Here is a 57373-nt window from a genome sequence, read left to right as displayed (position 1 = left end):
CCGGCACTGGGCAGCGCCGCCTCGTTCGACTCCCTGCTGGCCTGCGGCGAATCCGCTCACCAGTTCATCGCCGGCCTGCAGCAGCAGCGCCTGATCGAGACCAGCCCCATGCGGGTGGAAGACAACTCGGTCAACGCCTTCTGGCCCAAGAGCGACGCCGGCATGACCGTGCTCGGCCGCAGCGTGTTCGCCGTATTCGGCTACCAGCCCGGCGACGCGCTGTTCAAGGCCGGCAAGGGCACGCCGCTGGACAAGCCGCTCCACGGCGTCGCCGTGGTCGGCAGCACCGAAGCCATCACCAAGACGCTGGCCACCTCGGGCAGCAAGGCGCGGGCCGAGCACGCGGCGCCGTTCATCACCGCGATCATCTGCGATTGACGGGGTCTTCCGGGAAGTGCTGACAAGGAGCTACCCGGCGACGGGCCGGGCGAATGCCACAGCAACGGGAACGTGCGCCGCATCATGCGGCGGCAGGCGATGGGAAAAACCGAAGGGGAAGTGGTGCCCATGGGCAGGATCGAACTGCCGACCTCTCCCTTACCAAGGGAGTGCTCTACCACTGAGCCACATGGGCGATGCTGCTGCTGTCGTGCTGGAGCGGGAGACGAGTCTCGAACTCGCGACCTCAACCTTGGCAAGGTTGCGCTCTACCAACTGAGCTACTCCCGCGTCTTTGACACCCGGCCGGGACGCGGACCAACGGGCCGCGGATCGACTGTCCGCGGGCCTCGGCGACTTGAGTCCCAGGCGCAAAGGAGCGCGGAGTATAGCAGAAAACCCCGCCATTGCGAGCGGGATTTCCGCGCGCTCCGTGCCCTTTGTCTGCATCTCCCAGGAGGCATCGGCAACAAGCCCGATCCCGCTGCCCGCGCCGAGGAATAGGCCTACCGTGCCGGCGTGCCGCCCGGTATGGACTCGCGCGCATCGTCGCCCGCGCCACGCGCCCTCTGCGAATCCGTGGCCGCATTCAGCAGCAGCGTCCGGAAGGCGGCGAATACCTTGCGCATCTGCGGCTGCTTGTAGGGAAACACGTCGGCGGGATCGAGGTCGTGCACGACCATGCAGGTGTCCGCCTCGAATATCAGCAGGTCGCCGCCGGGCGTCTCGGCGCAATCCAGCCCGAAGTAGTCCAGCCCCAGGCAGGCCTGGATGCGCTCCAGCGCATCGCGGTGGCGAACCGCGAACGTCTCGTCGAACCGCTGCATGATGTCGGCTTCTTCGGCGCGCTTGTCGGCGCTGTCGGTCATGCCGGCGTTCAGGTAGTGGATCATCCAGTGATCCGAGATGCCGACGTGGCACACGTAGGTGCGCCCCTCCAGCATCACCACGCGATATTTGCGGAACAGCCCGTCGGCATTGCGATAGTCGACGAAGCAGGAGATGAAGAATTCCTCGTCGTCGTGCGCCGACAGGTAGGCGGCCAGCGCGGCCGGCGTATCGAGCTTGGCCAGGTCCCGCCCCGCATGCGAATCGAGTGGCCTGACCAGGATGGGAAAGCCGCCGGCGCCGAGATGCGCTGCGACCTCGGCTTCGCCGCGCGCAATCGCGCCGAGCACGTCTCGCGGCGCCCGCCGCGTCGGCGGCATGCTGACGCCCGGCAGCGGCGACAATAGCTGCGCGGCGCGGTCGCGCGACAACTGCAGCACGCGCTCGGGGGCGTTGAGCACGGGCCGCGGCCAGCCGGCCAGCGCTTCCCGCAGGGCGTCCAGCAGCGCCCGGGTCCGGTCGGATTCGCCCGCCGCGACGATCAGCACGTCATGGTCGGGCAAGGCGTCGGGCAAGGGCTGGTCGGGGGGCAGGTAGAGCATGTCGAGCGCGATGTCGGAGCCATGCAGCAGGCATTCCAGCGGCGCATTGGCCATCAGGTCGCCGGGCACCATCAGCGCCAGCAAGCGCAGCCGCGGCCTGACGCCGGGCGCGGCCGGCGCCTGGAAAAGCCGGCGGACCTGCAGCGCCTCGGCCTGCATCGCCATTGCCAGCGGGCGCTTGCCGGTCATCTGCAGGATCAGCGACAGGTCCATCAGCGCATAGGCGTCCGACGGGTTCGCGGCCAGATGTTCGATCAGCTGCTCGGCCAGCGGCCGGAGGTCTTCGCCCTGGTGGGCCATGCGCAGTAGTTCGCGCAGGCCGACGAAGGCATGCGCGGTGGGCGCGGCGGACGTGGTTCTTGTCATGGTGAAGCCTGGGTTGGGCGAGCCTGCCGCACGGGCGGCGCGCAATGGGTCAGACGATGCCGCCGTCGGATTGAAGAGACGCGCCGGAGGCAAGCACCGCCCGCAGCAAGGCGTCGATGTCCTGCTCGCGCGTGCGATGGTTGAACAGCGCGACACGGATGGCGGCCTGCCCGCCAAGCACCGTGGCGGAGGGCGCGGCAATGCCGGACTCCTGCACCGCCACCACCAGCGCGCGATTGAGGGCATCGACGCGGCCGGCATCGACGCGGCCGTCGCCGTGGCCGACATAGCGGAAGCAGACGATGTTGAGCGCGACCGGCGCCAGCAGCTCCAGCGCCGGATTGCCGCCGATGCGCGCGGCCAGCACGCGGGCCAGCGTGCAGCTGGCGGCGATCATCTCGCCCAGGCGCTGGGTCCCGTGGACCTTGATGGTGAACCAGGTCTTCAGCGCGCGAAAGCCGCGCGACAGGTCCGGCCCGAAGTCGCTCGGCCACGGCGAGCCGGCGGCCAGCCCCCGCCCGGCACGGCTCAGGTAGGTGCCGTGCTGCGTGGAGAAGGTGTCCAGGTGCAATTGCCGGTCCCGCACCAGGACGAAGCCCGCGTCGTAGGGCACCTGCAGCCATTTGTGGAAATCGAACGCGATCGAGTCCGCCTGCGCGATGCCGTCCAGGCGCGGGGCCAGTTCGGGGGACAGCATGGCCAGCGCGCCGAACGCGCCGTCGACGTGGAAGTGCAGCCGCTCGCCCGCGGCGATGCGCGCGAGCCCGGCCAGGTCGTCGATGGCCCCGGTATCCACCGTGCCGGCGGTGCCCACCACCAGGAAAGGCTGGAAGCCGCGGGCGCGGTCCTGGGCGATGCGCGCGCGCAGTTCGTCGAGCCGCATGCGGCCCTGCGCGTCGACGGCAATCGGGCGCAGTTGCTCGCGCCCCAGTCCCGCCAGGTCCATTGCCTGGGCGATGCAGCCATGCGCCAGCGTCGAGGCATAGGCCACCGGCACGGCCCGCATGCGCGCCGTGCCTTGCGCGCGCACCGCCGTGCCGAGCGCGCGCGTGCGCGCCACCAGCACGCCGATCATGTTGGCCATCGAGGAGCCGGTCAGGAACAGGCCGCTGGCATCCTGCGGAAAATCGAACAGTTCGATCACCCAGCGCAGCACCTGGCGTTCCACCTCAATGGGGATATGGTCGCGCCCGCCCAGGTTGGCGTTGAGCCCGCCCGCCAGCATTTCGGCCAGCATGCCGGCCACCGTGCCGCCGCCGTGCACCCAGCCCATGAAACCGGGATGCGCATTGCCCACGGTGTAGGGCAGGATGTCCCGCATGAAATCATCGTGCACGGCTTCGAGCGAACTCGGCCGCCCTGGCAGCGCTTCGGTGAAGCGCTGCCGGACCGCCGGCGGAGCCGGCTGCCAGACCGGCCGCTCGCGGATGGTCTGCAGATAGTCGAACATGTCGTCGAGCATCCTGTGGCCCTGGCGCCGGCAGACCGCCCAGTCCTCCGGATCGAGTCCGCCGGCTGCCGCTGCAGCCTCACCGCTGGATTCCGGTGCGCGCATGAATATTGCCTCAGGAGGATGCTGGTGATCGATGCGGGGCATGCTAGCAGCCGCATACTTAAGGCTGCATTAAGGACAGGCCCTTCACCGCGGCACAGATGCCGCTTCGCCGTTGCCTTGCCGGCCTTAATTCTTTCTTAAGGGAACCCGCGCTACGCTGGTGCCAGTCGGACCGACCTGCGATCCCATGCAGCGTGCCGCCGCCGACTGGCATGTCGCCGGCAAGGCCATCGGTCGCGGAACGGATCGGCACCTTCGACCGCCGCGGCCGCCGGCAGCAGCTTCACGCCGGCCCATGCTCAACCATCACGAACGCCCATGCCTTCCACTGGACGACGGACCTGCCCGACCTGCGCTCCGCGGATCATGTCGATGGCGCTCCGCAACCGAACCGCGGGTTTCATGCAGCGGCTGACCGCGCGCAGCTACGGCGACGTGCCTGTCGCCGTGCTGCTGCCGGTCTGCCTGCTGGTGCTGCTGCTGTGGTTCGGCACGCTGGACCTGAGGCACCTGCTCAGTTCCGACGAAGGCCGCTACGCCGAGATCTCGCGCGAGATGTTCGCCAGCGGCGACTGGGTCACGATCCGCTACAACGCGCTCAAGTATTTCGAGAAGCCGCCCTTCCACATGTGGATGACGGCGCTCGCCTATGGCGCCTTCGGCGTGGGCGACTGGCAGGCGCGGCTGTGCGTGGCGCTGTCCGGCATGGCCGGGCTGCTCGTTTCCGCGCTGGCCGCGGCGCGCTGGTACGGCGCCCGCGCCGGCGTGCTGACGGCGCTGGTTCTCGTCGCCGCGCCGATGTGGAGCGTGGCCTCGCACTTCAACTCGCTCGACATGACGCTGTCCGGCGCGATGGCCTGCGTGCTGGCGTTCATGCTGCTGGCCCAGCACCCGGCCGCCACCCCGGCCGCGCGCCGCCTATTGGATGTGGGCGTGCTGGGTGGCAATGGGCGTGGCGATCCTGACCAAGGGCCTGGTGGGCATCGCCCTGCCGGGGCTGGTGCTGGTGATCTACACGCTGATCGCGCGCGACTTCGGCCTGTGGAAGCGGCTGCATCTGGCCAGCGGCATCGCGCTGATGCTGATCGTCACGGTGCCGTGGTTCTGGCTGGTGTCGGAGCGCAACCCCGAATTCCTCCATTTCTTCTTCATCCACGAGCACTGGCAGCGCTACACCTCCACGGTGCACTCGCGCAAGGGCCCGCTCTGGTATTTCGTGCCGCTGCTGGTGGCCGGCTTCATCCCCTGGCTGGGACTGCTGCCGCGCATGTGGAACGTGATGCGCGACGACATGGCCATCGCGCGCGCCACCGGCACCCGGCCGTTCCAGCCGGCACTGCTGCTGGCGGTGTGGGCCATCGCCATCTTCGTGTTCTTCAGCCTGTCGGGCTCCAAGCTGCCGGGCTACATCGTGCCGGTCTTCCCCGCGCTGGGCATGCTCGCCGGCGTGGCGCTGCTGCGGATCCAGGAGCAGGCGTGGCAGCGCTATCTCAAGGCCATGCTCGTGGTGATGGCGCTCGGGCTGCTGGCCAGCCCGGTGGTGGCCACGCTGCATTCCAACCATACGCCCAACGCCGACTATCGCGTCTACGCGGTATGGATCGCGATCGCCTTCGCGGTGATGCTGGCCGGTGTCTGGCTGGCCTGCCGGCTGCTGGCCACGCGCGGCCTGATGGCCAGCGTCGCGGTCTATGCGCTGACGCTGTTCACGGGTTTCACCGGGGCGCTGCTCGGACACGAATCGATCGGCGGGCCGGCCTCCGGCGCGGGCATGGTGCCGGCCATCAAGGCGGTACTCAAGGACGACATGCCGCTGTATGGCGTGCGCATGCTGGACCATACGCTGCCGTTCTATCTGGGGCATCCGCTGGTGATGGTGGCCAGCGCCGACGAGCTGGATTTCGGCACGCAGCAGGAGCCGCGGAAATGGATCCCCACGCTGGATGCGTTCGCGGCCCGCTGGCAGGCGGGGCCGCCCGCGCTGGCGGTGATGTCGGCGGACACCTACCTCCTGCTGGCCAGCCGGGGCGTGAAGATGACGGTGGTCGCGGACGACGCGCGCCGCATGGTGGTGGCGAATTTCCCGGCGCGGGCGGCAACCGAACGCTGACGAATGACCGAGGCATGACCGCTTGCCACCCGCCTGCATCCTTCCCCGACGCAAGACCGCGCACCCACATATCCGCTTACCCACATCGAGAATCCCCCATGCTTGCCACCGGAGCGCTAAGCTGGCTGACCAGCGACCAGCAGATCATGTCGATGCTGGCCCAGAACTGGGTCACGGGCCTGATGATCGTCGCCGCCATCATCTTCCTGGAAACCGGCATCGTGATCCTGCCGTTCCTGCCCGGCGATTCGCTGCTGTTCGCCACCGGCGCCTTTCTCGGCGTCAATGACCTGTCGCCGCTGCCGGCCATCGCGCTGATCTGCACGGCGGCGGTGCTGGGCGACGGCGTCAACTACCTGATCGGCCGCTCCGCCCTGGGGCAGCGCCTGCTGCGCGCGGGCTGGATCAAGCCCCGGCACATCGAAAAGACGCGCGCCTATTTCGACCGCTACGGCGGCTCGACCATCACGATAGCCCGCTTCGTGCCCATCGTGCGCAGCGTGGCGCCTTTCCTGGCCGGGCTGAGCGGCATGTGCCCGCGCCGCTTCACCGCGTTCAACGTGCTCGGCGCGGTGGTGTGGGGCACCGGGCTGCTGCTGGCCGGCTTCTGGCTCGGCGGCATCGAATGGGTCCGCGCGCACATGAGCTGGATGACCCTTGCCATCATCGCCGTCTCGCTGCTGCCGGTGCTGCTGCAGGTCAGGCGGAGCACGGCCCGGGTCCGGCGCTGAGGCGCCGGTGCCCGGATGCCCCGGGCTACTTCACCGCGTCGGCGCGGTGCCAGCCGCCGCCCAGCGCCTTCACCAGCATCACGCTGGCGATCAGCTGCCGCCGGCGCACGGCCTCGGCGGCGCGGTCGCTCGCCAGCGCCGTGCTCTCCAGCACGCTGACGTCCAGGTAGGCGACCGCGCCCTTGCGGTAGCGGTCCAGCCCCAGCGCCAGCGCGCGGGCCGAGGCGTCCGCCGCGGCCTGCTGGCTGTCCGCTTCTTCCGCCAGCGCCGAGAGCGCGGCGAAGTTGTCCTCCACTTCCTGAAGCGCGCGCAGCACGGTGTCGCGGTAGTCGGCCGCGCTGGCATCGAACTGCGCCAGCGCGCTGTCGGCCAGCGCGCGGCGGCGGCCGCCGTCGAACAGGGTGGCGGCCAGCGCCGGGCCGATTGCCCAGAAGCGGCTCGGCGCGGTCAGCCAGCCGGCCAGGCTGGAACTGTCCAGGCCGCCGCCCACGGCCAGCATCAGGCTGGGGAAGAAGGCCGCGCGCGCCACGCCGATCTGCGCGTTGGCGGCGGCCACGCGCCGCTCCGCCGCGGCCACGTCGGGGCGCCGTTCCAGCAACTGCGAAGGCAGCGCGGCGGGCAGCGGCGGCAGCACGGACAACGCCGCGTCGTCGGGCTGCGCGGCCAGCGAGAACGCGGGCGGCGGCAAGCCGACCAGGGTGGCGATGGCGTGCTCCAGTTGCGCGCGATTCAGGCGCACGTCCGCGAGTTGCGCCCTGGCGTTTTCCAGTTGCGCGCGCGCCTGCGCCACCTCGCCTTCGGTGGCGATACCGCCGCTGTAGCGGTTGCCCACCAGCGCCAGCACGGTGGCATAGGATTCGACGGTGCGCCTGAGCAGGCCCAGTTCGCGGTCGGCCGAGCGCAGGCCGAAGTAGTCGGCCGCCAGTTCGGCCTGCAAGCCCAGGCGCACCGCGGCGACGTCGTCGGCGCTGGCCTGGGCGCGCGCGTCGGCGGCATCCGCGCCGTTGCCGATGCGGCCGAACAGGTCCGGCTCCCACGACGCGGTCAGGCCGAGCGCGTAGTCCGGGACGGTCTTGCCGGCCAGCGAGCGGCCCACCAGGTTGGCGGAGGTGTGATTGCTGGTGGCGCCGGCGCCGGCGCCCACCACCGGGAAATACGCGGCATGCGCGGCGCGCGCCTGGGCGCGGGCATCCCGCAGCAGGGCCGCGGCCTTGCGCAGCGACTGGCTGGACACGTCGATGCGCGCTTCGAGCGCCTCGAGCTGCGGGTCGCGGTAGACGTGCCACCAGTCCCGCGCGATGCCGGGCGGACCGCCCGGCATCGCGGCGCTGGCGCCGGCCTCCTTGTAGGCGGACGGCAGGTCCAGGGCGGGCGGCTGGTAGTCCGGCGCGGTGGCGCAGCCGGCCAGCAGCATGGGCAACAACGCGGGCAGCAGCACGGCCGCGCGGGCCAGCGCGCGCAGGCCGCGGCGGATCGGGAGAACGGGAGCGTGCATGCCGGTCCTCATCGCGGCAAGCCGGACACGCTGCCCGGCGCGGCGCCCGGCCCCGCGGCGGGCGCCGCAGGCGGCGCGGCCGCGGCGATGACGCTGACCTTCGCGCCCGCGGCGAGGCCGTCGCCGGGATTCATCACCACCGCTTCGTCGCCGCGCAGCCCGGCCACGATCTCCACCCGCGCGCCGAAATCGCGGCCGATGGCCACCTTGCGCAGCGCCACGCGGCCATCGGCGCCGACCACCGCCACGCACGTGCCGTCCGGGCGGAACATCAGGGTCTCGGCCGGCAGGCTCAGGCCGGGGCTGTCCTGCGGCGCGCGCAGGTGGACCTCGGCATAGGCGCCCGGCAGGATGACGCCCCCGGCGTTGTCCACCTCGAGCTCCACGCGCAGGGTGCGCGTGACGGTGTCGATGGCGCCGGCATTGCGCGTCACCCGGGCCTCGAAACGCCGCCCCGGCGACTGCGGCAGCGTCAGCCACGCCTGGACCTGCGGGCCGATCATGCCGCTCGCGTCCTGCGGCACCTGCACGTAGACGCGCAGCCGCGCGCCGGCGGACAGGTGGAACAGTTCCCGCCCGCCGCCCGCGCTGCCATTGCCGCCGCCCGCATCCACCAGCGCGCCGGTGTCCACGTTGCGCGCGGTGACGACGCCGTCGAACGGCGCGCGAATCTGCGTGTAGGACGCAAGCTGCGCCAGCCGCGAGGTATTGGCGCGCGCCGAGGCCAGCGTGGCGGCCTTGGCCTGCATGTCGGCAACCTTCTGCTCGGTGTCCTGCTGCGCCACCGAGCGCGACGCCAGCAGGTCCTGCCAGCGCTGCGCCGTGCTCCTGGCCAGCGCGTAGTTGGCGGCCGCGGTCGCTTCGTCGGCGCGGGCCTGGCGCAACTGGTCGCTGACCTCGGGCGCGTCGATTTCCGCGAGCAGCTGGCCTTGCGTGACCTTGCTGCCGATGTCGGCGTACCAGCGCCGCAGGTAGCCGCTGACGCGGGCGAAGACCGGCGCATCCTGGAAGGCGCGCACGTCGCCCGGCAGGGTCAGTTCGTCGGCGCCGTCGGCGCGGCGCGGCTGCACGGTGGCGACCGGCGTCGACGCGGCGGCGGCGGCCTGGGCGCCGAGCGCGGCGCGGGCCTGCAGCCGGGGCAGGATACCGGCGGCCAGCGCCGCGCCCAGCAGCGCCAGGGCCAGCAGGCCGGCGCGCAGGCGCCGCCCGCGCCGGGCGGAGGACGCCGGCAGCGGCGCGGGATCGGATTGTGGTTTGGGGGTCATGACTGGCCTTTCTGGTCGAATTTCAGGGCGGAGGGCGCGGCGGCGGACGCGGGGGACGACCCGCTGGCCGCGCGGCGCGCGAGCCATTGATGCAGCAGCCCGAACAGGGTCGGCACCAGCACCAGCGTCGCCACCGTGCCGAATGCCAGGCCGCCGATCACCGCGCGGCCGAGGGGCGCGTTCTGCGCGCCGGCGTCGCCGGTGCCCAGCGCCATCGGGATCATGCCGATCAGCATCGCCAGCGCCGTCATCACGACCGGGCGGAAGCGCCCGATGCCGGCCTGCAGCGCGGCCTCGAAGGGCGCCATGCCGGCGGCGCGCAGTTCGCGGGCGAGGCTGATCACCAGGATGCTGTTGGCGGTGGCGATGCCGATGCACATGATGGCGCCGGTCAGCGCCGGCACGCTGACCGTGGTCTGGCTGACGAACAGCATCCAGGCCATGCCGGCCAGCGCGCCCGGCAGGCCGCCGATGATCGCCAGCGGGTCCAGCCACGACTGGAAGTTCACCACCATCAGCAGGTAGACCAGCACCACGGCGATGGCCAGCCCGCCGAGCAGGCCCGAGAACGAGTCGCGCATGGTCTGCACCTGCCCGCGCACCACGAGCTCGGACCCCGCCGGCAGCTCGCCGCGCGCGGCGTCGACGATGCGATGGATGTCGCCGGCCACCGCGCCCAGGTCGCGCCCGCGCACCGCGCCGAAGATGTCGATCACGGGCTGCACGTTGTAGTGCGACACCACGCCCTGCTGGGCGGTGCGCTCGATGCTGCCGAGCGAGCCGAGCAGGTCGCCGCCACCGCCGCCAGGAAAGCCGGCGCCCAGGCCGAGCGGGATGTTCGACAGCGCCTGCAGCGAGCCCATCGCGTGCTGCGGCACCGACACCATCAGCGGGTAGCTGACGCCGTTGCGCGGATTGAGCCAGAAGTTGGGCGAGGTCTGGCCGCTGCCGGACAGCGAGATCAGCAGGTTCTGCGCCACGTCGCGCTGCGACAGGCCGGCCTGCAGCGCGCGCGTGCGGTCCACGTTCACGGTCAGCGCGGGCTGGTCGTCGGGCTGCTGGATATGGACGTCCACCAGGCCCGGCACCGCGCGCAACTGCCCGGCGAGCTTGCGCGCCAGCGCGCGATTGGCGTCGAGCCGGTTCCCCACCACCTGGATGTCGATCGGGGCCGGCAGGCCGAAGTTGAGGATCTGGCTGATGATGTCGGCCGGCAGGAAGGAGAAGCTCACGCCCGGGAACGCCTGCGGCAGCAGCTTGCCGAGCTGGTCCACGTAACCGGCGCCGGGCGCGTGGCCGGGCTTGAGCGACACCAGGATCTCCGCGTCGCCGGTGCCGATGGGCAGCGCCGAATCGTAGGTCAGGTTGATGCCGCTGACCGGCAGGCCGATGTTGTCGACGATGCCGGCCACGTTGCCCGCGCCGATCACCTCGCGGATGCGGCTCTCCACGGCGTCGGCGATGCGCGCCGTTTCCTCTATGCGGGTGCCGGTGCGCGCGCGCATGTGCAGGCGGATCTCGCCGCTGTCCACGCTGGGGAAGAAGTCCTGGCCCAGGAACGGCACCAGCGTCATGGACAGCGCGCAGCACGCCAGGAAACCGGCGGCGAAGCGCCCGGGACGGCGCAGCACCGCGCCCAGCAACGCGGCGTAGCGCGCGCGCAGCCCCTCGAATGCCTGCTCGAAGCGCGCCTGCATCCCGGCGCAGGCGCGGCGCACGCCGGCGAGGCGGGCGGCGAAGCGGGCGGCAAGGCGACCGGCGGGGCGCGCCGCCTCCCGCGCGCCCTCCTCGCCGCGCATCAGGTAGTGCGCCAGCGTGGGAATCAGCGTGCGCGACAGGAAGTACGAGGCGGCCATCGCGAACACCACGGCTTCGGCCATCGGCACGAACAGGTAGCGCGCCACGCCGGACAGCAGGAACATCGGCAGGAACACGATGCAGATCGACAGCGTGGACACCAGCGTGGGAACCGCGATCTGGGCCGAGCCTTCCAGGATGGCCTGTTCCAGCGGCTTGCCCAGCTCGCGGTGGTGGGTGATGTTCTCGATGGCCACGGTGGCGTCGTCGACCAGCACGCCCACCGCCAGCGCCAGGCCGCCGAGCGTCATGATGTTGATGGTCTCGCCGAGCGCGGACAGCGCCATCAGCGAAGCCAGCACCGAGAGCGGGATCGAGATGGCGATGATCAGCGTGGCGCGCCAGCTGCCCAGGAACAGCAGGATCATCAGCGCCGTCAGGCAGGCCGCCACCAGGGCTTCGTGCAGCACCCCCTGCACGGCGCCGGTGACGAACACGGACTGGTCGGACACCGGCTGCACGCGCAGCGCGGCCGGCAGGCCCGCCATCATGCGGGGCAGCATCGCCTTGACCTGCGCGATGATCGTCAGCGTGGAGGTGTTGCCGCTCTTCTCGATCTCCAGCAGCGCCGAGCGCTTGCCGTCGCGGCGCACCACGTTGGTCTGCGGCGCGTAGCCGTCGCGCACCTGCGCGACGTCGCGCACGTAGACCACGCCGTCCGGGCCGCTCCTGACCGGCAGGTCGTTGAGGCCGGCCACGGTGGCCGTGCTGCCGTTGAGGTCCACGCGGTATTCGAGCGCGCCGACCTTCGCGGTGCCGCCGGGCAGCACCAGGTTCTGCGCGTTGACCGCGTTGACCACATCCAGCGCGGTCAGGCCGCGCGCCTGCAGCGCGCGGGCGTCGAGGTCCACCATCACCTGGCGCACCTTGCCGCCGTAGGGAAGCGGCACCGAGGCGCCCTGCACGGTGGCGAGCTGGGTGCGGATGAAGTTGTTGCCGAGGTCGTAGAGCTGCTGCTCGGGCAGCGAGTCGCTGCCCAGCGCCAGCCGCAGGATCGGCACGGTCGAGGCGCTGTAGCTCAGGATCAGCGGCGGCGTGGTGCCCGGCGGCATGCTGCGCAGCATCGACTGCGCGCCCGAGGATGTCTGCGCGATCGCGCGGTTGATGTCGGCGCCGGGGTGGAAGAACACCTTGATCACGGCCACCCCGGCGAGCGACTGCGACTCGATGTGCTCGATGTCGTCGACGCTGTTGGTCAGCGAGCGCTCGTAGCCCGTCACGATGCGCCGCGACATGTCCTCGGCGGACAGCCCGTTGTAGTTCCACACGATGCTCACCACCGGAATGTCGATGGCCGGGAAGATGTCGGTCGGCGTGCGCATCAAGACCAGCGGGCCGGCCAGCAGCAGGCACAGCGCCAGCACCACGAAGGTGTAGGGGCGGCTCAACGCGAGCCTTACTATCCACATGGCAGGATTCCTGAATCGATTGGAGCACGATGCCCATGCGCGGAAATCGCGCGATGGGCCGGATTCTAGGGAGCCGATGGGCATGCAAACGCTATCAGTTCGATTACGGATTTGTCATGTGGGACGGGTTGCCGGGCCGGTATCATGCGAGCCATCAACCGAGGACGCTGCGCGAGCAGGAGGGACGGCGATCATGAAGATACTGGTGGTGGAGGACGAGCCCAAGACGGGGGAATACCTGCGCAAGGGGCTGGCCGAATCGGGCTTCGTGGTGGACCTGGCCGTGACCGGCGCCGACGGCCTGCACCAGGGCATGGAGGGCGAATACGACCTGATGATCCTCGACGTGATGCTGCCCGGCATGAACGGCCTGGAAGTGCTGCGCCAACTGCGCGAGCGCAAGGACACGCCGGTGCTGATCCTGACCGCGCGGGACGAGGTGGAAGACCGCGTGCGCGGACTGGAGCTGGGCGGCGACGACTATCTCACCAAGCCCTTCGCCTTCGTCGAGCTGCTGGCGCGGGTGCGCACGCTGCTGCGCCGCGGGCCCATCCGCGAGGCCGAGCGCATCGAGGTCGACGATCTCGTGATCGACCTGATCCGCCATCGCGTGATGCGCGCCGGGCGCCGCATCGACCTGACCCAGCGCGAGTTCTCGCTGCTGCATTTCCTGGCGCGGCGCGCGGGCGAGGTATTGAGCCGCACCCAGATCGCCTCGCACGTGTGGGACATGAACTTCGACAGCGACACCAACGTGGTCGACGTGGCCGTGCGCCGGCTGCGCGCCAAGATGGACGACGAGTTCCAGCGCAAGCTGATCCACACCGTGCGCGGCATGGGCTACGTGCTGGAAAGCCGGGGCGGCTGATGCGCAGGATCTCGCTGACCGCGCGGCTGGCGCTGGCCTTCGGCGTGGCTGCGCTGCTGGTGCTGGGCGGCGTGGGCGCCTACCTGTACCGCGCGCTGGCCACCCAGGTGATCGAGCGCGACGACGCCGAGCTGCTGCGCAAAGCCGCGCGCGTGCGCGACGAGCTGGCCGACTCCGGCGCCGCGGGCGCCGAGTACTGGCGCGATGTCGGCGGCGTGGTGTCCGGCAACGAGGAATTCGCGCTGCTCGTGCGCGCGCCCGACGGCGCCCTGCTGCTCGCGGCCAACGCCACCCGGGACGCCGTTCCCGAGGTCGCGCCGCTGGCGCTCGCGGCCGCCATCGGCCCCGGCGCCATCCACGCATGGAGCACGCCCGCCGGCTATCCGGTGCGCGGCGTCACCGCGCTGGCCCGCGCCGGCAACGCGCGGGAGCCGCTGCGCTTCACCCTCTACCAGACCGCCGTGGGGCGCGTGACGCTGTTGCGCGCCTACCGCGACAAGGTGCTGGCCGCCACCGTGCTCGGCGCGCTGATCGCCGCTTGCCTGGGCTACCTGCTGCTGCGCATCGGCATGGCGCCGCTGCGCAGGATCGCCGCCGGCGCCTCGGCCGTGACCGTGACCCGCCTGCAATTGCCGCTCGATCCCGCCCGGTTGCCGCCCGAGCTGGAAGAGCTGGCGTCCGCCCTGCAGCAGATGATGCAGCGGCTGCACGAAGGCTTCGAGCGGCTCTCGCAGTTCTCCGCCGACCTCGCGCACGACTTCCGCACGCCGATCGGCAATCTGCTGGGCCAGACCCAGGTGGCGCTTGGCGCCGAGCGCAGCGCCGACGAATACCAGGCGCTGCTGGCCTCGAACATCGAGGAGTACGAGCGCCTTGCCCGCATGATCGAGAACATGCTGTTCATCGCGCGCGCCGAGAATGCGCGCGTGGCGGTGAACCCGGTGACGCTGGACCTGGCGCGCGAGCTGCACGGACTGTCGGACTACTTCGAGGGGCTGGCCGAGACCGGCGGCGTGACCATCGCCGTGGCCGGCTCGGGCAGCGTATTGGCCGACCCGCTGCTGCTGCGGCGCGCCGTCAGCAACCTGGTGGCCAACGCCATCCGCTACACCCCGGCCGGGCAGACCATCACCATGCGCGGCGCGCAGACCGCCGCGGGCGCCAGCATCGAGGTCAGCAATCCGGGGCCCGGCATCGCCCCCGAGCACATGCCGAAGCTGTTCGACCGCTTCTTCCGCGGCGACGCGGCGCGCGCCAACTCGGGAGAGTCGTCGGGGGTCGGGCTGGCCATCGTCAGGTCGATCATGGACCTGCACCACGGCACGGTGGAGGTGGAGTCCGAAGTCGGGGGCGTGACGGTGTTCCGGCTGCGGTTTCCGGCGGGCGACGACACGGCCAGGACCCGCGGGAGCGCGTGAAGGCAGTCGGGCACGCCGATGCCTGAAGATCGAGCCGATCCCGGCGCAGCCACGCTCGCGCGGCAGGAGGCATCCTTGCCGCCTGCCTTCCGGCATCGTGACCGGCCGAAACCACCTCCAGCCATGCAAGACACCCGCTAGACACCCGCTAGACGATAGGCCGCGCGCCGCGCCGGCGATCCTCCTGCAGCAGATTGCCGATCTGCTGCAGCGCATGGCTGAGTTCCGCCTGGCTTGCCGCGCCGCCCACGGAGATCCTCACCGCGTTGCCGGGGTCCGGCTCCGTGCTGAACGCATCCGAGCCGGCCACGGCGATGCCGCGCTGCTCCAGCGTGTCGACGAAGAGCTGCGAGTTCCACTGCGGCGGCAGGGGCAGCCAGATATGCAGCCCGGACGGATGCGCGCTGGCGGACTTCGGCAGCAGCGAGCGCGCCAGGGTCTGCCGCGCGCGCGCCTCGCGCTGGACCTCGACCAGGAGCTGCCGCGCCATGCCGGTCCGTATCCATTGCTCGGACAGCCCGAACAGCAGCGGCGAGCCGCCCATGCCGGAGGCGCGCAGATTCTCCTGCAGCGACGCGCCGTCGCCGTCCTCGGGCACCAGCACGAACGCGGTCCGCAGGCTTGGCCACAGGCATTTCGACAGCGACGCCATGTAGTACGTGCGCTGCCCGCCCGTGAACGTGGCCAGCGGCGGCGGCGCGTCGTTGAGCAGGAACCAGTACGGATCGTCCTCTATCAGCGTGATCTTCAACCTGCGCAGCACGGCGGCAACCTCCTGGCGCCGCCCCGCGGGCATGGTCCGCGTGGTGGGGTTGTGCAGGGTCGGATTTAGGTAGATGACGCCGGCGCCGGTGGCGCGATGGGCTTTCTCGATGGCATCCGGCAGGACGCCCTCGCCGTCGGAGGCCACGGCCACGACGCGCAGGTCGAGCTTGCGGGCCGCCAGCAGGAAGCCCGGGTAGGTCAGCGGGTCGCACAGCACCGTGTCGCCCCTGCGCGTGACGGACAGCAGGATGGCGAAGATCGCGGCCTGCGTCCCCGCGGACATGATCAGGTTGCCGTGCGCGAGATCGCCGAGCGCGGGCCCGAGCCATGCCTGGCCCGCCTGGATCGCCGACGAGTTGCGGCTGCCGGTGTCGTAGGCCGACAGCCGCTGGCTGCTCTGGCGCAGGAACAGTTCCTCGACGCCCGTGCGGACGAAATCGCCGAGGCTGCGCCCCGCGGGCTGGGGCGGCACGTTCATGCTGAGGTCGATCCGCACCGCGCCGGCCGCGTTGCCCGGCGTGGCGACGAACGACCCGCGGCCACCGAACGATTCGATCAGGCCGCGGTTGCGCGCCTCGGTGTAGGCCCTCGTCACCGTGGTCAGGTCGACGCCCAGCGCGGCCGCGAGCGCGCGCTGGGGCGGAACCTGGTCGCCGGGCGCGAGCTTCTCCTGCCGGACGGCCTCGCCGATGAGATCGACGATCTGCAGATAGCGGGGGCCGGCGCCCGCCACCAGCGGCCGGATCCACGCCAGCTGGTGAGACGCCTTCGACTCAAGTTCCGACATTCGCGCAGTCTCCATTGTCAAACCATACAATAAGTTCTATATTTGGCATACAATGTAAATCAAAATCCATACATAAATCAAGCGTATGGATAAAAATCGTGTCGTCTGATGCCATGCCGCGGTCCGCTTCCGGCGGCGGCGTTGTCGTGGTGCGCGCGGACCGGGCCGGGAGGCAGTGCATGGAAACGCGCGTCCCCGGCCACGGGATGGCGCCGTGGCCCGGCGCGGCGCGCGGTATCGATGGCACCGGCAATGGCAATGGCACCGGGGCGGCGCATCGCGGCATGCCCGCGTCTTGGGCGGCCCCGCGTCGAAGCCACCGAACTGGCGGCGCCCCGCCCTGCCGTGCCGGCGGACGGGATGCCCGCCCCGCCCGATTATCGCGAACTTCCGCGCGCCAGCCGCGGGCATCGAACCAGAACCTGATACGGAGCAAAGGAATCCACCAATGGCGGTTACAGTTTCACGCGACCTCTACGAGCACGTCATGGTCCCCAACTACGCGCCGGCCGCGATCATCCCGGTCGAGGGCAGGGGCGCGCGCCTGTGGGACCAGAACGGCACCGAATACATCGACTTCGCCGGCGGCATCGCCGTCAACGCGCTGGGGCATTGCCACCCGGCGCTGGTCGAGGCCCTGGCCGAACAGTCCCGGCGGCTCTGGCACGTCTCGAACATCTTCACCAACGAGCCCGCGATCCGGCTGGCGCACGCGCTCACGCAGGCCACCTTCGCCGACCGCGTCTTCTTCGCCAACTCCGGCGCCGAGGCCAACGAAGCCGCCTTCAAGCTCGCGCGGCGCCACGGCATCGGCACCGGCGGGGACGCCAGGCACGAGATCGTCGCCACGCACAACAGCTTTCACGGCCGCAGCCTGTTTACCGTGAGCGTGGCCGGGCAGCCCAAGTATTCGGACGGCTTCGGCCCGCCCATCGCGGGCATCCGGCACGTGCCGTTCAACGACATCGCGGCGCTGGAGGCCGCGGTGTCCGGGCGCACGTGCGCCGTCGTGCTAGAGCCGGTGCTCGGCGAGAGCGGCGTGCTGCCCGCCACCCACGCCTACCTGCGGCGCGCCCGCGAGTTGTGCGACGCGCATGGCGCGCTGCTGATCTTCGACGAGGTCCAGACCGGCATGGGCCGGCTGGGCACGCTGTTCGCCTATCAGCATTTCGGCGTGGTGCCGGACGTCATGACCGTGGCCAAGGCGATCGGCTGCGGCTTTCCGCTGGCCGCCATGCTCGCCACCCGCGCGGCGGCGCAGCACCTCGGCCCCGGCACGCACGGCAGCACGTTCGGCGGCAACCCGCTGGCCTGCGCGGTCGGCGAGGCTGCATTGCGCCTCATCGACCAGCCCGCGGTCCTGCGCGGCGTCGGGGAGCGGCACGCGCGCCTGGCCGGCGCGCTGGCCGCCATCGGCAGGCGCCACGCGCTGTTCGAGGCGGTGCGCGGCATCGGCCTGCTGCTGGGCTGCGTGCTGGCGCCGCCGTGGAAAGGCCGCGCGCAATACGTCGCGAGCCGCTGCCTCGAGCATGGGGTCATGGTGCTGCAGGCGGGCCCCGACGTCATCCGCCTGGCGCCGAGCCTGGTCATCGAGCGCGACGAGATCGACGATGGCCTGGCGCGCCTGGAAAGGGCCGCGGCGCAGCTCGCCGCGGAACGTCACGAACAAGAACGACTTCAATCAGAGGAGCAATGACATGGCAGGCAAAGACCTGAATATCCGCGGCAGCCTCGTCGCCCTGGTGACGCCGATGTTTCCGGACGGCGCCATCGACTGGGCGGCTTACCGCGAGCTCATCGACTGGCACATCGCGGCGCGCACCAGCGCGCTGGTCATCATGGGCTCCACGGGCGAGACCCCGACCATCGCGCCGGCCGACCACATCGCGCTCATCCGCGTGGCCGTGGCGCATGCCGCCGGCCGCATCCCGATCATCGGCGGCACCGGCGCCAACGCCACCAGCGAGGCGATCGAGCTCACCCTGGCGGCGCAGGACGCCGGCGTGGCGGCGTGCCTGTCCGTGGTGCCCTACTACAACAAGCCGACGCAGGCCGGCCTCTACGCGCATTTCCGCGCCATCGCCGAGCGCGCCGAGGTGCCGGTCATCCTGTATGACGTGCCGAGCCGGACCATCGCCAGGATGACGGTGGAGACGATCCTGGCGCTGGCCGCGATCGACGGCATCGTCGGCCTGAAGGACGCGACCGGCGACCTCGCGCGCGCCAACGAGCTGTTCCACCGGCTGCCGCCGGAATTCTCCGTGTACAGCGGCGACGATGCCACCGCCGCCGCGCTGATCCTGCTGGGCGCGCGCGGCAATATCTCGGTGACGGCCAACATCCTGCCGGTCATGATGCGCGAGCTCTGCGACGCCGCCCTCGCCGCCGACGTGCCCGCCGTGCGCCGGCTGAGCCGCCGCCTGGCCGCGATCAACCAGGCGCTGTTCGTCGAATCGAACCCGATCCCGGTCAAGTGGGCCATGCAGCGGATGGGCCTGATCCGCGAGGGCATCCGGCTCCCGCTCACGCCGTTGTCGCCCGGGCATGCCGGCAGCGTGGCGGCGGCGATGCGCGAGGCCGGCATCGTGCTGGCGGACGCGGGCGGCTCTGCCGCGCTGGCCTGAGCCATCGCGCGCCCGCGGCGCGCGCGATGCGCCGGCGCCGGCGCCGGCGCCTTCAGGACGCGGCGCTCACGCCGTCCCGGCGCCGCACGCCGGCGCCTGCTGCCCCGCCTCGCCAGGGAAGGAAACCGGCGCCTGGCGCGCGCGGTTGACGCTCAAGTGGAAGATGTCCGGCCGCGCGTAGTGCCCGACCACGTCGAGGTCATACTTGCCGCGCGCGATTTCGCCCAGGTCGATCTCCGCGAGGAAGATGCCCTCGCCCTCGAATGACGGCGCCACCAGGACCTTGCCGAGCGGGTCCACGATGCACGAGCCGCCGCGGATCAGCACGTCCGGCGCGGCGCCCGCCGCGCGCGCCGGATGGCCGGCGGGAAAATCCGACGACGTCATGTACTGGCACGCCGAGACGACGAAGCAGCGGCCCTCGAGCGCGATGGTCTGCATGGTCGGCAGCCAGGTATCGCGCGCGTCCACGGTGGGCGCGCAGTACACCTGCACGCCCTGCGCATACATGGCCGTGCGCAGCAGCGGCATGTAGTTCTCCCAGCAGATCACCGCGCCGATCTTGCCCAGCCCGGAATCGAGCACCGGCAGCGTCGAGCCGTCGCCGAATCCCCAGACGAGGCGCTCCAGCGCCGTGGGCATCAGCTTGCGGTGCTTGCCGAGCAGGCTGCCGTCGGGGCCGTAGAACAAGACGCTGCAATACAGCGTGCCCCCGGCGCGCTCGATCACGCCGACCACCAGATGCACGCCGTTCGCGCGCGCGGCCTCGGCAATGAGCGCACACGACGCGTCGCCCTCCTCGATCGCGCCTTCGTGGTAGCGGCGGAATTCGTCGCGCCCCTCGTCGCTGCGCGTGCCGAGCCGGGCACCGAAATCGAGCCCCTTGGGGTATCCGCCCACGAACGCTTCCGGAAAGACCACGAGCTTCGCGCCGCGGCTGGCCGCGTCGCTGGTCAGGTCGGCCAGCTTGGCCAGCGTGGCGGGCGTGTCGTAGATCAGCGATCCCGCCTGGACGACGGCGGCGCGGTACGGGGCTGGATGGGACATGGCGGGTTCTCCCTGTTGCGGTGAATAAATCCATACAAAGCAAACGATGTATGGCATGTGAAATTGTTTGTATGGTCACATCATACCCAAGCGCGGGCGCGACGCATAGTCGCAGGCAATGCCAGTCCACACCTTGCTTTACGCCGCTGCAGCGCGGCGGCCACAGGCGCGCCGCGGCATCCGCGGCGGATGGAATAGCGTCTTCTTCTCTTGATCCAGGCCATACAAAATCACAACACAAACGCATACACAATGCCATACAATACATACACTAATTAAACACAACAAACTGTATGGATCTATGTGGATCGTATGGAAAACCGCGCGCCTGCCGCTCGCCGCCGGCGCGCGCCAGCGCCTGACACCATTCCCCCGGCTCGCAAGGATCGTCCGCCCCCGTCTTGCGCCGCCCCTTGAAGCGGTTCATGGAACCGAGGTCTTGAAATGAGAGAAACCTACCGAAATTGCCTTCGTTACCCGCTGGCCGCACTGGCCTTGTCGAATCTCGGCGGCTGTAGCTGGGTGCTGTTCAACTCGAAAGGCGCCGTCGGCATTGCGCAGCGCGACCTCATCATCACCTGCATCGGCCTGATGCTGTTCGTCGTCATGCCGGCCATCGTGCTGACGTTCGTCTTTGCCTGGAAATACCGCGCCACCAATCCGAAGGCCAAATACACGCCCGACTGGGCCCACTCGACCGGGATCGAGATCGTGGTGTGGGGCGTGCCGCTCGTCATCATCGCGACGCTGTCGGTCATCGTGTGGCGCTCGACCCATGCGCTCGACCCCTACCGCCCGCTCGACGTGCCCGGCGCGCCGATCAACGTCGAGGTCATCGCCACCGACTGGAAATGGGTCTTCGTCTATCCCGACCTCGGCATCGCCACGGTCAACGAACTGACCTTCCCCGAGCACCGCCAGGTGGCGTTCAGCATTACCTCCAACTCCACCATGAACACCTTCTTCATCCCGCAGTTGGGCGGCCAGGTGTACGCGATGGCGGGCATGCGCACCCGCCTGCACCTGATGGCCAACGAGCAGGGGCAATACCGCGGGATGTCGGGCAACTACAGCGGCCACGGCTTCTCGGACATGAAGTTCGTCGCCACGGCCACCACGGAGGAAGGCTTCCAGCGCTGGGTGGCCCAGGTCAGGAGCTCGCCGCTGACGCTCGACCTCGACACCTTCCTCAAGCTGGCCAGGCCCAGCCAGCGCAACAGCGTCGTGCACTTCTCGCAGGTCCAGCCCGGCCTGTTCAAGAAGGTGATCGACCAGTTCGTCGGCGCCGGCGCGAACACCAGCGCCAGCGCCATCGTGCCCGCCGCCGCGCCTACCGCGCCCGACACGCCCGCCGCGGGCACGTTGTCGGCAAACAAGGAGTAAGACATTCATGTTCGGCAAACTGACCTGGGCCGACGTGCCGCTGCACGAGCCCATCATCGCAATCACGCTGGCCGTCATCGCCATCGGCGGCCTCGCGCTGCTGGCGGCGATCACCTACTTCCGCAAGTGGAACGTGCTGTGGCGCGACTGGATCACGACGGTCGACCACAAGCGCATCGGCGTCATGTACGTGCTGGTGGCCGTGGTCATGCTGGTGCGCGGCTTTGCCGACGCGCTCATGATGCGGGCCCAGCTGGCCGTCGCCGGCCCGGGCAGCGAGGGATTCCTGCCGCCGCACCACTATGACCAGATCTTCACCGCGCACGGCGTGATCATGATCTTCTTCGTCGCCACGCCGTTCATCGTCGGGCTGATGAACGTGGTGGTGCCGCTGCAGATCGGCGCGCGCGACATGGCCTATCCGTTCCTCAACGCCTTCAGCTTCTGGCTGTTCGTGGTGGGCGCGGTGCTGGTCATGCTCTCGCTGGGCGTGGGCGAGTTCGCGCAGACCGGATGGGTCGCCTATCCGCCGCTGTCCGACATCGAGTTCAGTCCGGGCGTGGGGGTGGACTACTACATATGGGCGCTGCAGGCGTCCGGGCTCGGCACCTTGCTCACCGGCGTCAACCTGTTCGTCACCATCCTGAAGATGCGCGCGCCCGGCATGACCCTGATGAAGATGCCGATCTTCACGTGGACGGTGTTCGTCACCAGCGTCATCATCATCGCCGCGTTCCCGATCCTGACCGTGGCGCTGGCCGCGCTGACGCTGGACCGCTACCTCGACTTCCACTTCTACACCAACGCGCTGGGCGGCAACCCGACGATGTACGTCAACCTGGTGTGGGCCTGGGGCCACCCCGAGGTGTACATCCTGGTGCTGCCCTCCTTCGGCATTTTCTCGGAAGTGACCGCGACCTTCGCCCGCAAGGCGCTGTTCGGCTACAAGTCGATGGTGGGCGCCACGCTGGCCATCGGCATCCTGTCGTTCCTGGTGTGGCTGCACCACTTCTTCACGATGGGCTCGGGCGCCAACGTCAACGCCTTCTTCGGCATCATGACGATGATCATCGCCATCCCGACCGGCGTGAAGATCTTCACGTGGCTGTTCACCATGTACGGCGGGCGCGTGGAGTTCACGCCGCCGATCCTGTGGACGCTGGCCTTCCTGGTGACATTTACGATCGGCGGCATGACCGGCGTGCTGCTGGCCATCCCGGGCGCGGACTTCCTGCTGCACAACAGCCTGTTCCTGGTCGCCCACTTCCACAACACCATCATCGCCGGCGCGCTGTTCGGCTACTTCGCCGGGCTGTACTACTGGTTCCCCAAGGTGTTCGGCTTCAAGCTCAACGAGCGCCTGGGCAAGTATTCGTTCTGGTGCTGGGTCATCGGCTTCTACCTGGCCTTCATGCCGCTGTACATGCTGGGCTTCATGGGCATGACGCGCCGGCTGAACCACTATGACAACCCGGCCTGGACGCCGTACCTGCACGTCGCCTTCGTCGGCGCGCTGTTCGTGCTGGCCGGCATCGCGTTCCTGGTCCTGCAGCTGATCGTCAGCATCCGCGACCGCAGGCACAACCGCGACCTCACCGGCGACCCGTGGAACGCGCGCACGCTGGAATGGGCCACGTCCTCGCCGCCGCCGTTCTACAACTTCGCGGTGGTGCCGCAGGTCGACGCGATCGATGCCTTCCACGTCGCCAAGAAGCGCGGCCTGCCGCCGCCGCCCGCGCACTACGAGCCGATCCACATGCCGCGCAACACGGGCGTGCCGTTCATCGTCAACGTGTTCATCCTGCTGCTGTGCTTCGCGCTGATCTGGCATATCTGGTGGCTGGCGTCGGCCGGCGCGATCGCCACCGTCGCCGCGCTGATCGTGCGCTCCTACGACGACGACACCGACTACTACGTCAGCGCCGAGGAAGTGGCGCGCATCGAGCATGCGCACGTCTCCACCCTGGCGCGCAAGGCTGCCTGACCATGACCACTCACATCCTGAACCACGCCGCCAAGGCGCACGCCCGCGGGCAAGAACACGGGCACGAGCACGAGCACGGGCAGGACGGCCACGCCCACGGCTCGGCCAAGGTCCTCGGACTCTGGGTCTACCTGATGTCCGACTGCATCCTGTTCGGCTCGCTGTTCGCCTCCTACGTGGTGCTCAGCGGCGCCTACGCGGGCGGTCCGACGCAGAAGGACCTGTTCGAGCTGCCCTTCGTGCTGGCCGAGACCTTCGTGCTGCTGTTCTCCAGCATCACCTACGGCTACGCCATGCTCGCCGTGCACCGCCGCGACAAGGCCGGCGTGCTGCGCTGGCTGGGCCTGACCTTCGTGCTGGGCGCGGTCTTCGTCGGCATGGAGCTGCACGAGTTCCATCACCTGATCGCGGCCGGCCACGGTCCGAGCCGCAGCGCGTTCCTGTCGGGCTTCTTCGCGCTGGTGGGCACGCACGGGCTGCACGTCGCGGCCGGGCTGGTGTGGATGGCCGTGCTGCTGCACCAGGTCGCCACGCGCGGCCTGACGCCCACCAGCGTGACCCGCCTGTCGTGCCTGAGCCTGTTCTGGCATTTCCTGGACCTGGTCTGGATCTGCGTCTTCACCATCGTCTACCTGTTCGGAGCATTTTGATCATGGCCAACCATGCGACTACCCGCGCCGGCGAGAGCCACGGCAGCGCGCGCTCCTACAACATCGGCTTCGCGCTGTCGGCCATCCTCACCGTGATCCCGTTCGCGCTGATCATGCACCCGGTGCTGTCGCGCCCGGCCACGCTGCTGCTGGCGGTGGCGTTCGCGGTCGCGCAGCTCGTGGTGCAGCTGGTCTTCTTCCTGCACATGAACCGCTCGTCCGAAGGCGGCTGGAACCTGATCAGCTTCGTGTTCACCCTGGTCATCCTCTTCATCATCGTGGCGCTGTCGGTCTGGATCATCTGGAGCATGCACTACAACATGATGATCAACTGAGGCCACGGCCCGCGCCGCGCCCCCCGCATCCCGAAACCATGTATCGCCCCTATCTTCAACTCACCAAGCCCGGCATCGTGATGGGCAACATGATCTCCGTGACGGGCGGCTTCCTGCTCGCCTCGCGGGGAGACATCAACTGGACCAGGGGCTGCCTCGTGGCGCTGGGCGTCGCGCTGGTGATTGCCTCGGGCTGCGTGGTCAACAACATCGTCGACCGCGACATCGACGGCCTGATGGCGCGCACCCGCAACCGCCCGATGGTCACCGGCGCGGTGCCCATGCCGCTGGCCCTGCTCTACGCGTGCGTGCTGGGGCTGGCGGGCGCCGGCCTGCTCTACGCGGCCACCCGGCAGGTCATGCCGGTGGCGCTCGTGACGATCGGCTACGCGGTCTACGTGGGCGCGTACACGCTCTGCCTCAAGCGCAGCTCCGTGCACGGCACGCTGGTGGGCAGCATCTCGGGGGCGATGCCGCCGGTGGTGGGCTATTGCGCGGCAAGCGGGCGCTTCGACGCGGCCGCGCTGACGCTGCTGGTGATGTTCAGCCTGTGGCAGATGCCGCATTCCTACGCCATCGCCATCTTCCGCGCCGCCGACTACCGCGCCGCGGCGATCCCGGTGCTGCCGGTGGTCAGGGGCCTGCCCGCGGCCAGGCGGCACATCGTCGCCTACATCGCCGCGTTCACCGGCGCCACGCTGATGCTCGGCGTCCTGGGCTATACCGGATGGCTGTACACGCTCGCCGCGCTGGCGAGCGGCATCTACTGGTTCAGGCTGGGGCTGGCGGGCCGCACCGCCGGCGACCAGCGGCGGTGGGCGCGCAAGCTGTTCTTCGCCTCCATCGCCATCATCACCGTGCTGAGCTTCGCGATGTCGGTGGACTTCTACCGGGCGCCGTCCGGCGTCGCGCTCCAGGGACAGTAACACCCGACCGCCAGCATCGAGAACGGCTCGACCCGCTGCCCGGCGACGAGCTTGTCGAGGATCGGCTCGACGAAGCTGTTGGCCGAGCTGCACACCAGCCCCTGGCTGTAGGGCCCGGCGTACGCCAGCCGGCCATCGGCGGCCCAGATCGCCATCGACGGGCTGGCCGGCAGCCGCTCCATGCCTTCGATGCGCGCCAGCGGCCTGAGCTTGCCTTGCAGGAACGGCGCCAGCACGCCATGCGTGCCCGGCTTCTGCACGCTGTAGAAGTCGACCCTGGCGTTGCGGTACATCTGCATCAGGTAGTTCAGGTGCGCGTCGGTCTCCTTGTTGCAGGTGGTGCAGTCCGGGTCCCAGAAATGGACCACCCGGATGCGGCCGGTGTTGCCGGCCAGTTCCGGCGGCAGGCGCAGGTCGGCATCGCCGAACACCACGGCGCGATCGGCGTAGGTGCGCAGGCCGCCCACGCCGAAGTAGCGCCACAAGCCGGCCCCGGTCGCGGTGAGGATGGCGACCGCGACGCACAGGAACACCACCACCGCCCGGCGGCGCAGGAAAGGAAGCGCCGGCTGGCTGCCGGCGTCCGCTGAAGAAAGGGACATGCGAATACGCTCCACCGGCGCGCGCAGTCAGGGCGCGCGCCGGAACTTGCTGCGGAACTGCTTTTCCATCTCCCGGCAGGCTTCCGCCTGGAAGCTGCGGGAGGCCGGCGACGCCGCCGCCTGGCTGCGGCGCCAGCACTGCGCGACGGCGTGGCGCTCGGCCGCCTCGGCCGCCGCGGTCTGCGGGCGCGAGACGCCGAAGACGAAGGCGCCCAGCAGCAGCGCGACGAAGACGCCGCCGGCGGCCATGACCAAGGCGAACCTGCGCCGCTGCGCCGGGGACGGCGGCTCGTCGCCGGCGCGCAGGTCCACGGACTGGCCGGCGGCGGGCACGCGGGAAACCGCATCGGCAGGCGTCGTCATGGCTGCGGACCCGTGCTGCGCGGCCACTACGCCGCCGCCAGGGCCGGCGCCCGGCCGCCGAGCTTGAACACGCTCACGACCCGCGCCAGATGCGCCGCCTGGTGCCTGAGCCCGTCGACCGCGCTGGCGCTCTGCTCGACCAGCACCGCGTTCTCCTGCGTCACCTGATCGAGCTGGGTGACGGCGTCGCTGACCTGCGCGATGCCCTCGGTCTGCTCGCTGGTCGCGGCGCTGATCTCCGCGATCAGCGCGGCAACCCGCTGGACCTGGCTCACGATGTCGGCCATCGTCGTGCCGGTGGCGCCGACCAGGCTGGAGCCGGCCTCGACCCTGGAGACGCTGGCGTCGATCTGCGTCTTGATCTCCCTGGCCGCGCCCGCGCAGCGCTGCGCGAGCCGGCGCACCTCGCCCGCGACCACGGCGAATCCGCGCCCCTGCTCGCCCGCGCGCGCCGCCTCCACCGCCGCGTTCAGCGCGAGCAGGTTGGTCTGGAAGGCGATTTCGTCGATCACGCCGATGATGTCCGCGATCTTCTTCGAGCTCGCCGCGATCTCGCTCATGGTCGAGACGACCTGCCCGACCGCCGCGCCGCCCTTCTGCGCCGCCTCGTTGGCGGCAACGGCGAGCTGGGCCGCCTGGCGGGCGGACTCCGCGTTGTTGCGGACGATGCCCGTCATCTGGCTCATCGACGCGGCGGTCTGCTGCAGGCTGGCGGCCTGCGCCTCGGTGCGCCGCATCAGGCCGCTGTTGCCTTCCACGATGCCGGTCGAATCGGTGGCCAGCACATCCGATGCCGAGCGCACGTCGCCGACCACGCCGGCCAGGCTTTCGCGCATGACCGACAGCGACGCCAGCACGCTGCCCGGCGGCGCCTGCCGGCCATCGGCATAGGGGCTGAGGTCGCCTTCCGAGACATTCCTGGCGACTTCGGCCAGCGCGCTCGGCTCCGCGCCCAGCTGCTGCAGGATGCTGCGCGATACCCGCCACGCCACCAGCGCGCTGATGACCAGTGCGAGCGCCAGCGCGGTCAGCATCAGATTCAGGAAACCGCCAGCCTCGGACAATGCCGTGTCATTTTCCTGGCGAATGCGCTTTTCCTCGAAATCGATAAGCCGGTTGATGGTGGCCAGCCATTGCTCGTATTGCGGTTTTGCGCGCTCCCACAATAATTCGCGGATAGCCGGCTGCGAAAGCGCATCGGCGGCGGTTCCCGCGATGATCGCATTGGTGGTGGCCACCGCGGCAGCCTCGGCCGCGCGAATGTCGCGATACAGCGCCAGCACCTCCTGCGAGGTCCGGGTGGAGGCCAGCAGCGACTCGATGCCCGCGGTCGAGTCGGCGTAGAAGCGAGCCCTGGCCGCGATGAAATCGACCTGCTTCTGGCGCTCGGCGGGCGTTGCGGCCAGGACCACGTCGCGCACCGCGATCGAGCGGTCATGCGCGGAACCGCGGAAATTGATCGCATAGCGCTGGATCACCGCATGGCGCTCGCTGTTCGCATGCAGCGCGCTCTTGATGACGTCTACCTTGACCATCGCCACCGCGGTCACCGCGACGAGCACGGCGAAGATCAGGCCAAATCCGGCGTAAAGCCGCGCGCTTACCCGCATTCTGGAAAACAGCATATCGAACCCCTTGTGATCTGGTTATTTTTTTCAATTATTTCATGGGCCAATTTTTGCGCGATGAAAAATAACTTTTATCCCAATAGGCCAAATCAATTCCATTCCGGATTAATTGCGACATTTAGACGCATCCGCGCGCATCGGGTCGCCCGGCGTTGTTCCTTGCACCCATGCACGCGCATCGCGCACGGCAGGCGCGCGCGTCGGAGCCGCGCAGGCCCGGCGCTACAGGCAATGCCCGCGGTAATGCGCGCGAGGCGGCCGCCGGAGGTGCCAGATGGCTATCGGCGCGGACCGGCGCGGTGGATGTCCAAGGTATATCCAATGCAGATCCATACAATATCAATACGTATGGAAAATACGCTATCAAAGCATAGCATGACATGAACTGCATGGACATAAAACGAGTAGATGACTTGACAAAGCCAGCAAAGCGCCACACGGCTTTCCCAGCGCAAGGCGGGATCGATAAAAGTCGCTTTGGCTTCGCTAATATGTCTTTTATCTCATATTTGCTGCCAAGACACGTCAAATATGTGACTTTTTAGCCATCGAGTTATGTTCACAAGGACCTGTCTCTGGCAATCCGTGGAAATTTCATCTACAGTTCGCGTAACTTTTATAGATCCATACATACGAATTTCTGTATGGATACAATTCAAATGCAAAGTGAAGCCCCCAAAACACGCGCGAACACACGCGCGAACCTGCATTTCGGTCGAAGGCAGTTTCTGAAGTTATGCGGCGCAGGGGCGGCCACCGCCACGGCAACGGCCCTCGGGTTCGCGCCCAGTCCGGCAAGGGCGGCCGACATCCGGCAGTACAAGCTGCTGCGCGCCAGGGAAACCCGCAACAACTGCACCTATTGCTCGGTCGGCTGCGGCCTCCTGATGTACAGCACGGGAGACGGCGCCAAGAACGCCAAGGCCAGCATCTTCCACATCGAAGGCGATCCCGACCATCCGGTCAGCCGCGGCTCGCTCTGCCCCAAGGGCGCCGGCCTGGTCGATTTCATTCATAGCGAGAACCGCCTGAAATACCCGGAATACCGGGCGCCCGGCTCCAACGAATGGAAGCGCATCAGCTGGGACGAGGCCACCACGCGCATCGCCCGCCTGCTCAAGGACGACCGCGACAAGAACTTCATCGCGCGCAACGAGAAAGGCGAGCTGGTCAACCGCTGGCTGTCGAGCGGCATGCTGGCCTCGTCGGCGGCCAGCAACGAGACCGGCATCCTCGACTTCAAGTTCGCGCGGGCGCTGGGCATCCTCGGCCTGGACTGCCAGGCCCGCGTGTGCCACGCGCCCACCGTGTCGGCGCTGGCGCCGACGTTCGGCCGCGGCTCGATGACCAACAACTGGGTCGACATCAAGAACGCCAACGTCATCCTCATCATGGGCGGCAACCCCGCCGAGGCGCACCCGGTCGGCTTCAAGTGGGTCATCGAGGCCAAGATCCGCAACGGCGCCAAGGTGATCGTGGTGGACCCGCGCTTCAACCGCAGCGCGTCGGTCGCGGACATCTACGCGCCGATCCGGGCCGGCTCGGACGTGGCCTTCCTGATGGGCATGGTCAAGTACCTGCTCGACCACGACAAGATCCAGCACGAGTACGTCAAGGCCTATACCAACGCCAGCCTGATCGTCAGCGAGGGCTACCGCTTCGACGAAGGCCTGTTCAGCGGCTTCGACAGCGCCGCCGGCAAGTACGACAACCGCACGTGGCTCTACGAGCTGGACGCCAACGGCCACGCGCTGCAGGACCCGACGCTTGCGCATCCCCGCTGCGTCTTCAACCTGCTCAAGGCGCACGTCGCGCGCTACACGCCGGAAATGGTCTCGGCCATCTGCGGCACGCCGCAGGAAGACTTCCTGCGGATCTGCGAGATCATGGCCTCGACCAGCGCGCCCAACCGCACCGCGACGTTCCTCTACGCGCTGGGCTGGACGCACCACAGCAGCGGCGCGCAGATCATCCGCGGCTCGGGGATGATCCAGCTGCTGCTCGGCAATATCGGCATGGCCGGCGGCGGCGTGAACGCGCTGCGCGGGCACTCGAACATCCAGGGCTACACCGACCTGGGCCTGCTGTCGCTGCGCCTGCCGGGCTACCTCAACCTGCCCTCGGACAGCCAGCAGACGCTGAAGCAGTATCTCGACGCCAGCACGCCCGCCGAGCAGTTGCCCGGCCAGGTGAACTACTACAAGAACACGCCCAAGTTCTTCGTCAGCCTGATGAAGAGCCTCTACGGCGAGCACGCCACGCGCGCCAACGACTGGGGCTACGACTGGCTGCCCAAGTGGGACAAGAGCTACGACATGCTGGCCTTCTTCGACCGCATGTACGAAGGCAAGGTCAACGGCTACATCGCGCAGGGCTTCAACCCCATCGCCGCGATGCCGGACTCGAACAAGATCCGCGCCTCGCTGGCCAAGCTCAAGTTCCTCGTCATCATCGACCCGCTGCAGACCGAGACCTCGACGTTCTGGCGCAACCACGGCGAGTTCAACGACGTCGACCCGGCCGCGATCCAGACCGAGGTGTTCCGCCTGCCCTCCTCCTGCTTCGCCGAGGAAAACGGCGCGATCGTCAATTCCGGCCGCTGGCTGCAGTGGCATTTCGCCGGCGCCGAGCCGCCCGCCGAAGCGCGCCACGACGGCCGCATCCTCGGCGGCATCTTCATGAAGATGCGCGAGCTCTATGCGAAGGAAGGCGGCGCCTGCCCCGAGCAGGTGCTGAACATGACGTGGGACTACCAGGACCCGTACAACCCGGAGCCGGAGGAAGTCGCCAAGGAGGCCAACGGCTACGCGCTCGAAGACCTGCGCGACGACCAGGGCCAGATCTTCGCGCGCAAGGGCGAGCTGCTGTCCGAATTCGGGCAGCTGCGCGACGACGGCTCGACCGCCAGCTTCAACTGGATCTTCTGCGGCTCCTGGACCCAGGCCGGCAACCAGATGGCCCGGCGCGACAACACCGACACCGGCCACGGCGCCACGCCCGGCTGGGCCTGGGCCTGGCCGGCCAACCGCCGCATCCTGTACAACCGCGCCTCGCTCGACCCGATGGGCAAGCCGTGGGACCCCGAGCGCATCATCGTGTCGTGGGATGGCCGGCGCTGGTCCGGCAGCGACGTGCCCGACTACCCCGCGACGGCGGCGCCGGGCAGCGGCGTGAGCCCGTTCATCATGCTGCCCGAAGGCGTGGGACGCCTGTTCTCGGTCGGCGGCATGGTCGACGGCCCGTTCCCCGAGCACTACGAGCCGATCGAGAGCCCGCTGGTGAGCAACCCGCTGCATCCGGCGGTGACGTACAACCCGACCGCGCGCGTCCTCCCCAATGACCGCAAGCGCATGGGCACGCGCGACGAGTTCCCGTACGTGGCCACCACCTACGGCCTGACGGAGCTGTTCCGCCACTGGACCAAGCACTCCCGCCTGAACGCCATCATGCAGCCGGAGCAGTTCGTGGAGATCGGCACCGCGCTCGCGGCCCGCAAGGGCATCGCCCACGGCGACATGGTCAAGATCACGACCAAGCGCGGGTACATCAAGGCCAAGGCCGTGGTCACCAAGCGGGTGAAGACGCTGAAGGTCGCCGGCCAGGATCTCGAGCAGATCGGCATTCCCTGCAACTGGGGCTACGAGGGCGCGACGCGCAAGGGCTTCCTCGCCAACACGCTCAGCCCGAGCGTGGGCGACGCCAATTCGCAAACCCCCGAATACAAAGCCTTCCTGGTCAACATCGAGAAAGCCTGACCGCCATGTCCATGCAATCCCAGAACATCATCCGGCGCTCGGCGACCAGCAACTTCACGCCGGCGCCGCGCGCCCGCGAGCACCAGACCGAGGTGGCCAAGCTCATCGACGTGTCCGTGTGCATCGGCTGCAAGGCCTGCCAGGTGGCCTGCTCCGAGTGGAACGACCTGCGCGACGAGGTCGGCCACAACGTCGGCGTCTACGACAACCCGGCCGACCTCAGCCCGCAGACCTGGACGCTGATGCGCTTCGACGAGGTCGAGCACGAGAACGGCAAGCTGGAATGGCTGATCCGCAAGGACGGCTGCATGCACTGCGAGGACCCGGGCTGCCTGAAGGCGTGCCCGAGCCCCGGCGCGATCGTCCAGTACGCCAACGGCATCGTCGACTTCCAGTCGGAACACTGCATCGGCTGCGGCTACTGCGTGGCGGGCTGCCCGTTCGACGTGCCGCGCATCAGCAAGCAGGACAACAAGGCCTACAAGTGCACGCTGTGCTCCGACCGCGTCGGCGTGGGACAGGAACCGTCGTGCGTGAAGACCTGCCCCACCGGCGCCATCAGCTTCGGCAGCAAGGAAGACATGAAGGTGCTCGGCGCGAGCCGCGTCGAGGAACTGAAGACGCGCGGCTACGACGGCGCCGGGCTCTATGACCCGCAAGGCGTCGGCGGCACCCACGTCATGTACGTGCTCCAGCACGCGGACAAGCCCGAGCTGTACCACAAGCTGCCGCGCGACCCGAAGATCAGCGCGATGGTCCGGGGCTGGAAGGACTGGCTCAAGCCCGTGGCCGGCCTGGCCTTCGCCGCGACCGTGGCGGGCTTCCTCACCCACTACGTGGGCGTGGGGCCCAACGTCCCCAAGGCGCCGGACGACGAGCCGGACGAGCCGCAGGCGGCCAGCCGCAAGACCGCGGCGACGGAGGAGTGACGCCATGACCGAAAAAGAACCGATCCTGCGCACCGGGTTCGCCGAGCGCCTGTGCCACTGGCTGATGGTGGCCTGCTTCATTCCCGTGGCGCTGTCCGGCCTGTCGTGGTTCTTCCCCAGCCTGAGCTGGCTGTCGGGCGTGCTCGGCACGCCGCAGCTCGCGCGCGTGCTGCACCCGTTCCTGGGCGTCCTGGTGTTCATCCTGCTCGCCTTCATGTTCGCGCGCTTCGCCCATCACAACGTGCTGGTCAAGAGCGACCGCCTCTGGTTCCGCAACGTGAAGGCGGTGGTGCTCAACACGCCCGGCGCGCACAAGCTGCGCATCGGCAAGTACAACGCCGGCCAGAAGGTGCTGTTCTGGCTCATCATGCTGGCCATCGCCGCGCTGCTGGCCAGCGGCCTGGTCATCTGGCGCCGCTACTTCTCCGGGTACTTCCCGATCCCCATGATCCGCCTGGCGCTGCTGCTGCATGCGATGGCGGGCATCGGGCTGGTGCTCCTGATCGCCGGCCACGTCTACCTGGCGATCTGGGTGCGCGGCTCGATCTCCGGCATGCTGACCGGCTACGTGTCGCGCGCCTGGGCGCGGCATCACCACGACCGCTGGTACGACGAGATCGCCGGCGCCGGCAAGTCCGACGGGCACCGGCGATGAACCGGCCCGTCACGGACACCGTCGCGCTGGACAAGCGCAGCCCCGGCGTCAAGGACATCGAGCCGCTGCTGCGGCCGAAACTGGACGTGCTCTACGCGCACCGCTCCGCCCGCCTGCGGCACCTGGCCGCGGACCATCCGGAAGCCGGCTACCTGCTCTTCATCGCGGCGCTGGTCGACCGGCAGCGCGAGCTGCTTCTCGGCGAGCCGCTGCCGCGGCCGGCAACCGCCGGCCCGCGCGACGGCGCGAGCGGCCCGGTGCGCGCCGGCCTGGACGAGGAGCCCGCGCGGTCGTACTGGATGGCCGCGCTCGGCCAGCTGCTCGACCACGCGCGCGCGACCGCGCCGCAGAGCGTGCTCGACGCGCTCGAGCCGCTGCGCCGCGCCGACGACGCGGCGCTGGCGCAGATGGCGGCGAAGCTGCTCGACGGAAAATCCGGCGAGATCGGCGCGGGCGCCGCGCTGTTCCTCTGGACCGCGCTGTCGCTCACCGCGGCGCAGTACGCCGATTTCGTCCTGGCCGAACCCCAGGCACCCGCCCCGCGGCAGGAAAGCAGCCTCTGCCCGCTGTGCGGCTGCGCGCCGGCCGGCAGCCTCATCATGAACGGCGACCGCGCCGGCCTGCGCTATCTCCACTGCCCGCTGTGCGAGACCCGCTGGCACATGGTGCGCTCGAAGTGCTCCAACTGCGGCAGCGCCGCCAAGCTGGACTACTGGAGCCTCGACGACCTCGAGGCGCCGGTCAAGGCCGAGAGCTGCGGCGACTGCCACGGCTACCTCAAGGCCTTCTACCGCGAGCGCGACGAACAGGTGGAAGTCTGCGCGGACGACCTCGCCACGCTCGCGCTCGACGCCGCCGTCGCGCAGGAGGGCTACGGGCGGACCGGCGTCAGCCCGTTCGCCTTCGAGGCCTGAACGCGGGTCCGTCCCGGCCGGGACGGACCGCGGCGCGCATCCGCATCCGCATCCGGAAATGAAAAAAGGGCCTGCAGCGGCAACGCTGCAGGCCCTCGAATTTCTTGGCTCCCCGACCTGGGCTCGAACCAGGGACCTACGGATTAACAGTCCGGCGCTCTACCGACTGAGCTATCGGGGAACAACGACCGATGCAACGGCAACCGATGGAAACCGATGCGAACGAAGGCCCGGATTGTACAACAACCGCGGCGATTGTCCAGTGATTTTGCGCGGGCCGCCGACTCCGCCACACGAGGCGGCCCGCACGGCCTCACACCGACACGTCCTTGCGCGGCGCCGGCTCGCGGTTGTCGAACCAGCGGTACAGCGTCGGCACCATCACCAGCGTGAGCAGCGTCGAGGTGATCAGCCCGCCGATCACCACCACCGCCAGCGGGCGCTGCACCTCCGAGCCCGGCCCCGTGGAGAACAGGAACGGCACCAGCCCCAGCATGGCGATGGTGGCGGTCATCATGACCGGGCGGAAGCGCTGGGCCGCGCCCTGCACCACCGCGTCGTCGAGCGGCAGGCCCGAGTCGCGCAGCGTGCGGATATAGGACACCAGCACCACGCCGTTGAGCACGGCCATGCCCCACAGCGCGATGAAGCCCACCGAGGCCGGCACCGACAGGTATTCGCCGGTGACGAACAGGCCGATGATGCCGCCGATGGAGGCGAACGGCAGCACGGTGATGATGAGCGTGGCGAAGCGCAGCGAGTTGAACAGCAGGAACAGCAGGAAGAAGATCGCCGCCACCGTGACCGGCACGATGATCTTCAGGTGGCCCATCGCGCGTTCCATGTTCTGGAACTGGCCGCCCCACTCGAGGTAATAGCCCTCGGGCAGCTTGACCTTGCTGCCGGCCGCCTGCTGCAGCTCGGCGACGAAGCCGCCCAGGTCGCGGTCCTTGACGTTGATCATCACCACCACGCGGCGCTTGGCCATCTCGCGGCTGATCTGCGCCGGGCCGTCCGTCACCTCGATCTTCGCCACGCTCTGCAGCGGCACCTGGACGCCGTTGGGCGTGGCCACCAGCAGCTGGCGGATGGCCTGCACGTTGTCGCGGAAGTCCGCGGGCAGGCGCACCGCCGCGGCGAAGCGGCGCTCGCCCTCGAAGATGTCGGTGGCGCGCTTGCCGCCGATGGCGATCTCGATGATGTCGTGGATGTCGGACACGTTCAGGCCGTAGCGCGCGATCGCCTGGCGGTCGATCTCGATGGACAGGTACTGCTGCCCGGAGATGCGCTCGATGCGCACGTCCTGCGAGCCCGGGATGCCGCCGGCCACGCGCGCGATCTCGCCGGCGAGGTCGCGCAGCTTGTCGAGGTCGTCGCCGAACACCTTCACCGCCACGTCCGAGCGCACGCCGCTGACCATCTCGTCGACGCGGTCGGAGATCGGCTGCGCCATCACGATCTGCACGCCGGGGATGGCCTTGAGCTTCTCGCGGATGCCGTTGGCGATGTCGTCCTGGGTCCAGCCGTCGGGCCACTCGTCGCGGTCCTTGAGGCTGGCGATGGGCGTGGACTCGTTCTGGCCCTGCGGGTCGGCCGGGCTTTCGCCGCGGCCCACGCCGGACACCACCGACTTCACGCCCGGCACCGACAGCACCAGCTTGTTGGCCGCCATCTCCAGCTTGATGGATTCCTCCAGCGAGATGTTGGGCACGCGGTCGAGCGCGGGCACGATCGAGCCTTCCTTCATCTCGGGGATGAAGGACGTGCCCAGCAGAGGCACGATCGCGAGGGTGGCGCCGAACGCCGCCACCGCGCCGATCACGGTCTTGCGGCTGTTGGCCAGCGCCCAGCGCAGCATGCGCAGGTAATGGCGCTTCATGAACGCGATCAGGCGCGTGTCGTGCTCGGAGCCGCCCTTGAGCAGGTAGGACGCCAGCACCGGCGAGAGCGTGAGCGACAGCAGCAGCGAGATCGCCAGCGCGATCGAGATGGTGAACGCCAGCGGCGCGAACATCTTGCCCTCCATGCCCTTGAGCGTCATTAGCGGCAGGAACACCAGGATGATGATGCCCACGCCCACGATCACCGGCGTGGCCACTTCCTGCACCGCCTTGACCAGGATCTCGGTCTTGCTCAGGTGCGATTTCTCGCGGTAGCCGAGCCGCTCGAAGGCGTTCTCCACCACCACCACCGAGCCGTCCACCATCAGGCCGATGGCGATGGCCAGCCCGCCCAGCGACATCAGGTTGGCCGACAGCCCCACCTGGTTCATCACCATGAAGGTCAGCAGCGGCGTGAGCACCAGCGTGGCCAGCACGATCACCGACGAGCGCACGTCGCCGAGGAACAGGAACAGCACGATCACCACCAGCACCACGCCTTCGAGCAGCACCTTGGTCACGGTCCACAAGGCGGAGTCCACCAGTTCGCTGCGGTCGTAGTACGGCACGATCTGCAGCTTGCCGGGCAGCATGCCGCGCTCGTTGATCTCGGCCACGCGGGCCTTGACGCGGCTCACCACTTCCTTGGCGTTGCCGCCGCGCATCATCATCACGATGCCGCCCACGGCCTCGGTCTCGCCGTTCTTGACCAGCGCGCCCTGCCGCACCTCGTGCCCCACCGCCACGTCGGCCACGTCGCGCACGTACACCGGCGTGCCGGCCACCTCCTTGAGCACGATGCTGCCGATGTCGTCCACGCCCCTGGCCAGGCCCACGCCGCGGATCAGGTACTGCTCGGCGTAGTGCGGCAGCACGCCGCCGCCGGAGTTGGCGTTGTTGCGCGCCAGCGACTGGTAGACCTGCTGCAGCGTGATCTGGTAGTGACGCATGCGCTCCGGGTTGACCAGCACCTGGTACTGCCTGACGTAGCCGCCCTGCGAGTTGATCTCGGCCACGCCGGGAATCGAGCGCAGCAGCGGGCGCACCACCCAGTCCTGGGCGATGCGGCGCTCGGAAAGCTCGTCCGTGGTCAGCGCGCGGCTGCCGTCGTCGGCGCGGTCGAGCGTGTACTGGTAGACCTCGCCCAGGCCGGTGGAGACCGGGCCCAGCACCGGCGTCACGCCCTCGGGCATGCGCCCGCCCACTTCGATCAGGCGCTCCATCACCAGCTGGCGGGCAAAGTACACGTCGGTCGCGTCGGTGAAGACCAGCGTGATCAGCGACAGGCCTGCCTTGTTGAGCGAGCGCATCTCCTCCAGGCCGGGCAGGCCCGTCATGGCCATCTCGATCGGCACGGTGACGAAGCGCTCCACCTCCTCCGGCGAGCGGCCGGTGGCCTCGGTGGCGATCTGCACCTGCACGTTGGTCACGTCGGGAAACGCATCCACCGACAACTTGGTGGCCGCGCGCAGGCCGAAGAAGAACAGCACCACCGCCAGCACGCACACCACCAGCCGCTGCTTAATGGCGGCTTCCACAAGGGATTTCATCATGGCCGCTTATCCCTGTTCCAGGCGCTTGCGCTCGTTGTCCAGATGGAAGGCGCCATCCACCACCACGCGGTCGCCGGCCTTCACGCCGCTGTGGACCACGCGCATGCCGTCGCTCTCCGCGCCCAGCCGGACCTTGGCCAGGCGGTACTGGCCGCCGGGCAGCTCCACGTAGACCTGCTCGTCGTTGCCGTCGCGCACGATGGCCGACTCGGGGATCACCAGCTGCTCGGTCGGCGCGCTGTTGATCAGCATGCTGGCCAGCATGGCGGGCTTGAGGCGGCCCTCCTTGTTCTCCAGCTCGGTGCGCACCAGCACCGTGCGCGTCTGCGGGTTCACCGTGCGGCCCACGTAGATCAGCTTGCCGGTGATCTGCTTGCGGCCGGCGCCGTTGCCCAGCGAAGGCACCTCGATGTCCACGCTCTGGCCTTCGGCCACCAGCGCGGCCTGCTGCTCGGGCACCTCCGCCACCACCCACACGCGCGACAGGTCGGCCACGGTGTAGAGCGCGTCGGCCGGCTGCACCACCTGGCCCTGCGCCACGTTGCGCTCCACCACCGTGCCGCTGATGCTGGAGAACACCGGCGAATACGAATCGATGCTGCCGCTCCTGGCCAGTTGCGCCACCGCGGCAGCCGACATGCCCAGCACGCGCAGCTGGTCGCGGTAGGCGCGCATCTCGGCCGAGGCGATCGCCAGCTCGCTCTCGCGCCGCTGCAGCTCGCCGCGGCCGATCACGTCGGCGGCGAACAGCTGGCGCGCGCGCTCGGCGTTGCGGGCCTGCAGGTCGGTCTGCGACTCGGCCTTGAGGAAGGCCAGCTGCGCCGTGCCCAGCTCGCTGCTGTGCAGGCGCGCCAGCACCTGCCCGGCCTTGACCTCCTGGCCGAGGATGCCGTAGAGATCGGTCACGCGGCCGGTCACGCTGGCGCCGATGCGCGCCACGCGCTGTTCGTCGAAATCGATGCGGCCGGCCACGCGCAGCACCTCGCTGAAGGCACTGGTGGCCACCGGCGCCACCTTGAGCGTCTGCTGCAGGGCCGGCTCGGGCCTGACCACGCCCGGCGGCAGCTTGGGCGCCTCGGCGGCGGGCGCGGGATCGTCGGAGCAGCCGGCCAGGGAAAACAGCAGGGCTGCGGTTGCCGTCAGGGAAAGAAGGAAATGGGGACGCATGCTTAGTTGGGTTCCGTAGGTGCCGTGGAAGCGGGAGACGCTGCGGGGGGTGACGCCAGAGATGGCGCCAGAGGTGACGCCACAGATGGCGCCAGAGCCGGCGCCGCCGCGGCATCGCCGGGCACGCTCGACAGCAGCTTCTCGATCTGGATGGTGGCGGTCTGCAATTCGTACTGGGCCGCGATCAGGTCGCTGCGCGCGCCGCGCAGCACGCGCTGGGCGTCCAGGTAATCGAGGATGCCGCGCTCGCCGAAGCGGTAGGCCGACTCGGCCACCGCCAGCGCCGACTCCGCCTGGCGCACGATGCCGCCTTCCAGCGCGCCGACCTGCGCCTGCGTGATCTCGTACTGGCGGTAGGCGGTCTCCAGTTCCTGCCGCAGCTCGAACTCGCGCAGCTCCAGCGCGGTGCGGGCCTGGATCGCCTGCGCGGTGGCCTCGCCCACCGGGCCCGTGCGGCGGTCCCACAGCGGGATGGTCAGGGTCAGGCCGACCTGCGAGACGGTGTTGTCCGGCTCGCGCGCGGCGCTGGCGCGCACGGCCAGCTCGGGCAGCCGCAGCGAACGCTGGTAGTCCACCGCCAGGCTGGCGCGGTCCGCCTCGAGGCGGCGCTGGGCCAGCTCGGCATTGCTGCCGCCCAGGGTGTCGCGCAGCACCGGCAAGGCCGGCAGCGGCGCCTGCTGGCTCAGGCTGCCGGCCACCGCGTAGTCGGCCGGCATGGCGCCGCCGACCTGCTGGCGCAGCGCCGCCTTGGCCTGCTTGACGCGCAGGTGCGCGCTCTGCAGCGTCTTCTGCGCGCTCAGCAATTCGGTCTCGGCCTTGATCAGCTCGTAGCGCGGCGCCTCGCCCACCTCCACGCGCAGGCGCGCGCGGTCGTGGATCTGCCGCATCATGGCCAGGTCGTCCTGCGCCGCGGCCTGCTCGGTCTCGCGGCGCAGCACCTCGAAATACGCGGTCTTGACGCGCGCGGCCAGCTCGGCCCGGAACGCCTGGCGGCCCGCCTCGGTGGCCTCCAGGCTGCGCCCGGCCATGTCGGCGCGCAGCCGGCGCTGCTGCGGATAGTCCAGCTTCTGTGTGATCGCCACGGTCGGCGCGGGACCGCCGGCCACGCCGGCGCTGCGCGGCGACAACCGGCCGTACAGCACCTCCACCTGCGGATTGGGATAGGCCCGCGCGCTGGTCACGGCGGCACTGGCGGCGTCGACGCCGGCCTGGGCCGCCTCGACGCCCTTGTTGGTGGACTGCGACAAGGACAGCAGCTCGGGCAAGGTGAACGTCTGCGCCGCCAGCGCCGGCAAGGCGCCGAGCGGCAGCAACGCCACCACGGAATACATCGTGATCTGTCTGATCTGTTTGATCTGCATGACGAAAGGGGGCAGGCAAGACGGCTGCGCGCCCGCCACCGGCGCGCGCACGGCGCGCGGCGGCAGTCAGTCCGCGCGCGCGGTGGCGAGCGGACCGGGGCGCCCAGGCAATGGGAACGCATCCCGGGCGCGCGCGATGCGCGCCGGGATTGCCGGGGCTGTCAGATCAGGGAGATGGGCGGCTTGAAAAACGCCGCCGGCAACGGTGCCGGGGGTGCGGGGAACGGCCGCGCGCGCGCGATGGGCGGCGGCGAAACACGCACGGCGGGCAGCGCGAACAGCGCGCTGGATTCCTCGATCTCGTCGAGCAGGTCGAGCGGATCGAGCAGGTCGGCGGACCAGATCTCGCAGTAGCCAGGCGGCTCGTCCTCCGCCACCGCCACCGCTTCGGGCTCCGCCTCGGCCATCAGGCCGTCGTCGCCGGGCGCCACCACGCGGCCGGGATCGGCGATGCCGTCCAGCCCGTCGAGCGCGCGCGGCACCGCCGCGGCGAACGCCTCCGCGCGCGCCGCCTCGGGCTGCGCGCCGCCGGCATGCACGTTCGCCGCCGCCCCGAAGGACAGCAGAGACAGGCACAAGGCGGTGAGCAGGAACAGCAGGGATCGCATCGGTCTGGGGGCGAAAACGAGGGCAAAAAACAGGGGCGGTCCAGGTGGCGCGGCAACCGCTTGATGCAAGCGGCGCATGGATGGTGCGCGGCAGCATTGTAGCGTGGATGCTCAACATAGACAGGGAAAGGCACCCGGCGTTCCGTTGGAAACGGACAAGAATCCGGTGCGCTCCGGACATGGGCGCCGGGGGCGCCGGCGCGCCACCCGCGTGTTCCCGGTTCCCCTCCACGGAGGGCCGGCCCTCCGTGGGGATCGGAGATCATCGGGACGGCGGCTGCCCGCTCACGCCGCCGCGGCCTTGCCGCGCTCGCGCACCTGCCGGATGAACGCGCGCACCGCCGGCGCCTTCTCGTGGCGCCGGTGCGCCACCGCGATCTCGGTCGGCACCACGCCGCCGTGGATCTCGCGGTAGACCACGTCGGGAATCACGATGTGGTCGACCACCGAATGCGGCACCACCGCCACGCCCGACCCCAGCGACACCATCGTCACCACCGCCACGAGGCGGCCCGGGCGCGTCACGATCTGCGGATGGAACTGGCCGCGCCGGCCGATCTCCAGCGTGCCCGATTCCTGCTCCGGCAGGATGAAGCGCTCGTCGCGCAACTGGGCCGGATGCACCACGTCGAGCCGGGCCAGCGGCGACTCCGCGTGCAGCGCGAGCACGAAGCGCTCCCGCGCGATCACGATGCCGTCGATGCCGACCGGATAGGTCACGGGCGGGCGCAGGAACGCCACGTCCAGCGTGCCCGCCTCGATCAGTTGCGGCAGCCGCGCGAGCGCGCCTTCGCGCAGGTTGACCTCGAGGTCGGGATAGTGCTTGCGGTAGATCGACAGTTCCGCCTGGAGCACGCCGGAGTATGCCGTCGAGGCGATGTAGCCCACTTCGATGCGCCCGATCTCGCCGCGCCCGGCGCGGCGCACGGATTCCTCGGCCTGGGCGAACTGCTCCAGCGCGCGCCGCGCCTCGACCTGGAACACCTCGCCGGCCGAGGTCAACGACACCGAGCGCGTGGTCCGGTGGAACAGCCGCACGCCGAGCATGCGCTCGGCTTCCTGGATCTGCTTGGTCAGTGCCGGCGGCGAGATGTGCAGCAACTCCGCCGCGCGCACGAAATGCAGGCAATCCGCCACGGCCATGAAGCAACGAAAATGGCGCAATTCCATGATTTACAAGGGATTTATCTATTAACCAGATAGAAATTATTTAACGACACAATGATAATAGCTGCCGTGTTCCGACAGTCTAGACTTGCAACGCTGAGGCACGCGGGCATGGCCCGGGCGCCTCGCATTTCAACGAGACCAAGCGAGAGACAGACCGTCATGACGACACGGAGAACCTTCCTCAAGACCGCGGCTGTAGCCACTACCGCACTTTCCCCGGTAGCTTACATCCGCAGCGCGAATGCCGCGCCGGAATTCAAGCTGCGCTTCGGCAGCTACCAGCCCCCTTCCCACCCGGTGAATATTCGCGCCAAGGAAATGGCCGAGAAGATCCGCACCGAATCGGGCGGGCGCGTCGACTTCCAGGTCTACCCGAACTCGCAGCTTGGCAGCGACACCGACATGCTGTCGCAATTGCGCGCCGGCTCCATCGACTTTCTCGCGCTGTCGCCGCTGACGCTCGGCACGCTGCTGCCGGTGGTGCAGATCAGCGGCATCGGCTTTGCCTTCAAGGACTATGCGGCGGTGTGGGCGGCGATGGACGGCGAGCTCGGCGCCCACCTGCGCAACGAGATCGGCAAGACCTCGCTGTTCGCCTTCGAGCGGATCTGGGACAACGGCTACCGTCAGATCACCACCAGCAGCCGCCCGATCGCCACCCCGGACGACCTCAAGGGCCTGAAGATGCGCGTGCCGCCGGCGCCGATCTGGACCTCGATGTTCAAGGCGTTCAACGCCTCGCCCACCACCATCAGCATGCAGGACGTGTACACCTCGCTGCAGACCAAGGTGGTCGACGGCCAGGAAAATCCGCTGGTGCTCATCGAGGCGTCCAAGATCTACGAGGTGCAGAAGTTCTGCTCGCTGACCAACCACATGTGGGACGGCTTCTGGTTCCTCGGCAACAAGGCCAAGTTCGGCAAGCTGCCGGCCGACCTGCAGCAGGTCGTCACGCGCAACGTCAACGAAGCCGCGCTGAAGCAGCGCGCCGACACCAGGAAGACCAACGACGCGCTGGTCGACGACCTGCGCGGGCGCGGCCTCAAGTTCAACAGCGTGGAGCAGGAAGCCTTCCGCGCCAGGCTCCGCACCGCCGGCTTCTACGCCGAATGGCACCGCCGCTTCGGCGACGAGGCCTGGAGCCTGCTCGAGAAGTTCGGAGGAAAGATCTCGTGATCGAGCGGCCCCTGATCCCGGCGGCCGCGCTGCATCCTTCGGCCACGCCCCTGCTCGGCGCGCACCGGCTGCTGATGCGCTGCGTGGGCGCGCTGGCCGCGTGCCTGGTGTTGGCGGATACCTGCATCCTGCTGGCCGGCGTGGTGTCGCGCTACGTGTTCGACAACCCCCTGGACTGGACCGACGAGCTGGCCTCCACGCTGTTCATCTGGCTCACCATGCTGGGCGCGGTGCTGGCGCTCGACAAGGGCGAGCACATGCGCCTGACGGCGCTGGTGAACCGCCTGTCGCCGCGCTGGCAGGCGTGGCTGCAGACCATGTCGGCGCTGGTGGTGTGCGCCTTCGTGATGCTCATCATCGTGCCCGCCATCGGCCACGCGCACGACGAGATGGAAATCACCACGCCCGCGCTGGGCATGCCGGCCGGCTACCGCGCCGCCGCGCTGCCCGCCGGCGCGGTGCTGATGGCGCTGACCTCGCTCGCGGGCCTGCTCAAGCGCGCCTCGCTGCGCGACGCGCTGCAGGCGCTGGCCGTGCTCGCGGCCGTGGCCGGGCTGCTATGGCTGGCCGGGCCGCTGCTGCTGTCGATCGGCAACTACAACCTGCTGATCTTCTTCGTGCTGCTGCTGGGCGCGGCCATCGCCGCCGGCCAGCCGATCGCCTTCGCGTTCGGCGTGGCCACGCTGGCCTATATCGGGCTGGTCACGGACTCGCCGTATTCGGTGGTGGTGAGCCGCATCGACGAAGGCATGTCGCACATGATCCTGCTGTCGGTGCCGCTGTTCGTGCTGCTCGGCGCGCTGCTGGAAATCAGCGGCATGGCCAGGTCGCTGATCGACTTCATGGCCGCGCTGATCGGCCACACGCGCGGCGGGCTGCAGTTCACGCTGCTCGGCGCCATGTTCCTGGTCTCGGGCATCTCGGGCTCCAAGGTGGCCGACATGGCCGCCATCGCGCCGGCGCTGTTCCCGGAGATGAAGAAGCGGGGCTGCAAGCCGGAAGACCTCGTGGCGCTGCTCTCGTCCACGGGCGCGATGACCGAGACCATCCCGCCCAGCATCGTGCTGATCACCATCGGCGCCGTGTGCAGCGTCTCCATCACCGCGCTGTTTACCGGCGGGCTGATGCCGGCCGTGGTCGCCACGCTGGCCATCGCCGTGGTGTGCTGGGCGCGCGCGCGCCGCGAGCCGGCGCCGGGACTGGCGCGCGCGCCGCTGCGCGTGGTGCTGCGCACGCTGCTGTTCGCCGTGCCGGCGCTGGCGCTGCCGGTGCTGATCCGCTACGCGGTGGTCATGGGCGCGGCCACCGCGACCGAGGTGGCCACCGTGGGCGTGGCCTACATCGTGCTGGTCGGCATGATCGGCTGCTTCCTCTACCGCAACATCGACCTGCGCCGGCTCTATCCGACGCTGGTCGAGACCGCCACGCTGTCCGGCGCGATCCTGCTCACCATCGGCATGGCCACGGCGATGTCGTGGGCGCTGACCCAGTCGGGCTTCTCCGCCGACGTGGTGGACCTGATGGTGCGCGCCTCCGGCGGCGCGCCGGGCTTCCTGCTCATCACCATCCTGGCCTTCGTCATCCTCGGCAGCGTGCTGGAGGGCATTCCGGCGATCGTGCTGTTCGCGCCGCTGCTGTTCCCGGTGGCCAAGACGCTCGGCATCAACGAGGTGCACTACTCGATGGTGGTGATCCTGGCGATGGGCATGGGCATGTTCTCGCCGCCGTTCGGCGTGGGCTTCTATGCCGCCTGCTCGATCGGGCGCGTCTCCGCGGATGCCGTGTTCGGGCGCGTGTGGGGCTACCTGGGCGCGCTGCTGCTGGCGCTGCTGGTGGTGGCTTTCGTGCCGTGGCTGTCGGTCGGCTTTCTCTGACCTCGCACCGGGGCCCCGCGCGGCGGCCCCGGGCTTCTCTCCTTCAGATCCATTCCCATGACTTCCAAAGCAGAACTGCGCCTGCGCTTCAAGGCGCTCTTCGAAACCGGCGCCACCGTTCCCGCGGTGGGCGCCTTCGATCCGCTCAGCGCGTTGCTGGTGCAAAAGGCGGGCTTTCCCGTGGTCTACGTCGGCAGCTACGGCGTGGCTTCCTCGCGCGGCATGCCGGACGTCGGCCTGCTCACGCTGGACGAGCTGGTGGCCGCGGTCCGCTCGGTGGCGGACGCGGTCGACCTGCCGGTCGTCGCCGATGCCGAGAACGGCTTCTACAACCCCGCCAACATCTGGCGCGCCGTGCGCCTGTACGAGCGCGCGGGCGCCAGCGCGATCCACATCGACGACCATGAAAGCGGCAAGCACTCCGACCTGCCGCGCCGCCTGCTGCCGCTCGACGAGATGCTCGCGCGGCTGTGCGCCGCGCGGGACGCGCGGGACGACCCGAACTTCACCATCATCGCGCGCACGGACGCGGCCTGGGCCACCGGCAACATCGAGGACGCCGTCGCGCGCATGACCGCGTTCGCCAGGGCCGGCGCGGAAGTGGTGTTCGCCACCGGCATCAACGCCACGCAGCTGGCGGCGGTGCGCGAGCGCATCCCGGCCCACGTGGTGCTGGTCAACACGCCGCCCGAGACGCTGGCCCAGGAGCGCGCGGCGCGCGTGCAGATGGTCATCTATCACAACTTCTGCCTGAACGCCGCGACCCACGGCGTGACGCGCGCGCTGACACAGTTCCATGCCGCGCTCGACGTCACGGCGGCGGCGGACCTGATGGACAAGGTGGACGACGTCGAGGCGCTGCTGGACTACCAGGGCTACAACCAGCGCGGCGCTCAATACGGCATGCGCTAGCCGCCGGCGCGGCGCCTCGCCCTGGCCGTCCCGGCGCGATGACACCGTGCCGGGACGGGGCGGCCGGCGCGCGCGGCCGGGCACATGCGCGATGGTTTCCGGTGGCTTGCGGCACGCTTTCTGGCCGCTGCGGCACGCTTCTTGCTAGTTACCGGAAGCCTTTCCACCGCCCGCCTTTGCGCGCTTCTCCGTGTCGACCATCTCCTCCCGCCTGCCGCCGATCCACTGCCTGCTCGCATTCGAGGCCAGGGCGCGCCTCAAGAGCGGCGTGCTGGTGGCGCAGGAGCTGGCCATCACGCCGAGCGCGGTCAGCCACCGCATCCGCCAACTGGAAGACTTCACGCGGCTGACGCTGTTTACCAAGGTCAACGGCGAGATCATCCTCACGCCCGACGGCCAGTCGTATCTCGAAACGGTGCGCAGCGCGCTGTATGCGCTGAGCTACTTTCCGTCCTCGCGCGGCAGGACGATCAAGCCGCGCGCCAAGCTGCGGCTGAGTTCGCCGCCGACCTTCGCCACCCAGATCCTGCTGCCGCGCCTGGGCCTGATCAAGGAGCAGTTCCCGCAACTGGAGATCGACATCCAGCTCTCGGTGCCGCTGATCGGCGCCAAGGCCGAGCCGGCCGACATCGAGATCCGCTTCGGCGACGGGCGCTACACCGGGCGCAAGGTGGTGCGCATCCTCGACGAGCAGGTCATGGCCGCGTGCAGCCCCGCCTATGCCGAGCGGCACGGACCGTTCACGACGTTCCCGGACCTGCTGCGCGCGGACCTGCTGCGCTGCTCGATCGAGCCGTGGCGCCCCTGGTTCCAGGCCGCCGGCCTCGACTGGGAAGAACCGAACAGCATGTTCCAGTTTTCCGACGTGGGCCTGTTCGTCGACGCGGCGGCCCACGGCATGGGCATCGCGCTGGCCCGCCCCACCCTGATCCAGTCCCATCTGGCGAGCGGGCGCCTGATCACGCTCTACCCGGCCACCACCGCCACGCCCTACTACGCTTATTACGCCACCTGCCCGCCGGAGGCCTACGAGCGCCCCGAGGTGGAAGGCTTCATCGAGTGGCTGGAGAAGGAGCTGAACATCAGCACGCCCGGCGCCTACGGCGGCGCGCGCGCGGGCAAGCCCAGGCAGCGGCGCGGCGCGCCGGCGGAAGAGTTCGCGCGGTAGTTCGCACGACAGTTCGCACGACAGTCCACACAACGAGGCCGGCACGGATTCCGTCACGCCAGATACCTGCGCACCTGTTCTTCGTTCCACGCCATGCCGTGGCCGGGCCGGCGCGGCACGCGCACATGGCCGTGCACGACCTCGACCGGCTCCAGCAGGATGGGCTCGGCCATGCGGAAATACTCGAGCAGGTGCGCGCCCGGCGTGACCGTCATCAGGTGCGCGCTGACCTCCTGGTAGAAATGATTGGAGACCGGCACGTTGCGCGCGCCGCACAGGCTGGTTGCATCCAGCCAGCCGCTCACGCCGCCCACCTTGCCGAGGTCCGGCATCATCAGGTCGGAGGCGCCGGCGCGCAGGCTCTCGCCGATCTGCGCCGGGCCCCACAGGTTCTCGCCCAGCTGGATCGGCGTGTCGACGGCGGCGGCGATCTGCGCGTGTCCGTGCAGGTCGTCGTAGCGCGTGGGCTCCTCGATCCAGGCCAGGCCGTAGCCGTCCAGCGCCTTGCAGCGCACCACCGCCTCGGCCACGGACAGGCTCTGGTTGTAGTCCACCAGCAGCGCCGCGCGGCCCTGCATCGCCGCCAGCGCGGCTTCGACGATCTCCAGGTCGGTGGCCAGCGACGCATGGCCGATCTTGATCTTGACGAAACCGAAGCCCTGCTCGAGCGCCGCTCCCACGTGCCGCACGATCTGCTCGCGGTCTTCCATGCCGTAGCTGGCATAGGCGCGCACGCGGTCGTTCGCCGACAGGTCCGCGCCGAGCAGCGCCGCCAGCGGCTGGCCGAGGAACTTCGCCCAGGCGTCCCACAGCGCCATGTCGATGGCCGACAGCACCATGTCGAGCAGGCCGACGCTGCCGAGCAGCCTGAACCGGGCGCGCAGGCCGGCCATGACCTGGCGCGGCGCCAGCGCGGCGCCGGCGAGCTGCGCCGTCACGTCCTCGCACAGCGCGGCCACGGCGCGCAGCGCGGTGGGCGTGTAGGTGAACAGGTAGGCGTGGCCGGTCACGCCGGCGCTGGTGTGCAGGTCGAGCAGGATCATCGGCGCGGCCGGCATCGTGCCGCTGGCCGTGCGCAGCGGCTGCGCGAACGGCACCACGAGCTGGCGCACGCGGCAGGCCCGGATCGTCGGCAGGTCCGCGCCGCGCGCCGCCGCGCGCTCGCCCATGATGGCTCCCCAGAAGGCATCGGCCATGATCAGTTCCCGAGCGCGGCCTGGATGTACTTGCGCGAGACCACCTTGGCGTAGTCCGGCATGGCCTTGAGGTTGCCGAGCTCGACCTGCGTCGCCATCGCGTTCTCGAACGCCTTGGGCGAGATGTCGACCGAGGTCGAGTAGATCTTGCCCTCGATCATGCGGCGCACGGCGGCGTCGATGACCTTGGGATCGAGCGAGGGGAACTCGGTCCTGGCGATGGCGATGGTGCCGTCCACGTCCTTCTGCATGTAGACCACGGCCTGCTGCAGCGCCTTGACGAAGCGCGTCGCCGTGTCCGGGTCCACGCCGCGGCGGGTGCTGATGGCAGCCACCGTGTACTCGCTGGCCATGCTGGAGAAGCCGTACACCACCTTCATGCCCTTGGCCGCGACCTGGTCGAGCCCGGGCTGGTACAGCACGCCGAACCTGGCCTGCCCGGCCAGCAGCGGGCCCGGCTCGGAGCCGATCTGGACCTGCGAGATCTTGACGTCCTTGCCGGGCGTGAGGCCGTTCTGCCGCAGCAGCTTCATGAACAGCGAGGTGCTGGTGGTGGGCATCTGGCCCGCCACCACGGTCTGGCCCTTGAGGTCGGCAACCGAGTCGAACTTCGCGTCGGGCGCGGCGGCGATCCAGAACGACGGCCGGCTCACCACGCTGGCGATCACCTGCACGTCGGCGCCCTTCTCCGCGGCGATCGCGCTCCATTCGGGGCCGTGCAGCGAGAAGTCGGCCGCGCCGGCCAGCAGCGCGGACAGCGCCGCGTTGGCCGAGCCGGCGGTCTGCTTGGTCACGGTCAGGCCCTGCTTGTCGAAGAAGCCGCCGTCGATGGCCACGTAGACCGGCAGCAGCTGGATGGACTGGAACAGTTGCGACAGCACCACCGTCTTGTTCTCGGCGAGCGCGAGCTGGCTCGCGCCCAGCAGGCAGGCCGCGGCGGCGAGGCGGGGCAGGAAATGCTGGAAGCACTGGATGCGCTTGAGGCTGGAAATCATGATGCGGCTCCGAATGGCGGATGACTGGGCGGGCGGCGGCGCACGGCGCCGCCGCGTGCTGCTTCAGTTGACGGCTTCGGCCTCGGGCACGCCCTTCCAGGCGCGCTCGCCGTATTCGCCGTCGCCGGCGCCGTCCGCGCCGTCGCCGCCGAAGCTCGCCGGCGCGTGCGCGTGGCGGTGCACGCGCAGGTCGAACACGTCGAAGCGGTTGTAGTAGCCGACCACGTCCTGGAACTGCTTGGGCACCACGCAGCGCGCGATGTCGATGTCCGCGTAGGCGATGCCTTCCTCGTCGCGCAGCACCTCGCTGATGGGCGCGCCGTCCGGGCCGAGGATCATCGACACGCTGCGGGACGCTTCGTCGATCACGCGGTGCACGGCCGGATTGCCGCGCGCGATCATGTCGATCACGGCGGGCTGCAGATAGCTCGACGACACCACGTTGAACAGCTTGCCCTCGAAGGCGTGGGCGCCAGCGCGCAGCTTGATCGACGCTTCCAGGTCATAGGCGGGCTGCCCGGCCGGATGCGTGGGAAAGCGCGGCGAGAAGCTGGAGACGTGCACGTTCTCGCCCTGCGACATCAGCGCGAAGCGCGCCAGCGAATTGGTGTTCTCGCCGCAGATCAGCGCGCCGATGCGGCCGATGCGGGTATCCACCACGCGCAGGCCGCTGCCGTCGCCCATCGCCCACACCAGCTTCTCGTAGTAGGTCGGCATCAGCTTGCGGTGGCGGTTGAGGATGCTGCCGTCGTCGCCGATCAGCACGTTGGTGTCCCACACGCAGCCGACGCTGTTGGGCGTCGACTCGTTGATGCCGATCGAGACGAACACGCCGTGCTCCTTGGCGGCGCGGCGGATGCGGGCCATCTCGGGGCCGTCGATGGTCACCGAGGAAGCGGCCAGCTTGACGAAGAACTCGTGGGTCTCCACCGGCGCCCACACGCCGGCCCAGACCGGGAAGGCCGAGATGAAGGCCTCGGGAAACGCGACCAGCGAGGCGCCGTTGCGCGCGGCCTCGGCGATCCAGTCGCAGGCCTTGTCGACGCAGGCGTCGCTGTCGAAGAAGACCGAGGAGATATGGCAGGCCGCGGCCTTGAAGGAGGGATAGGTTCTCATGATCGTGTGTGCAGGCAACAGAGGGGTAGGCGATGGTGTCCGGCACCATCGCAGCTGGAAACGGAAAAAGGGAAACAGGTAAGGCGGTGAAGCGGCGCAGCGGCGCAGCGGCGCAGCGGCGCGGCGGTGAGGCAGGCCGCGCCGGCCTAGCGGGCGGCGTCCACGCGCGCGATGCCGCCTTCGATCAGCTTGCGGGCGACCAGCGTGTCGTAGTCGGGCTGGCTTTTCAGGTTGCCCAGCGCGATCTGCGTGTCCATCGCGATGCGCAGTGCGTCGGGCGAGATGGCCACGGTGGTGGCGTAGACCTGCTCGGCCAGCATGCGCTTGACGGCGGCTTCGACCACGGCGGGATCGATCGAGGGGAACTCCGTCCTGGCGATGGCGACGGCCTCGGCCGGGTGGGTGTTCATGAAGCGCAGCGCGGACTCCATCGCCGCGATGAAGCGCCGGGCGGTGTCGGCATCCACGGACTTGCGCGCGGTGATGGCCGACAGCAGGTAGGGGCCGTACTGGCGCGGAAAGCTGTGCACGACCTTGAAGCCCTTGGCCACCGCCTGCTCCAGCGCCGGCTGGTAGAACACGCCCACGCTCGCCTGGCCGGCCAGCAGCGGGCCCAGCTCGGCGCCGGCCTGGACCTGCTTGACGGTGATGCCGGCGGCGGCCGGGTCGATCTTGTTGTCGCGCAGCAGCTTGGAGAACAGCGAGGTGCTGGCGATCGGCATCATGCCGGTCGACACGGTCTGCCCGGCGAAGTCCTTCGGCCCGGTGTACTTCAGGTCCGGTGCCGCGGCGATCCAGACCGCGGCGCGGTTGACCACGCCGGCGATGACCTGCACGTCGGCGCCCTTGGAGGCGGCGATGGCGGTCCACTCGGGGCCGTGCAGCGAGAACTCCGCGCTGCCCGCGATCACCGCCGACAGCGACGCATTGGGCGAGCCCGAGGTCTGCTTGGTCACGTCCAGCCCCTGCTGCGCGAAGAAGCCGTGGTCGAGCGCCACGTAGAGCGGCAGGAACATCACCGACTGGAACAACTGCGACACCACCACCTTCTTCGGTGCCTGGGCCGAGGCGGGCGCGGCGGCCACCAGGGCCGCTGCCAGGCCCAGCATGCATGCGGTTCGCTTGAGTAGGTTCTTCATGAAAGGCTCACGTGGAATGGACGACATGGGGAAAAGGCGCGCGTCAGACATTGAGGCTGGCGTGGTGCACGTCGTCTTTCCAGGGCAGCAGCTTGCGCTCGATGTAGTCGATGACGAAGTACAGCCCGAAGCCGATCACCATCAGCGTGAACAGGCCGGCCCACACCGTATTCAGGTCGTAGAGCCCGGACGCGGTGAAGATCATGTGGCCCAGGCCGTGCTCGGACGAAATGAACTCGCCCACCACCGCGCCCACCAGGCCGAAGCCGATGTTGATGCGGAAGGTGGAGATCATGGCCGGCAGCGAGGACGGCACGATCACCTTGAAGAACACGTCGTGCTTCTCCGCGCCCAGCGTCACCAGCAGCGTCTGGAAATCGACGTCGGCGTCCTTGGCCGCCTGGTACGCCGCGATCAGCGCCACGATGGCGGTCAGCGAGACGGCCAGCGCGACCTTCGACACCAGGCCCGTGCCGAACCACAGGATCACGATCGGGCCGAAGGCGATCTTGGGAATGCTGTTGACCGCGATGATGAACGGCTCGGTCAGGCGCGCGATGAACGGCGAATACCACAGCGCCAGCCCCAGGACGGAGCCCACCAGCGTGCCGATCACGAAGCCCAGGATCGACTCCATCAGCGTGTAGCCGCTGTCGCGCAGCAGGTCGCCGCTGGCCATGCCGCGCGCCAGCGCCTTGTAGATCTCGGCCGGCGAGCCGACCATGAAGGACGACACCCAGCCGATGTCGGCGCCGAGCTGCCAGACCCACAGGAACAGCACCAGGGCCGCGACCTGGATGGCCGAGCGCCCCCAGCCGTTGTCCAGGACATGCGTTTTCTTCTTGCGGCGCGCGCGCGCCGGGGCAACCGGCGGCGCGCCGGAAATAGCGTGGCTCATGTTCACTCCCGTTCTTGGAAAATCAGTGCTGGCGCGTCTGGATGTCCAGCTCGGCGCATAGCTGGTGGAAATAGCCCGAGAAATGCGGATGGCTGCGCGCCCCGATCGGCGACTTCTCGCCGATGTCGATGTCGTAGACCTGCTTGACGTGCGAGGGCTTGCCCGCCAGCACCACCACCCGCTTGGACAGCGCGACCGCCTCGTCGATGTCGTGCGTGACCAGGATCACCGTCTTCTTGAAGGTATCGACCGCCTCCAGCAGCACGCCCTCCAGGTACAGGCGGGTCTGGTAGTCGAGCGCCGAGAACGGCTCGTCGAGCAGCAGCACGTCCGGGTCCGAGATCAGCGTGCGGATCAGCGCCACGCGCTGGCGCATGCCGCCCGAGAGGGTCTTGGGGTAGTTGTTCTCGAAGCCGCCGAGCCCGAAGGTGTTGAGGTATTCGAGCGCGTTGTCGCGCGCCTCCGCGGCGGGCATCCGCTTGAGCTCGGGCGCCAGCATGACGTTCTCGAGCACGGTGCGCCACGGGAACAGCAGGTCGCGCTGCATCATGTAGCCGACCTTGCCGCGCAGGCCCGTGACCTGCTGGCCGCGATAGCTGATCTCGCCGGTATCGGGGTCGAGCAGCCCGGCGATGATGTTGAAGATGGTGGTCTTGCCGCAGCCGCTGGGGCCGATGATGCTGACGAAATCCTGCTCGTTCACGTCGAAGGTCAGGCCGCCGAGTACGTCGACCGTCTTTCCCTTGGTCGGGAAGGATTTCTTGACACCTTTGAGGCTCAGTAACTTGTGCATGATGTTGGATCCGGAAATGGCGATGGCGCGGGGTATCGGGATTTGCGGACGAAGGCGTTTCAAACCGACGGGCCCATCTTCAGGGTTCGCGGCCACTTTGGAAATTGAAAGAGACAACCTCGGGGATGCAGTATTTTTCAATGCCCCCGGAACGCGCATGCCTGCGCGCGCCGCGCACGGATGCGGTGCCTGGGCGCAAGTGTTCCTTGCGCCTCCCCCGGGCGCGCCCCGAAAAAATTTGCGCGGCGGCGGAATAAGCGCGGACGGTCCGCGTCTACCCCATCAGCGGCCCCATCGGGGCCTCATGACGACAAGGGGAAAAGGATGGCGATCCTGCACGCTTCACCGCGCCGGCTGGCCCGCGCCGGCGCTGGCCTGATGCTGGCGCTCGCGCTGTGCGCGTCGGCGGGCACGGCCACGGCCACGGCCACGGGCGGCTCGGACGAAGAGAAATTCATGGCCGAGAACGACGCCGCCATGACGAAGATGATGGACGGCATGGCGGTCAAGCCCAGCGGCGACATCGACGCGGACTTCGCCGCGATGATGATTCCGCACCACCAGGGTGCCATCGACATGGCGATGTCCGAGCTGCGCTACGGCCACAACGAGCAGTTGCGGCGCATCGCGCAGGAAATCATCGTCGACCAGCTGCAGGAAATCGCCGCGATGCGGCTGGCGCTCGGCCAGCCGCTGCCCCCGTCCGAACCGGCGCCGACGCAGGCCGGCCCCGGCCAGCCGGCTACCCCAACCGCCCCGGCCGATCCGGCCACCCACAACCACGCCATGCACGCACACTGACACCAAGGCCCACACCATGACCCGAAATCCCTTCAGGAAGACCGCCTCCCTCGCCCTGCCCCTCGCGCTCGCGCTCGGCATGGGCGCCGCCTGCGCCGGGCAGGCGCCCGGCGCGCTGGGCGCCGCCGACATCCCGGTCAGCCACCGCGACCGCATCTACGCCGCCGAGCAGTTCTCCAACACCGTCTCGGTCACGGACCCCGCGGACAACAAGCTGCTGGGCGTGATCCGCCTCGGCGACCCGGCGCCGGGCAATTTCAGCCCGCTGTACCGCGGCCAGGTGCTGGTGCACGGCATGGGCTTCTCGCCCGACCACCGCACGCTGGCGGTGGTGTCGATCGGCTCGAACTCGGTCTCGTTCATCGACACCGCGACCAACGCGGTCAAGCACGTCACCTACGTGGGCCGCTCGCCGCACGAGGCGTTCTACACGCCGGACGGCAAGGAAGTGTGGGTCACGGTGCGCGGCGAGAACTACATCGCCGTGCTCGACGCCGCCACCTTCGAGGAAAAGACCCGCATCACCGTCGCCGGCGGGCCCGGCATGCAGATCTTCTCGCCGGACGGCAAGTACGGCTACATCTGCTCGTCGTTCAACCCTGATACCGCCGTGGTCACGGTGGCCGACCACAAGATCGTCGGCCACGTGAAGCAGGAAAGCCCGTTCTGCCCCAACATCGCCGCCACGCCCGACGGCAAGCAGGTGTGGTTCACGCTCAAGGACGTGGGCCGCACCCAGGTCTTCGAGGCGCTGCCGCCGTTCCGCCCGCTCAAGACCATCGAGACCGGCCCGATCACCAACCACGTCAATTTCGCGCGCACGGCGGGCGGCACCTTCGCCTACGTCAGCGTCGGCGGCCTAAACCAGGTCAAGGTGTTCCGCACCGACGACTTCTCCCAGGTGGCGACCATTCCGGTGGGCAGCCTGCCGCACGGCGTGTGGCCGTCCGGCGACGGCACGCGCATCTACGTCGGCCTGGAGAACGCCGACCAGCTCGCGGCCATCGACACGGCCAGCAACAAGGTGGTCGCCAACGTGCCGGTCGGCCAGGCCCCGCAGGCGATCAACTACGTGCCCGACGCGGTGCCCGAAGGCGCCGGCACGGACGGCCTGCAGCAGCTCGGCGTGGCCGGCCAGACCACGCAGCTGAAGCTGCTGCGCGTCGCCGACGGCAAGCCGGTCGCCGCGGACAACGCGCCGACCAGCGTCACGCTGTTCGACCAGGGCCTGCTCCAGGTGCTGCAGGCTTCGGCCACCGGACTGCAGCCGAAGCAGCCCTACGTGCTCGCGCTGGCCAGCCAGGCCGACGGCACGGGCATACTGGAGCCGCTCGCGTCGTTCATGACCAATCCGGCGGGCTCGGCCATCGTCAACGCCATCGGCCCGATCCGCCAGGTGGTGCAGGGCGGCGACGGCGCGCAGGCGCGGCGCTACCTCGTCATCGCGCCGGCCGCGAACGGCAAGCCGGCCGCGCCGGTCCAGGTGCAGGCGCTGTAGGGAAACGGCAGCCGGAAGGCGGCAACCGCGCCAGCCGGCGGACCGCCGGCTGGCTGTGGCATGATGCCGCGCGGCCGGGTGTACCAGGGAGGACATCGCAGTGAAAGACATGTTGCATCAAGTCGAGCCGCTGATACCGGCGCTGCGCCGCTATGCGCGCGCGCTGCTGCGCGAGCAGGCGGCCGCCGACGATCTGGTGCAGGACTGCCTGGAGAAGGTCATCACCTACTGGGACAGCCGCCGCAGCAACGACGACACGCGCAGCTGGGTGTTCGCCATCCTGCACAACCTGGCCGTCACCGCGCTGCGCCGGCGCGCCGGCGGGCTGGGCACGCACGTCGCGCTCGAGGACGTCGACGAAGCCCTGATGGCGTCGCGCGCCACCCAGGAAGACGCGCTGCGCCACCGCGACCTGATGAACGCGCTCGACGCGCTGCCCGCGGACCAGCGCAGCATACTGCTGCTGGTCTCGGTGGAAGACATGTCCTACGCGGACGCCGCGCGCGTGCTGGACATCCCGATCGGCACCGTGATGTCGCGGCTGTCCCGCGCGCGGGAGAAACTGCTGAGGATCATGGAGACCGGCGCGGCCGGGGCGGCCACGAAGTCTGCATTGCGGAGGGTGAAATGAGCGACAACCGGAACGACGGCTGGCACGGCAACGATGGCGGGAACGACGGCCGGCCGGTGCAGGAAGAAGAGCTGCTGGCCTACGTCGACGGCGCGCTGGACGCGGCGCGGCGCCACCAGATCGACGCATACCTGCGGCATCATCCCGACGTCGCGCGCCGCGTCGAAGGTTATGTCGCGCAACGCGCGCAACTGCGCGCCGCCTTCGCCCCCATCGCCCGCGAGCCGGTGCCGCCCGAGCTGAACCTGAGCCGCATGCTGGAGGCGCGGCGCGCGCGCACCGGCGCGCCGTGGCGGCTGGCCGCGTCGGTCTTCGTCGCGCTGTGCCTGGGCGGCATGGGCGGCTGGATCGGGCGCGCCGCCACCGAACCCGCGGCCGGCGGCATCGCGGCGCTGGCGCGCGAGGCCACCGCGAGCTACCAGGTGTTCGCCTCCGACCCGGTGCGCCCGGTGGAGATCAGCGCCAGCGACAGCGCCGACCTGCTCAAGTGGGTCTCCACGCGGCTGCGGCGCCCGATCGCCCTGCCGGACCTCGCGCAGTCCGGCTACCGCTACATCGGCGGGCGGCTGGTGGCCACCGAGCACGGCCCGGCCGGCCTGTTCATGTACGACGACGGACACGGCACGCGCGTGGCCATGCTGGTGCGGCCGATGGCGACCGAGCAGAACATGCCGATGAAGGCCCACGCCCAGGCCGGCGTGGCCGGCTACTCGTGGGCGGCCCAGGGCCTGGGCTACAGCCTGGTGGCGGCGGACTCCACGCGGGGCCTGCATCCGCTGGCCGACGAGATGCGCCGTCAGCTCGGCGAGCAGGCGCGCAAGGCGCCGCCCGCGTAGGTCGCCGCGCAGCGGATTTCAACATCGCTTGAGATCATTTCAATACCCGCGCCGGGCGTTTGCCGGATACTTGGTGCCATCGCCCGGCACCGCCGGCGGCCCGCCGGTGTTCCGCATCCGGCTATTGCCTCCTTTCCGCCTTCCGCAATGTCCGAAGAAAACCCCTCCAGCCAGAACCCCAGCCGCGACGCCTTCCGCCAGGCGGCGCTCGAATACCACGAATTTCCCACGCGCGGCAAGATTTCCGTCACGCCGACCAAGCCGATGTCCAACCAGCATGACCTGGCGCTGGCCTACTCCCCCGGCGTGGCCGCGGCCTGCGAGGAGATCGTGGTCGATCCGGCCAACTCGTTCCGCTACACCGCGCGCGGT

At 69.3% G+C, this 57373-nt stretch carries 46 protein-coding genes, 3 tRNA genes and 1 pseudogene (1 of these 50 cut by a window edge); 25 read left to right on the top strand and 25 right to left on the bottom strand.

The features are described 5' to 3' along the window. Nucleotides 1-378, top strand: the 3' portion of a protein-coding gene (locus tag KF708C_RS30215; RefSeq protein WP_156174022.1) for a hypothetical protein. Its footprint begins 39 nt before the window's first position; only the last 378 of its 417 coding nucleotides appear in the window; the start codon falls outside the window, past its left edge; it ends in the stop codon at nt 376-378. 121 nt (nt 379-499) lie between these two features. On the opposite strand, the gene KF708C_RS30210 is transcribed toward KF708C_RS30215, so the two are convergent. The 4 genes from KF708C_RS30210 to KF708C_RS30195 form a co-directional block, all read right to left on the bottom strand. Next, nucleotides 500-574 (bottom strand) — tRNA-Thr (locus tag KF708C_RS30210). A gap of 19 nt (nt 575-593) precedes the next feature. Then, nucleotides 594-669: transfer RNA gene (locus KF708C_RS30205), tRNA-Gly, on the bottom strand. A 215-nt stretch (nt 670-884) separates the two neighbouring features. Further along, nucleotides 885-2174, bottom strand: a complete 1290-nt coding sequence (locus tag KF708C_RS30200) for an ATP-grasp domain-containing protein (RefSeq protein ID WP_059415280.1) — start codon at nt 2172-2174, stop codon at nt 885-887. A 49-nt stretch (nt 2175-2223) separates the two neighbouring features. After that, nucleotides 2224-3729, bottom strand: coding sequence for a pyridoxal phosphate-dependent decarboxylase family protein (locus KF708C_RS30195; RefSeq protein ID WP_082080115.1), 1506 nt, complete (start codon nt 3727-3729; stop codon nt 2224-2226). A 402-nt stretch (nt 3730-4131) separates the two neighbouring features. Between KF708C_RS30195 and KF708C_RS30190 the strand changes: the two are divergent. Together KF708C_RS30190 and KF708C_RS30185 are read left to right on the top strand one after the other, a co-directional pair. Further along, a pseudogene (locus tag KF708C_RS30190) lies at nt 4132-5839 on the top strand (glycosyltransferase family 39 protein). Between the two features lie 98 nt (nt 5840-5937). Then, nucleotides 5938-6570, top strand: a complete 633-nt coding sequence (locus KF708C_RS30185; protein WP_059415276.1) for a VTT domain-containing protein — start codon at nt 5938-5940, stop codon at nt 6568-6570. 25 nt (nt 6571-6595) lie between these two features. Here the strand turns inward: KF708C_RS30185 and KF708C_RS30180 are convergent, their stop codons facing one another. Genes KF708C_RS30180 through KF708C_RS30170 form a run of 3 tightly spaced genes read right to left on the bottom strand, consistent with a single transcriptional unit; the run spans nt 6596 to nt 12596 of the window. Next, nucleotides 6596-8065 (bottom strand): efflux transporter outer membrane subunit, encoded by a 1470-nt coding sequence (locus KF708C_RS30180; RefSeq protein ID WP_059415275.1) that lies wholly within the window; start codon nt 8063-8065, stop codon nt 6596-6598. Between the two features lie 8 nt (nt 8066-8073). Further along, complete coding sequence (locus KF708C_RS30175) at nt 8074-9330, bottom strand: efflux RND transporter periplasmic adaptor subunit (protein WP_059415273.1); 1257 nt, start codon at nt 9328-9330, stop codon at nt 8074-8076. Beyond that, nucleotides 9327-12596 (bottom strand): efflux RND transporter permease subunit, encoded by a 3270-nt coding sequence (locus tag KF708C_RS30170; protein ID WP_059415272.1) that lies wholly within the window; start codon nt 12594-12596, stop codon nt 9327-9329. The genes KF708C_RS30175 and KF708C_RS30170 overlap by 4 nt, the downstream gene beginning before the upstream one ends. 193 nt (nt 12597-12789) lie before the next feature. Between KF708C_RS30170 and KF708C_RS30165 the strand changes: the two genes are divergently transcribed. Together KF708C_RS30165 and KF708C_RS30160 are read left to right on the top strand one after the other, a co-directional pair. After that, the gene (locus KF708C_RS30165; RefSeq protein ID WP_020204896.1) at nt 12790-13464 is read left to right on the top strand and encodes a heavy metal response regulator transcription factor; all 675 of its coding nucleotides are present in this window, start codon (nt 12790-12792) and stop codon (nt 13462-13464) included. Then, nucleotides 13464-14882, top strand: a complete 1419-nt coding sequence (locus KF708C_RS30160; protein ID WP_020204895.1) for a heavy metal sensor histidine kinase — start codon at nt 13464-13466, stop codon at nt 14880-14882. Before KF708C_RS30165 ends, KF708C_RS30160 begins: the two co-directional genes overlap by 1 nt. A gap of 148 nt (nt 14883-15030) precedes the next feature. Here KF708C_RS30160 and KF708C_RS30155 read toward each other — a convergent pair whose 3' ends face one another. Continuing rightward, the gene (locus KF708C_RS30155; RefSeq protein WP_059415270.1) at nt 15031-16434 is read right to left on the bottom strand and encodes an aminotransferase-like domain-containing protein; all 1404 of its coding nucleotides are present in this window, start codon (nt 16432-16434) and stop codon (nt 15031-15033) included. 448 nt (nt 16435-16882) lie between these two features. Here KF708C_RS30155 and KF708C_RS30150 point away from each other — a divergent pair, with 448 nt between their 5' ends. After that, nucleotides 16883-18130 (top strand): acetylornithine/succinyldiaminopimelate transaminase, encoded by a 1248-nt coding sequence (locus KF708C_RS30150; protein WP_059415268.1) that lies wholly within the window; start codon nt 16883-16885, stop codon nt 18128-18130. 1 nt (nt 18131) lies between these two features. Further along, on the top strand, nt 18132-19058 hold the full coding sequence (gene dapA, locus KF708C_RS30145; protein ID WP_020204892.1) for a 4-hydroxy-tetrahydrodipicolinate synthase: 927 nt from the start codon (nt 18132-18134) through the stop codon (nt 19056-19058). A 66-nt stretch (nt 19059-19124) separates the two neighbouring features. On the opposite strand, the gene KF708C_RS30140 is transcribed toward dapA, so the two are convergent. Continuing rightward, nucleotides 19125-20105, bottom strand: coding sequence for a carbon-nitrogen hydrolase family protein (locus KF708C_RS30140; protein ID WP_020204891.1), 981 nt, complete (start codon nt 20103-20105; stop codon nt 19125-19127). A gap of 271 nt (nt 20106-20376) precedes the next feature. Next, the gene (locus tag KF708C_RS36560; RefSeq protein ID WP_196812915.1) at nt 20377-20532 is read right to left on the bottom strand and encodes a hypothetical protein; all 156 of its coding nucleotides are present in this window, start codon (nt 20530-20532) and stop codon (nt 20377-20379) included. Nucleotides 20533-20549: 17 nt separating this feature from the next. Between KF708C_RS36560 and cyoA the strand changes: the two genes are divergently transcribed. Genes cyoA through cyoE form a run of 5 tightly spaced genes read left to right on the top strand, consistent with a single transcriptional unit; the run spans nt 20550 to nt 25383 of the window. Beyond that, nucleotides 20550-21488 carry a ubiquinol oxidase subunit II gene (gene cyoA, locus KF708C_RS30135; RefSeq protein WP_059415265.1) on the top strand — a complete coding sequence of 313 codons (939 nt, stop codon included), beginning with the start codon at nt 20550-20552 and terminating at the stop codon, nt 21486-21488. Nucleotides 21489-21495: 7 nt separating this feature from the next. After that, nucleotides 21496-23472: a cytochrome o ubiquinol oxidase subunit I gene (cyoB, locus tag KF708C_RS30130; protein ID WP_059415263.1), complete on the top strand. Its 1977-nt coding sequence runs from the start codon at nt 21496-21498 to the stop codon at nt 23470-23472. A gap of 2 nt (nt 23473-23474) precedes the next feature. Continuing rightward, a complete protein-coding gene (cyoC, locus tag KF708C_RS30125) occupies nt 23475-24122 on the top strand; it encodes a cytochrome o ubiquinol oxidase subunit III (RefSeq protein WP_059415262.1) in 648 nt (215 codons plus the stop codon). Between the two features lie 2 nt (nt 24123-24124). Then, on the top strand, nt 24125-24457 hold the full coding sequence (gene cyoD, locus KF708C_RS30120) for a cytochrome o ubiquinol oxidase subunit IV (RefSeq protein ID WP_029044009.1): 333 nt from the start codon (nt 24125-24127) through the stop codon (nt 24455-24457). 38 nt (nt 24458-24495) lie between these two features. Continuing rightward, nucleotides 24496-25383 carry a heme o synthase gene (gene cyoE, locus KF708C_RS30115; RefSeq protein WP_059415261.1) on the top strand — a complete coding sequence of 296 codons (888 nt, stop codon included), beginning with the start codon at nt 24496-24498 and terminating at the stop codon, nt 25381-25383. Here the strand turns inward: cyoE and KF708C_RS30110 are convergent. The 3 genes from KF708C_RS30110 to KF708C_RS30100 are packed head-to-tail and all read right to left on the bottom strand — an operon-like array spanning nt 25344 to nt 27973. Further along, nucleotides 25344-25985, bottom strand: coding sequence for a DUF6436 domain-containing protein (locus KF708C_RS30110; RefSeq protein WP_059415259.1), 642 nt, complete (start codon nt 25983-25985; stop codon nt 25344-25346). The two genes, cyoE and KF708C_RS30110, sit on opposite strands and share 40 nt — an antisense overlap. A gap of 27 nt (nt 25986-26012) precedes the next feature. Further along, nucleotides 26013-26348 (bottom strand): hypothetical protein, encoded by a 336-nt coding sequence (locus KF708C_RS30105; protein WP_156174021.1) that lies wholly within the window; start codon nt 26346-26348, stop codon nt 26013-26015. A 26-nt stretch (nt 26349-26374) separates the two neighbouring features. Continuing rightward, nucleotides 26375-27973, bottom strand: coding sequence for a methyl-accepting chemotaxis protein (locus KF708C_RS30100; RefSeq protein ID WP_059415246.1), 1599 nt, complete (start codon nt 27971-27973; stop codon nt 26375-26377). A gap of 707 nt (nt 27974-28680) precedes the next feature. Here KF708C_RS30100 and fdnG point away from each other — a divergent pair. The 4 genes from fdnG to fdhE are packed head-to-tail and all read left to right on the top strand — an operon-like array spanning nt 28681 to nt 34229. Beyond that, on the top strand, nt 28681-31731 hold the full coding sequence (fdnG, locus tag KF708C_RS30095; RefSeq protein ID WP_155888198.1) for a formate dehydrogenase-N subunit alpha: 3051 nt from the start codon (nt 28681-28683) through the stop codon (nt 31729-31731). Nucleotides 31732-31736: 5 nt separating this feature from the next. After that, nucleotides 31737-32660: a formate dehydrogenase subunit beta gene (fdxH, locus tag KF708C_RS30090; RefSeq protein WP_059415244.1), complete on the top strand. Its 924-nt coding sequence runs from the start codon at nt 31737-31739 to the stop codon at nt 32658-32660. Nucleotides 32661-32664: 4 nt separating this feature from the next. After that, nucleotides 32665-33315 (top strand): formate dehydrogenase subunit gamma, encoded by a 651-nt coding sequence (locus KF708C_RS30085; RefSeq protein WP_059415242.1) that lies wholly within the window; start codon nt 32665-32667, stop codon nt 33313-33315. Beyond that, nucleotides 33312-34229 carry a formate dehydrogenase accessory protein FdhE gene (gene fdhE, locus KF708C_RS30080; protein ID WP_059415240.1) on the top strand — a complete coding sequence of 306 codons (918 nt, stop codon included), beginning with the start codon at nt 33312-33314 and terminating at the stop codon, nt 34227-34229. Before KF708C_RS30085 ends, fdhE begins: the two co-directional genes overlap by 4 nt. 105 nt (nt 34230-34334) lie before the next feature. On the opposite strand, the gene KF708C_RS30075 is transcribed toward fdhE, so the two are convergent. The 6 genes from KF708C_RS30075 to KF708C_RS30050 form a co-directional block, all read right to left on the bottom strand. Beyond that, nucleotides 34335-34410, bottom strand: a tRNA-Asn gene (locus KF708C_RS30075). Between the two features lie 132 nt (nt 34411-34542). Continuing rightward, nucleotides 34543-37662 carry an efflux RND transporter permease subunit gene (locus KF708C_RS30070; protein WP_059415238.1) on the bottom strand — a complete coding sequence of 1040 codons (3120 nt, stop codon included), beginning with the start codon at nt 37660-37662 and terminating at the stop codon, nt 34543-34545. Nucleotides 37663-37668: 6 nt separating this feature from the next. Next, on the bottom strand, nt 37669-38829 hold the full coding sequence (locus KF708C_RS30065) for an efflux RND transporter periplasmic adaptor subunit (RefSeq protein WP_020204877.1): 1161 nt from the start codon (nt 38827-38829) through the stop codon (nt 37669-37671). A gap of 2 nt (nt 38830-38831) precedes the next feature. After that, complete coding sequence (locus KF708C_RS30060) at nt 38832-40190, bottom strand: TolC family protein (RefSeq protein WP_059415236.1); 1359 nt, start codon at nt 40188-40190, stop codon at nt 38832-38834. A 161-nt stretch (nt 40191-40351) separates the two neighbouring features. Continuing rightward, nucleotides 40352-40798, bottom strand: coding sequence for a hypothetical protein (locus KF708C_RS30055; protein WP_059415234.1), 447 nt, complete (start codon nt 40796-40798; stop codon nt 40352-40354). A 285-nt stretch (nt 40799-41083) separates the two neighbouring features. Beyond that, nucleotides 41084-41968 (bottom strand): LysR family transcriptional regulator, encoded by an 885-nt coding sequence (locus KF708C_RS30050; protein WP_029044317.1) that lies wholly within the window; start codon nt 41966-41968, stop codon nt 41084-41086. Nucleotides 41969-42127: 159 nt separating this feature from the next. Between KF708C_RS30050 and KF708C_RS30045 the strand changes: the two genes are divergently transcribed. The 4 genes from KF708C_RS30045 to KF708C_RS30030 all read left to right on the top strand — a co-directional run bounded on the left by KF708C_RS30045 (nt 42128) and on the right by KF708C_RS30030 (nt 47098). Further along, entirely contained in the window at nt 42128-43144 is a 1017-nt protein-coding gene (locus KF708C_RS30045; RefSeq protein WP_029044318.1) for a TRAP transporter substrate-binding protein, read from the top strand. After that, nucleotides 43141-45018 carry a TRAP transporter large permease gene (locus KF708C_RS30040; RefSeq protein WP_059415232.1) on the top strand — a complete coding sequence of 626 codons (1878 nt, stop codon included), beginning with the start codon at nt 43141-43143 and terminating at the stop codon, nt 45016-45018. Before KF708C_RS30045 ends, KF708C_RS30040 begins: the two co-directional genes overlap by 4 nt. A gap of 57 nt (nt 45019-45075) precedes the next feature. After that, complete coding sequence (locus tag KF708C_RS30035; protein ID WP_059415230.1) at nt 45076-45930, top strand: isocitrate lyase/PEP mutase family protein; 855 nt, start codon at nt 45076-45078, stop codon at nt 45928-45930. 190 nt (nt 45931-46120) lie between these two features. Continuing rightward, nucleotides 46121-47098, top strand: coding sequence for a LysR substrate-binding domain-containing protein (locus KF708C_RS30030; RefSeq protein ID WP_059415229.1), 978 nt, complete (start codon nt 46121-46123; stop codon nt 47096-47098). 53 nt (nt 47099-47151) lie between these two features. On the opposite strand, the gene KF708C_RS30025 is transcribed toward KF708C_RS30030, so the two are convergent. From KF708C_RS30025 to KF708C_RS30000, 6 genes are all read right to left on the bottom strand, one after another. Beyond that, entirely contained in the window at nt 47152-48294 is a 1143-nt protein-coding gene (locus KF708C_RS30025) for an enolase C-terminal domain-like protein (RefSeq protein WP_059415228.1), read from the bottom strand. A gap of 2 nt (nt 48295-48296) precedes the next feature. Continuing rightward, the gene (locus tag KF708C_RS30020) at nt 48297-49289 is read right to left on the bottom strand and encodes an ABC transporter substrate-binding protein (RefSeq protein WP_059415225.1); all 993 of its coding nucleotides are present in this window, start codon (nt 49287-49289) and stop codon (nt 48297-48299) included. A 63-nt stretch (nt 49290-49352) separates the two neighbouring features. Beyond that, entirely contained in the window at nt 49353-50405 is a 1053-nt protein-coding gene (locus tag KF708C_RS30015; protein WP_020206386.1) for a carbon-nitrogen hydrolase family protein, read from the bottom strand. Nucleotides 50406-50551: 146 nt separating this feature from the next. After that, complete coding sequence (locus KF708C_RS30010; RefSeq protein WP_059415223.1) at nt 50552-51544, bottom strand: ABC transporter substrate-binding protein; 993 nt, start codon at nt 51542-51544, stop codon at nt 50552-50554. Nucleotides 51545-51587: 43 nt separating this feature from the next. Further along, nucleotides 51588-52442 (bottom strand): ABC transporter permease, encoded by an 855-nt coding sequence (locus KF708C_RS30005; RefSeq protein ID WP_020206388.1) that lies wholly within the window; start codon nt 52440-52442, stop codon nt 51588-51590. Between the two features lie 22 nt (nt 52443-52464). After that, nucleotides 52465-53235 (bottom strand): ABC transporter ATP-binding protein, encoded by a 771-nt coding sequence (locus tag KF708C_RS30000; protein WP_059415221.1) that lies wholly within the window; start codon nt 53233-53235, stop codon nt 52465-52467. Nucleotides 53236-53559: 324 nt separating this feature from the next. Between KF708C_RS30000 and KF708C_RS29995 the strand changes: the two genes are divergently transcribed. The 5 genes from KF708C_RS29995 to KF708C_RS29975 form a co-directional block, all read left to right on the top strand. Beyond that, the gene (locus tag KF708C_RS29995; RefSeq protein ID WP_059415219.1) at nt 53560-54036 is read left to right on the top strand and encodes a DUF305 domain-containing protein; all 477 of its coding nucleotides are present in this window, start codon (nt 53560-53562) and stop codon (nt 54034-54036) included. A gap of 16 nt (nt 54037-54052) precedes the next feature. Further along, nucleotides 54053-55534, top strand: a complete 1482-nt coding sequence (locus KF708C_RS29990; RefSeq protein ID WP_059415217.1) for a YncE family protein — start codon at nt 54053-54055, stop codon at nt 55532-55534. A 109-nt stretch (nt 55535-55643) separates the two neighbouring features. Next, nucleotides 55644-56165, top strand: a complete 522-nt coding sequence (locus KF708C_RS29985; protein ID WP_059415215.1) for a sigma-70 family RNA polymerase sigma factor — start codon at nt 55644-55646, stop codon at nt 56163-56165. Continuing rightward, complete coding sequence (locus tag KF708C_RS29980) at nt 56162-57001, top strand: anti-sigma factor family protein (RefSeq protein WP_059415212.1); 840 nt, start codon at nt 56162-56164, stop codon at nt 56999-57001. Before KF708C_RS29985 ends, KF708C_RS29980 begins: the two co-directional genes overlap by 4 nt. A gap of 147 nt (nt 57002-57148) precedes the next feature. Beyond that, nucleotides 57149-57373: hypothetical protein (locus tag KF708C_RS29975; RefSeq protein ID WP_370552880.1), on the top strand; the 225-nt coding region annotated here is incomplete at its 3' end.

The sequence above is a fragment of the Cupriavidus basilensis genome (assembly GCF_000876015.1).
GTDB classification, from domain to species: domain Bacteria; phylum Pseudomonadota; class Gammaproteobacteria; order Burkholderiales; family Burkholderiaceae; genus Cupriavidus; species Cupriavidus basilensis_B.
Note: the sequence above shows the minus strand (reverse complement) of the source record. Positions and strands in the feature narration are given on the sequence as shown.

Bases quoted from the DNA above. Each gene is read 5' to 3' on its own strand.
- dapA (WP_020204892.1), top strand. From the start codon at position 18,132: ATGGCAGGCAAAGACCTGAATATCCGCGGCAGCCTCGTCGCCCTGGTG.
- KF708C_RS30035 (WP_059415230.1), top strand. From the start codon at position 45,076: ATGACTTCCAAAGCAGAACTGCGCCTGCGCTTCAAGGCGCTCTTCGAA.
- KF708C_RS30195 (WP_082080115.1), bottom strand. From the start codon at position 3,729: ATGCGCGCACCGGAATCCAGCGGTGAGGCTGCAGCGGCAGCCGGCGGA.
- KF708C_RS30005 (WP_020206388.1), bottom strand. From the start codon at position 52,442: ATGAGCCACGCTATTTCCGGCGCGCCGCCGGTTGCCCCGGCGCGCGCG.
- KF708C_RS30100 (WP_059415246.1), bottom strand. From the start codon at position 27,973: ATGCTGTTTTCCAGAATGCGGGTAAGCGCGCGGCTTTACGCCGGATTT.
- KF708C_RS30185 (WP_059415276.1), top strand. From the start codon at position 5,938: ATGCTTGCCACCGGAGCGCTAAGCTGGCTGACCAGCGACCAGCAGATC.
- fdxH (WP_059415244.1), top strand. From the start codon at position 31,737: ATGTCCATGCAATCCCAGAACATCATCCGGCGCTCGGCGACCAGCAAC.
- cyoA (WP_059415265.1), top strand. From the start codon at position 20,550: ATGAGAGAAACCTACCGAAATTGCCTTCGTTACCCGCTGGCCGCACTG.
- KF708C_RS30010 (WP_059415223.1), bottom strand. From the start codon at position 51,544: ATGAAGAACCTACTCAAGCGAACCGCATGCATGCTGGGCCTGGCAGCG.
- KF708C_RS30065 (WP_020204877.1), bottom strand. From the start codon at position 38,829: ATGCGTCCCCATTTCCTTCTTTCCCTGACGGCAACCGCAGCCCTGCTG.
- KF708C_RS29995 (WP_059415219.1), top strand. From the start codon at position 53,560: ATGGCGATCCTGCACGCTTCACCGCGCCGGCTGGCCCGCGCCGGCGCT.
- KF708C_RS30140 (WP_020204891.1), bottom strand. From the start codon at position 20,105: ATGTCCCATCCAGCCCCGTACCGCGCCGCCGTCGTCCAGGCGGGATCG.
- KF708C_RS30020 (WP_059415225.1), bottom strand. From the start codon at position 49,289: ATGATTTCCAGCCTCAAGCGCATCCAGTGCTTCCAGCATTTCCTGCCC.
- cyoC (WP_059415262.1), top strand. From the start codon at position 23,475: ATGACCACTCACATCCTGAACCACGCCGCCAAGGCGCACGCCCGCGGG.
- KF708C_RS36560 (WP_196812915.1), bottom strand. From the start codon at position 20,532: ATGAACCGCTTCAAGGGGCGGCGCAAGACGGGGGCGGACGATCCTTGC.
- cyoD (WP_029044009.1), top strand. From the start codon at position 24,125: ATGGCCAACCATGCGACTACCCGCGCCGGCGAGAGCCACGGCAGCGCG.
- KF708C_RS29985 (WP_059415215.1), top strand. From the start codon at position 55,644: ATGTTGCATCAAGTCGAGCCGCTGATACCGGCGCTGCGCCGCTATGCG.
- KF708C_RS30165 (WP_020204896.1), top strand. From the start codon at position 12,790: ATGAAGATACTGGTGGTGGAGGACGAGCCCAAGACGGGGGAATACCTG.
- cyoB (WP_059415263.1), top strand. From the start codon at position 21,496: ATGTTCGGCAAACTGACCTGGGCCGACGTGCCGCTGCACGAGCCCATC.
- KF708C_RS29980 (WP_059415212.1), top strand. From the start codon at position 56,162: ATGAGCGACAACCGGAACGACGGCTGGCACGGCAACGATGGCGGGAAC.
- KF708C_RS30050 (WP_029044317.1), bottom strand. From the start codon at position 41,968: ATGGAATTGCGCCATTTTCGTTGCTTCATGGCCGTGGCGGATTGCCTG.
- KF708C_RS30110 (WP_059415259.1), bottom strand. From the start codon at position 25,985: ATGTCCCTTTCTTCAGCGGACGCCGGCAGCCAGCCGGCGCTTCCTTTC.
- KF708C_RS30170 (WP_059415272.1), bottom strand. From the start codon at position 12,596: ATGTGGATAGTAAGGCTCGCGTTGAGCCGCCCCTACACCTTCGTGGTG.
- KF708C_RS30175 (WP_059415273.1), bottom strand. From the start codon at position 9,330: ATGACCCCCAAACCACAATCCGATCCCGCGCCGCTGCCGGCGTCCTCC.
- KF708C_RS30045 (WP_029044318.1), top strand. From the start codon at position 42,128: ATGACGACACGGAGAACCTTCCTCAAGACCGCGGCTGTAGCCACTACC.
- fdhE (WP_059415240.1), top strand. From the start codon at position 33,312: ATGAACCGGCCCGTCACGGACACCGTCGCGCTGGACAAGCGCAGCCCC.
- KF708C_RS30055 (WP_059415234.1), bottom strand. From the start codon at position 40,798: ATGCGATCCCTGCTGTTCCTGCTCACCGCCTTGTGCCTGTCTCTGCTG.
- KF708C_RS30015 (WP_020206386.1), bottom strand. From the start codon at position 50,405: ATGAGAACCTATCCCTCCTTCAAGGCCGCGGCCTGCCATATCTCCTCG.
- KF708C_RS30200 (WP_059415280.1), bottom strand. From the start codon at position 2,174: ATGACAAGAACCACGTCCGCCGCGCCCACCGCGCATGCCTTCGTCGGC.
- KF708C_RS30060 (WP_059415236.1), bottom strand. From the start codon at position 40,190: ATGCAGATCAAACAGATCAGACAGATCACGATGTATTCCGTGGTGGCG.
- KF708C_RS30150 (WP_059415268.1), top strand. From the start codon at position 16,883: ATGGCGGTTACAGTTTCACGCGACCTCTACGAGCACGTCATGGTCCCC.
- KF708C_RS30180 (WP_059415275.1), bottom strand. From the start codon at position 8,065: ATGCACGCTCCCGTTCTCCCGATCCGCCGCGGCCTGCGCGCGCTGGCC.
- KF708C_RS30025 (WP_059415228.1), bottom strand. From the start codon at position 48,294: ATGGCCGATGCCTTCTGGGGAGCCATCATGGGCGAGCGCGCGGCGGCG.
- KF708C_RS30085 (WP_059415242.1), top strand. From the start codon at position 32,665: ATGACCGAAAAAGAACCGATCCTGCGCACCGGGTTCGCCGAGCGCCTG.
- KF708C_RS30105 (WP_156174021.1), bottom strand. From the start codon at position 26,348: ATGACGACGCCTGCCGATGCGGTTTCCCGCGTGCCCGCCGCCGGCCAG.
- KF708C_RS30000 (WP_059415221.1), bottom strand. From the start codon at position 53,235: ATGCACAAGTTACTGAGCCTCAAAGGTGTCAAGAAATCCTTCCCGACC.
- cyoE (WP_059415261.1), top strand. From the start codon at position 24,496: ATGTATCGCCCCTATCTTCAACTCACCAAGCCCGGCATCGTGATGGGC.
- KF708C_RS30155 (WP_059415270.1), bottom strand. From the start codon at position 16,434: ATGTCGGAACTTGAGTCGAAGGCGTCTCACCAGCTGGCGTGGATCCGG.
- KF708C_RS29990 (WP_059415217.1), top strand. From the start codon at position 54,053: ATGACCCGAAATCCCTTCAGGAAGACCGCCTCCCTCGCCCTGCCCCTC.
- KF708C_RS30070 (WP_059415238.1), bottom strand. From the start codon at position 37,662: ATGATGAAATCCCTTGTGGAAGCCGCCATTAAGCAGCGGCTGGTGGTG.
- KF708C_RS30160 (WP_020204895.1), top strand. From the start codon at position 13,464: ATGCGCAGGATCTCGCTGACCGCGCGGCTGGCGCTGGCCTTCGGCGTG.